The following is a 57,671-nucleotide window of genomic DNA, read 5'->3' on the forward strand; positions in this document are numbered from 1 at the left end:
ATATAAAGTCATTTTATATCTTGTTGTAAGCCTTGAGCGAACGCAATAATCTTTGGCCTAAATTTATCTTTAGCAAAAAACAATAAATCAACTAAATTTGTTTATCAAGATAGTTTTTCATTCATAAGGTAATTTTTCTTATAGAAATTTTTTTTAAGTTCTTTAATAATAAAAGCAAATCTTTCTTAATTGCATCAATGGCTTCTTTATACTTTTCAAGTTCAGCTATAAGCTTTCTTATCAAATTATATTGACTTTCAATTTCTTAAGAAAAGAATTTTTCAAAAAAAAAAAAAAAGAGGGTTTTATCCCTCTAAGTTAGATCGACTGTCAATCATATGACAGATTAATTACTAATTCGAGGCTGCTGCAATTTGTTTATGGACGGAGAGAAATTCTTGATCTGTTAAAACTGGAGTCACTTCAATTTCTACGCCAAAATTATCGACCCAGATATTACACCATTTCCAAATGTTCTGATGGTTTGAAGATTCAATTATTGCCCAACCATTAGCTCCTTCAGGATTTACAACTCGATTAACAACTTTAAACCCATCAAATTCATCACCTTCACATCCTGCTTCCACAAAACCCGCGAAAGCTTCAGCCCCTTGCATATGACTTTCTTGATCTGGAAATTGCCAGTGTAAGAGGTATGATTGCATAATAAAATTTTATTTTTTTAAATATTAATTATCAAATTAAAAAATTAAATAAAAAATCTTTAAATACTAATCAAAAAAGTAATTAAGAGTAAATAGCGAAAATAAGCAAAAAAAAAGACTCTTACGAGCCTAGGTGATGGGGATTTCTATCATGACAAATTAAATAAAAACAAACAACCCCATCAATAGGTGATTTTTATTACTTACAAACACCATATGTAGTGCTAGGATTTTACAAAAGGCTGGGTGATGGGGATTATCCCGCTTTTTTTTAATTAGGGCGAAGCTAACGCCCTTTTTTTTATGGAAAAATTCACTTTAATCAATCAGGAAAGATCGAGGATTAAAGTATTTTAAACTTTTGAAAACAGTTCAAAGCCCTCTTCTATCATTAATGCAATTTGGATTTCTTATAGTTATGTTTATAAGCGATCAATTAATCCATTAATAAAACGCTCTAGGGTTTAATCATTGAAGAATCGAGAAAGGATATTAAAAAATTATTGGAGGATGGATGGGGAAACTTATAGATTCAATAGTAATAAAATATTGAATAGGCACTTTACCTAAAATTTGACCTTATTAAAAAATAACTGCTCGATAAGCTTCAGAGTGGAGGAATATTTATGAGAAAAGACATTTATTCGAATATTAAAGATTCAGAGGCTTTGCAAAGTTTTTTCGAATTCATAACTTTAATATCAGTAGTTAGGGAGTTGATTGCACAACAGCATGTTATGTAAGACATTTAGAACCAAAAAATATTGATTACCTTTTAATGTTTTTATAAGCAAAGCTGATCGATAATTGTTATATTTCGTTAATGATACTTCCACCTACTCAAGTTGTTTTTGGTCTATTGCTTTTTTCGATAGCAGTAGTGCTTATTTGGGATATTAGATACAATCCTTTTGGAGAGAAAGAAGATGAAATTTAATCTTTAACTAGGAAGCTGATTTGTTGGTGGTGCATGAAATTTCCTTTTCTTTCTTTTGAATCTTTTGTAAGCAAATAAAAAGCCTAATACTAATAATGGAAATATTATAGAGTTAATCATTTTAATTACTTTTATATATATAGAAGCAGATTTGGATTATAAATCAATGATCAAAATTAATTGCCTAAAAAAAGTATATATTTGCCCATTTCTTAATTTTCAGATTGAATGTTAAATATTCAAAGCCTGCAAGCAATAACAAACCAACCGCACAACAATTTAACTCTTCAAAATAGGTATGGCTACTTTTTCCTATTTCTCATTTGATATTGCAGGATAGCTTTTAAGTGTTGTACTTCTTTTTCTAAAGTATCAATTCTTTTTTCTAATTCTTTATTAGTAGCCATATTATTTGGGAGTAAAAAACCTTGATTTTTATATTATTAAAAAAGGGAACTTATTAACAATGACTTATTATAAATAAGTATTAGGACCTATTGATAAGGATAATTTCTCCAGATATTTTAGGCAAAATATAAGTTTGGGGGATTTATGAGTGGAGATTATGAGACACTAGAAATCAATCAACCAAAAATCTCATATTTTCAGAAAAGATCAGAAGATAATACAGAATGGTTAAATGATTTAATTAATAAAATTGAAGATATGAAAAACAACATATCCAAAGCTGCTTCAAAAAAAGAGAGCAAAAGGATTTAGATAAATTTGTAAAAGAGAATAGCTACAATGTCGAGCTAAAAGATGTATATTTAAGAGAAATTTATACGAAATAAAGAATATAAATGAGATCAAAATTTTTCCTCAATACAAATATTTAAGTTGAAGAGATGCATATTATTCTTAGAAAATTAAAATTTTTTATTTTTTTCTTTTTCTTAAATTTAAATTTCAATTTTTTTTTACATGCCCATATGAGAGGCATATTTTCTTATGAACAAGACGCTGCAAAAAGATCCTTAGAACTTGGTTGCGAAGGTACACATAAGAATCAAGATAAATGGCTCCCATGCGAAAACGAGAAAGAATTGCATAAGTACTTAAGAAAATAAATGAAAAAATTGAAATCAAGAGACAGGGAAATACATAGAAAAGTAGCTTCAATATCTGCAATCCCTCTACTAGTTACTATTGTATCTGGGACTATCTATAGTTTTCTTCAACCCTTAGGAATAGATGCTTTTTGGTTGATCAAATGGCACACAGGGAATTTTGGGATGATAAATTTGCAGCCTTTTTATTCAATATTTCTTGGTATTGCATCTATAATTTCACTAATATTTGGCATTAAACTTTTAAAAAGAAACTATTAAGTTAGGTTTAAAATATTTTAAGAATTTATTTATTTAATATTATTTGCTCCACCGCTTACTAAGAAAATAATAACTCCAAGTGCCATAGTGGCTACCCCCATATAAGGCTATTTTTTATTCTTGATTTAGTAATTGGAAGCTATTAAAAATAATGTTCATATTTATTTAGTTCATCTTCTTTTTTCTAGATGGCGAATCCAACTCTTTACTTCTTTTAGCCCCGACCATAATCTTTAAATCCATTAATAATCAAATATAAAAAATTAATTTCTACTATTGCGAGTCAATATTAGTTAAAAAAACCTCATAAAAAAGAGATTATTTACAATTTATTTAGCCTTCTTCAAATATAGATTCTTTGTATTTGCCTGATCTGATGTAAACAACAAAATCAGTATGGTTCCAACTAAAAATGAAAAAATCATCGTTAAACCTAAAACTTCCACCACTTCATTAGGTAGATAATTTACAAACATAATAAATAGATCACTTACATTAAACCTAGCAATTGTATTTATTATGTAAAGTAAATATTCTTCTTTAAATTTCGCAAGAAACTTAGAAAGGATTCCAAATCTTTATCAAATTTTTATTAGGTTTGAATAATATTTTTGCTCTTATACAATTTTCTTACTTAGCTATTCCTATTTTCTTAAGCAACTTCAGGTAAGGTAAAGCCCAATTCCCAAAGGTAAAAGATATTGTCGTATTTCTTGTGCTTGGAAATAATGTTTTAAAACATCGAGAAGCTATTTTTGAGAATAGTTTGAGAGTTTTTGCTTCTAAAGAATTGATATACAATTTTTTTTGAACACCTCTTTCTTTCTTCTGAGGCAAATAATTTTCTACAAACCATAAGAATTGATCTAACTTTGATTTGTTGGGTGAGTCTTTAAATTGTTTAGATTTAACTTGAAACATGTTTATTTAGCTCTTAACTCCTTAATTAAATTTGCCATTTATATATTGAAGGCAATAGTAAAAAAATCAATCTTAGGTTCTTTTAATAATTAGGCTTCAGGAGTAATGACTTATTCAGATTTCTTAAAAAAAGATATCTTAAAAAAGAGAGGGTAGAAACCCTCTCTTTTTGATCAGTCATAAAATAAGAATTTAGTTTTTAGAATCTTTGAATTTCATTTCTTTTTGTGCTTGCCAGATTCTTTCTTCAAAGACTGATCTTCTATATGGAGTAACTCTTCCATTTTTAGTTGCCAAAAGCTGTGCTTCATAAAGCCTATTGGCTCTGTTAATTTTTTCTCTTATTTGTAAGAGGTTATTCATGGTATTATGCAGTTAATGAGAATCCCGTTCCCTATTCCCATGTCATGCGTCCAGATATATAAAATTGGATGAACGTCTATAAAGAATAACATCTCCAAAGAATTTATGCGAGAGTAATTTTTACTAATTTTTTATAAGCCCAAAATAGTAATGAATGTAAAAATTAATCTCTTTTATTTTAAGTTTTTAATTTAAAAATTATCCTAAACTTAAATTCAAAAATTATGAGTTTCAGAAAAATTTTAAGAATCAATTTTTTAATAGATTTTTTTCTATATCAAGTAGATTAGGATAAGAAGATTGTCTGGGAACCATCATTATTATCTTTTACCAATATTTGTTTATCTGGAAAAATTTCTGATAATATTCTTTTCAAATTAGAATTATCTGAAGGAATTATATTATTCATATTGTTTGAATTAATTCTCCAATTTTCATCTACAAATAGTTCTTTAGCATCATTATTTTTTTTTTCAATGGAAGCGGCATTTAGAATATTAAGTAACAATTCAGAATTATAATCTCTTTCATTTTTAGAGTTCTCTTTGAAGTTTTCAATCATTCTTAAGAAAGCTTATGTTTCTAAATCTTGATAGAAAATTTTTGTGAATACAAGGTATTAATTACCTAAAAATTTCTAAAAAAAAAAAAAAAAAAAGGGTTAATTATAATCTTTTTCATGGCAAAAACTTAATATTAAAAATTGCTAGAGAACGATAATAAATAAAGATGAACAAATCATTTACACCTTTTATTAACTTGTTAATTTTCAAATAAGAGATAATTAAAGTAATGCCAAGAGTAATCAACAAAAAAATCAGATTTTTGAGATGGTTGAACTCCGGAATGATATTACCTTTTCTCTTTATGGCAACTACTTCCACTATCCTTCTTTATGTTTTTTTATTTATTCTTATAAAATAGTTTCTTAATTTATGCAGCTAAGTTTTCCTCTAATTTTGTCCTGATAATCGCAGCTTTTTTTAATAAACTAACTACTTCTTTTCTTCCAACGGCTTGATCAGCTTGACGCATTATTTCAGCATATTTTTTATTTATTTTTTTCATAAAAGTTTTATATTAAACCAAAATTACAACAAGTTCAGAGGGTGTCAATCGTAAATAATTCTCATATTTGTATATTTCTGTATATTTATTCGAGCACTTGATTCTCTTTAAATTGATAATTCCAAATAAGCGTAAAAAATTTAAATCCATCGAGAAATTCTTATTAAATTAACAAAATGTTATTACTAAGCAATCTTAAAGGATTTAAAAACATAAATTAATCCTCCTATTAGGATCAGTATTGCAGCTCCATAAAAAAGAAAAGGAATAATTGGATATTTATATAATGTAGACCTAACTTTTTGTTGTATGGCTTTCTTATCGAGTTGAGGCACCTTTATATCTTTAGTTTTTTCTCTCGGTGGAATTCCTAGATTTTTTCTTCTTTTTGCTTCTCCCATAATTAATACTGAGGCATACCAATACATTTTAAATAATTATTATCAGCTAGATCTAAAATCAGATCCCATTCTTCAAGAGATATTCCTAAAGGATTTTTAAAATCTTTTTCAAATTTGTTCATACATCTTTTTTCAATATTTTCTAAAGAATTATAATTTAGTAAAAAATTAATACTCAAATACGAAAATGAGAAAAAAGCTATTAATATCCAAATAATTCTTAACCTATTCATATCCAAGAAGATTCTTCCATAGTTGAAAAATCAACTTTGTGACTTTTGATCCACTCACTATTTGCTTGGACAAACTTTTGAATATTTCCTTCCGGAGCCTGGTGTATACATATCACTTTTTTGGGATCATCCATACAGAGACCTCTAAAAAGGGGCTTAATATCAAATTCGGAATGTCTTCTTTGTGCTTCTTGGCTATCAAAAATTTTTACCCATTCTTCAAATGTACTTTCAATTCTAAAAGAAATTACAGTGGTTATGATTCTAGACATAAAATACAAGTAAATTATTATTAATTCTACAATTTATATTAAAAATCTCAATTATTAAAACCAACTAATTTTTAAAAACAAGGTATTTGAAAAAATATGAAGCCAAAATTTTTAAATAAGTTAATTAATTGTAATCCTGTAAAAGCTATATTATTTACCAATTAAATACTATATTAATAGAAACAAATTAGTTATCAGTAAATAATATCTAATTAAAAGGTGAAGTATTATTCGTAGGAGCTATTAATAGTATTTCAAAAAGTATTCCAGTTAAGGCAATTGGTAAAACCCAAATACCAATAAATCTATGATCAAAAAATCTCAAATGATCTTCACCCTTGAAAACGTTTTGTAAAGCAGTAAATAGAGTTTCTGGTTGCTTATAGGATGGACCATTTTCAGAAGGAGAATATGGCTTAACAAATGCGGATGCATTATAAAACTTCGCAATCTTTCGAATAAAGTAAATTGGTAAAACCCATATAGCAACAAATCTTCCTCCTAACCATTGCCTCGCATTAGGAAGGGAATATTCTTTTATAGATTTATTATCTGGCATTCCAGACTCTAAATCTTTATAGATATTTTCTAAGGAATTATTATTAGATTTATTAATCATTAAGTTTGCCGATGTAATTTATTAAATTCTAATATAATAATTTATCTAAAAGTTAAATAATTAATAAAAATATTCTTAACTACAAAAATAACTAAAACGTAGTTAAGAATATTTTCTTTGGCTAGGTTCATAAAGACGGATTGTAAACCGTTGCAGATTCGCCAAACATCTACATATTATTTATAAATAAAAAACTATTTTTTTTAAAGTAAATAATATACACAATAGTGAATAAATTTTAATACAGAATTCTGATTTAATATTTGAACTTCTTTAAAAATATTTAAACCTCATTTTCTAAGATTGCGAAAAAGAAAATGAGGTTAAAGGGAGGTTCTCATTACAAACCGTACTTATCAAAGCTAGCGGCTAGTAGATTTCCCTAACATCTACTTCTATATATATATAATGATTTTATAAATTTAGAAAGATTAATTTTATACAAATAAGTGTTTGATATTTTATGTAATTAAATTATTTAGGAAAAGCTGATTAATGAGCTAACTAAGCTAATTGAAAGATGAAAAAAAGCATAAAGAGAAACTGCAAAAAATAAATACTGTTCTATTGGGATCATGACAATGTATTAATTAAGAATAGATAAATTTAGATTAATGTTTTGGTAAAAAGATATTTTCTAAAATAAAATTATTTTCTAATGATTCATTTTTAGGAGTCATTTTTTTTGACAAATTATCATTATTTGAATTAAAAGCACCCCATTTTCTCAACCAAAATAATGTATAGAAAAAGGCAATAATGAAAGGGGAGCCAACAATTAAGTATCTTATATCCATCACAGCCCTTACTAGTAAGCTTTAAATTGCATCGCTAAAATAGCTCCTAAAAAGAAAACAGTGGGAATTCCTAAAGCATTTACAGCTGCAGTTCTTACAGTAAATACTGGGTAACCTTCTGCTGGTCTACCAGTATCAGGAACTATTGCAGAATCTTCCCATACTTGATAGTTTTTGAAAGGAGCTACTCCCTTCTTGGGCAATCCTAGTGGAGTTAATCTAAATACATCCCATTTGCCTAACCAAAATACTGTGAAAATCCATGCAAATACTATTGGGGTAATAACTAGTACAACTCTGAAATCCATTTCTATAAAGTAATAATTAATTTTCTAATTATTTTGCCTGTTTTAAATTAATTATTTATTAAATCATTAACTTATATTTAAACAAAACTACTTAAATAACATTATTTCTAATCATTAATCACAATCAATCATGACTAATTTACTTATTTAAAGTATATTTTTTAAAATTTAGATATTTGGATATTTTGGTTGATGTAGATTTAAAAAATAAATAATTGAGCAAAATTTTAATGGATAATTTTAGATTTTTACTCTTTGGTATAGCAGGTGTAAGCGTGGTTTTTTGGGTAGCAGTAATAGCGTTGTGGCATACTTATATGTTTCCAAAATTCTTTAATGAAGATAAAGGTTTAAATTCTATTATCAATGAAGAAACAAATGCTTCAACAGCACCGATTTTAGGTAGTTTGGTTAGCAACAGCAATTTCAAAAGCAGAGACAAATATTCAATGAAAAATTTAGTTGTGGCTGATTTTTCATCCACAAATAATAATTTCAAACTAAATAAACTCTATACAACAGTAATGATTGGAGTTACATTTGCAAGTTTTATTTATCTTACTTATGGACTAAGTAGCTCATTTACTACTGTAAGTTAAATGGAATCAATATATGTAATTATTTTTTTAATTTGTTTTGTTTATTTTGTTTTTGACTCAATAAACAATACTATTATTAAATAGATTGCTAATGTTTCTCACCCTTTAATAAGATTTTTCTTCTTATATAAAAAAAGATTAATGTCGTTATTATCATCACTGGTGGATGAAATGAAATTGAATTCAGATATTCGTAATAACTAAAGTCTTCCAATTAATTAAAATCAATTTTTAAAACTATATCCTACATTTGTATCTTTAATTGATATAAATAAACCAACCTCATGTATAAAATGTTAATTTAATTTTTCATATTTCATTGCAACTATTAGATCAAGCATATTAATCAATATATTAATGTTTATAACTTTGCTTTTTTTTATTAAGAAATCAAAGAAAAATAAAAGATAGTTGTGTGACTTTATAATTTTAGTATTCCTTTATCTATAAATTATCAAATGATAAGTTCAATTAATTTAAGTCAAATACCTATTCAGGATTTAGTTGTATCAGGGATAATAATTTTTATTATGTCAACAATTATTGCCAACCTTTATAACCCATTATTAGGAATTACTTACGCACTTGGAAATATACTAACTCTTACTTTTTTGAGTTGGTTATATCATGATACTTGGAGTGATCAAAGTAAGTAAATTAATCTAATTTATAAAAATAAGCTAATGCTACTTTTGTGGTTTTAAATTTGATGAATATTTTAATTTCACAATGTATGTTGCCACAAGCGATAGGATCATAAAAAATAATAAGCTTTCCAGAGTAGATTGAGGCATAACCATAATTAATTACAAAATTATATATCTCTAAAGAAACTAATTCTGAAGAAAAATCAACCCTTTAATTATTTTTTGTTTTCAAATTAATAAATTTAATGAGTATAAATAAAAGCTTCCTGATGAAAGTATCTTAATTATTGACAATTAAACATTTCCAACGCCAAAGAATGAATTTGCAATAAACAATAAACTAAATAAAGTGAGGAAAAACAACCCTATCCAACAAATTGTTTTAAGAAACAATCCATATCTATTTTGAATTGGGACTAGATTGCTATTGATAGTATCCATTGCCATCCATGCAAATAAAGGGGCGGTAAGGAAACTTCCAGTCATTGCAGCAAATACAAAATCTTTTACACCTATACCTCCAGACCTTGCAATTATCAAGGCTATAAAGGAAGCAAGAATATGCACAATCATCCACCTCTGAAATCTAATTCGCTCAGTTCTAGAATTCAAGTGACCAATATCAGTACCACTTAATAAACCTTGAATAGCAGAAATACTTCTTGGATATGCATCTAAACAAGTAATTGTGGTACTAAACATTGCGGCAAATGCTGCAGGTATAATTATCCATTTGGACCAATCGCCAATGGATTTAGTGTAAAGGAGTATTAACTTTTGAGCAAAAGATACTCCGCTCCCAGAAAGCAATCCATCGCCAGTGCCATACATAGTTATAGCCCCAAGAGTAAGGAAGAAAACCGCTGTAACCACTGTTATTAAATAGCCAAGATTAAAATCAAATTCTGCCTCACTGATACTTGGTGTATAGTTTGAATCTTTTGCTCGAGAAAACATCCATAAGGAAGGCCAAACGCATAACTCTACTGGGCAAGGCATCCATCCCATTAAAGGGATCAAAAAAGCTAAATTTGTTAACTTCCATGGGCTTATTTCTGGCTCAAAAAAACTAATATTTAGAGACTCATTTATTGAACCTTTTAATAAAAGCGATAAAACTGCAAATAATGTTAAAAAAGTTAGTAGAGCTACTAAAAATTTTGAGATTCTATCGAGAGCTTTATATTTTCCAAGAATTAAAATCATTCCAGAAACGCCCAGGATTCCTATAGACAAATCCATCGCTGGGAAAGCAGAGAAGATCGGGATATTTGTTAAAAGAACACCAGAAATAAAACTTACAGCAGCTATAGTAAAAGTACCTGTAATTAGACTAACTATTAGAAATAAAGGAAGATAATTAGAATTCCTCTCTTTGAAACCTTCTAATAAAGATTTGCCAGTAGATGCTGTAAATCTAGTCCCAACCAATAAGAAAGGATATTTTAAAAGATTAGTAAGAAGGATTAGGCCTACTAATGAGAATCCAAACCTCGCACCAGCGGTAGTTGATGACAACAAATGTGAGCCACCAATAGCCGCCCCAGCCAGCAAAATACCTGGACCTAAACTTTTTTGTATTCCTTTTGTTAAATTCATGTTTTTAGTTGAATCATTTAATGTACTTTTTTAGCCCTTCTAAATTTATTTTTTAATACTCTTTTTTTTACTGCAATATCAGATATTGAATATGAAATAAAAAGTATAATTAGTAATCCTATTTGCACCTTCATAAGATATCTTGAAAATATTCTTTTATTAAATATTTATTTTATAATCAACCTCTTTTTTCCATAAGATTCTTAAAAACCTTTCAAGAATATCTAGTTTTTTATTATCAAACTTTCTAAGTTTCTGATTTTCATGTTTTTGCATAAATTATTACTCAGTTAATCCAAATTTAAATGGAGTTAAAAAAAACACAATAAGCAAAACTTCTTAAAACCTTTAAAATTCATTGTGATTTGGTTTTTTCTTAATTTGATAAATATTTTTCTGCCCTCCTTAAGGCTTTTATTGCTCCTTTATAATCAAGATTTCTTAACTTTTCCTTACTTTTATCTTCTAACATTTTTACTATTTCATTTATCTTTATTTCATCAATTTTCAGCTTATGATCGAATATAAGATCGAATTTTGAGGAATATAATCTAGATAATTCCTCTTTATATTTCTCAATAGTTTTTTCATCACAAGATTTAGATTTTAATATTGCATTGGCCTTCATTTTGTCATCTATAGCTCCTTTGAAATTACCTTGCTTAAATTTCTTTTCACTTGATCTAGTAAGCTTTATAAGATTTTCCAATATCAATTCATCAAAATCTTCCATTTTTTTCTAACCTTTAATTAATCCTATCAGCACAAATCAAAAACAACTCATTATTTTAATACTCAAATAACTTAATAATTAACCAATAACAAGTCCTTTTTCAAGAAGCAAATCGAAAACCTCTACACTTTTTGTTTTACCTGATTTAGGAGGCCTATGTAAATCTAATATTTCAGCAAGACACATAATCCAAAAAGTATCTTTTTTTAAATTAAGCCCTTCACAAATATGGGAGGGAGCGGATTTAAAACAGCCAAATTCTGATGATATATTAATATTCATGATTTGAGTTTCAAGTTCCAAGCTTAAGAGTTCTATTTCTTGCTCAGAAAGGGATGTCCCAAATGAATATGATTCAATTAAAAGTTGATAATTCATAAAAAGTTTTTTTATGATCTCCAGCGAGTTATTTTTGTTTCATCAAAAATCTTTCCTGAAGCATCAGCTATAGGTTTTGTTTTAGGATTCATAAAAATATCGTATAGAACATTTTCTGGTCCTTAAAAAATTACAGTCGGTCTTTGAGGATCATCTAATGATTTACCAATATAAAATGTTTTAACTCCCATTTCTTTAAACATCGTCTGCTGTTCCTTAGCATTCATATATGATTCATATTATTCAAAGTATTACTCAATTGAAAATCTAGAATAGTCGTTTATATAGCCATAGGTATAATAAGGTATTTTTAGATTCTAGATCTTTTTTTTTTAAATAATTTAAGAAAAATTAGTTTTTATTAAGCAAAGTATTAACTAATTTTTGTTTATGAGTTATAAATCAACTATAAAAATCGATTTTAATTTTGGACTCAAAAATTTCTCAAAGAGAACAATGGTCTAGTAAGCTGGGATTCATTCTTGCAGCTGCTGGTAGCGCAGTAGGTCTTGGTAACCTTTGGGGTTTTGCCTACAGATCCTCTCAAGGTGGAGGAGCAGCTTTTGTACTTTTATATATATTGATCGTTTTAATTGTATGCCTTCCGGTATTAGTTGCTGAGTTAGCTTTAGGAAAGAATTCGATGGTAAGTTCATTACTTGCACCAGTAAAGTTAGCTGGGAAAAATTGGTATCCATTAGGAATTCTTTTCTTCATAGCTCCTATAGGAATTCTTTCTTATTACTCTGTGATAATGGGTTGGGCGGCTGATACTTTTTTTCATTCTTTATTTTTTGGATTACCAAAGGATCTCAGTGAAGCAGAAAAATTTTTTGGTTCTTTAAGTTCCGGTAGCAGTGTTCTTTTAGGACATTCGTTAAGTCTTGTTTTAACAGCTTTAATAGTTTCATCAGGAGTAAAAAGAGGTATAGAAAAAATAACTAAAAACTTTATGCCTATACTTTTCATAATTCTATTTGTACTTACTATTTGGGCAGCCTCTCTTCCCGGAGCATGGGAAGGTTATAAAACATTTTTATTTAAGTTTGATTTTGATCAATTAAAAAACCCTCAAACAATACGAAATGCCTTTAGCCAAGCCTTCTTCTCATTAAGTTTGGGTATCGGAATAATGGTAGCTTATGGTTCCTACTTAAGTAAAAAGAGTAATTTACCTAAACTTAGTTTTGGAGTTGCTTCTTTAGATACTCTAGTAGGATTAATGGCTGGACTTATTACTTTCCCAATATTTCTAACTTTTGGTTTAAGCGATTCAATATCAGCATCACCAATTGGAGCATTATTCATATCAATCCCTACTGGGCTAGGTGCGGCAGGAATACTAGGCAGAATTGTGGGTATTGCATTTTTTGGATTAGTTTATATCGCAGCGATTACCTCTTCAGTTTCATTATTAGAAGTCCCTGTTTCCTCTTTGATGGACAAATTAGGATTTGATAGAAACAAATCAGTTTGGCTCATAACTATTTTTGTTTTTATATTAGGAATTCCATCAGCCTTAGATACGGACATTCTTGGGACTTTTGATTCAGTATGTAATGTATTACTTATCTTTGGTGGATTCTTAGTTACTTTCTTTATGGGCTGGGTTGTACCAAAGAAATTAGACTCAGAAATTGACGTTTCAAAAGTTGGAATTAAAACATTTCTATATTTAAAATTTATGACTAAATGGATATGCCCACCTCTCATTGCTTTTGGTTTACTTATTAGTATCTTTGATTTATTAAAAGGCTGGGTAAGTTAAAAAACATGCAAAGTATTTAAACTTTTACTTACAATATACTTCGGAAATAAGGGGGTGGTGTATGAGTAGATCAAGAAATTAAATGGTTGATTTTTAAATTATTTTTAAGCATCTTAAAATAAATATTAATGGATAAAGTAAGTATTTACAATGGTTTTTGGTTGAAAAATTGATGTAATGGTAAAGTTTTTTTTATTTATAAAGCCTAAAAACTTTTTCTTAAAAAATGTTTTACTGCGATACCTTTTTTTTAAATAAATATTAAATTTTAACTTCTATTTAATCTCAAAAGTATCTGCAAAAACCATCCCTAATAGAATCTATATAAAATACCTTTAAGTGTTTAATTTATAGAAATTACAACGCAATCAAGAATAGATAACAAATTTGATGTCAACCAAATCTGATTCATTAAAAGTAAAGCTTACAGAAAATTTTTCTGAATTTTCTCAACTATCTGACTATTCTTTTATGAATTCTCTTAAAGCAGATCCTCAATCAACAAAAGATGGAAATGATCATAAGCCGCGTTCAGTATATTCAGGTCATTACGTACCAGTTCTACCAACTGCTATTCCAGAACCAGAATATATCTCCCATAGCAAGAAACTTTTTAAAGAACTAGGACTAAGCTCAGATCTTACTAGAGACCAAAAATTTTGTCGTTTTTTCTCAGGCGATATTTCTGTTGCTGATTATCCAATGAGTCCTGTTGGTTGGGCAACAGGTTATGCATTATCAATTTACGGGACTGAATATACCCAACAATGTCCATTTGGAACTGGTAATGGTTATGGAGATGGCAGAGCAATTTCTGTTTTTGAAGGTTTATTCAATATGAAAAGAATGGAGATGCAACTAAAAGGTGGAGGCCCAACTCCCTACTGTAGAGGGGCAGATGGTAGGGCTGTCTTGCGATCTAGTGTTCGAGAATTTCTTGCACAGGAATTAATGGATGCTTTGGGAATCCCAACTTCAAGATCTTTAACACTTTATGTCTCACGTTCAGAAAGAGTTAGAAGGCCATGGTATTCCAAAGGGTCCAAGTATTTTGAACCTGACATCATGATTGATAATCAAACGGCAATTACTACTAGGGTTGCACCATCTTTTTTACGTGTTGGCCAGATTGAACTTTTTGCAAGACGAGTTCGCAATAATGCTCATGATGAGGCCCTTAATGAACTAAAGATGATTGTTCAACATCTTATTGATAGAAACTATAAAGATGAAATTGAATATGAGATTTCACTTGAAAGTAAGGTAATAAAACTGGCTTCTTTATATAGATCGAGACTTATATCTCTCATGGCTAACTGGATGCGAGTTGGTTATTGCCAAGGCAACTTTAATAGTGATAATTGTGCCGCTGGAGGTTACACCTTAGACTATGGACCCTTTGGATTCTGTGAATTATTTGATCCAAGATTTCAACCATGGACAGGAGGAGGTGAACATTTCTCATTTTTTAACCAACCTTCTGCTGCAGCAATAAACTTTAAAACATTCTGTTCTTCTCTTAGCCCCTTACTTTCAGAAAGCAAACAAGATCAAGAAAAGTTAGATCAAGTCGAAAAGGATTTTTCAGAATTGATGAACAAAGAGTTGAAGAAAATGTGGGCAAAAAAACTTGGTTTAGAGCAATACAACGGAACTCTTATTAATGAATTTTTTAATCTTATGGTCATTTCAAAAGCAGACTATACAATATTGTTCCGTAAACTCTCTGACATACCTAATAACTTAGATTCTTTAAAAGACAGTTTCTATTTACCAATTAATGATGAGCTCAAGATTAAATGGGAAGTCTGGCTTAAAAACTGGCAATCAATCTTGAAGAATGAGGTAGATTTTAAAGCAAAGTCAGCTTCAATGAAATCTCTTAACCCAGTTTATACATGGCGAGAATGGATGATCGTCCCTGCATATGAAGATGCCGAGAAAGGAAATTACACAAAAATAAAAGAGTTACAGGAAGTTTTTAGCAATCCATATATAGAACAACCCTTAGAAATAGATCAAAAATATAATCGTCTAAGGCCAAGCCAATATTTTAACTATGGAGGAGTATCTCATTACAGCTGTTCTTCATAAAGATTGAATCCTCAAAGTACAGATTGAAAACCTTAGAGAAATCTTATTTATTTTTTATATAACTTTTCTAATTGCTTAATTTCCTCTCTTAGATCCTTACCTCTCTTATTAAATTTATTATTTTTATTTATTATTGGGATAATCCACCAAGCTTGAAGACCTAAAAAGATAAATATTAGAATCAATAATTCAAAAGTACCAGGCTGCATTTGATAAATAAACCTTCTATGTCAATAACATTATTCTAAAAGTTATTAAGCATTCATCAGATACTCAATATTTCTAGGCTGCCTCTAATTCAATATTAAGTTCAATACCCTTTGAAATGATTGCTTCTTTAAATTCAATAAGTTTGAAAATTATTCTTTGTTTCTCCTGATCAGTTTTATAGATATCTTCTATAACTTCCTGAATAGCAAGTGTTACTTTTTGCAGTTTAATTTCTAAATCTTCCCTGTAATTCATAAGCTTAAAGAAATTGTCTTTTTTATTAAAAAACAAAATAATCATTAGTAAATAAGTACTTAACCTTAAATGGATTAACAGAATCAGCTCACAATTATGGATAAGGAATCCTTTTAAGAAAACGCATAGAAAAGCAGCTATTTAACCTATGATGTAACGTATTTGGTACAAAAATGTAATATATATCTTGAAAATAACTTTATTTCTACCTATTACTTTACAATTGTTAATAATAGTGTTACATTAGTTAACAATTACATAATTCCAATGGTTAATTCAAGCGTTACTACTGAATCAGGTGGCAGACAGAATATGTTTCCTACTGAGACACGTCCTTACATAGATAAGTCTGTTTCATACGACAGCTACCCACAAAATGCTGAAAAAGTTAATGGTCGTTGGGCAATGATCGGTCTTGTTGCATTATTAGGTGCTTACATCTCAACTGGACAAGTTATTCCTGGCATTTTTTAATGAGTCCACTTTCAGGTTTCTTAGCCGTAATTGTATTCTTTACAGCCATCCTCGTTGCTTATCTAACCAAGCAATTCCAAAACGAAAATTTAAACTATTCATCTCCTAATCAAATGAAAAACACAAACACAAACACAAACACAAACACAAAAGTCAAAACAATCGAGAAAGAAAAAGTTGTTGCTGAAACTCTTAACGGCAGATTCGCAATGCTTGGATTAATTGCTGCTGTTGGAGCATATCTAACAACAGGTCAAATAATTCCTGGTTTCGTTTAAAACTTACTATTTAATAAACCTATAACTCAGAAAAAATGGAAAATTCAAAAACAACTTATTGGCAAAACGCCGAGAGAACTAATGGAAGAATGGCAATGATGGGCTTATTTGCATTGGTTGTAAACTATGGCTTTTTCGGCTGGATTATCCCAGGAATTTTTTAAAATGAATTTAGGCTTACTTTTTCTTAAAGTAAATACTTTAGTTTCTTAAAGTAAATACTTTAGGCGTAATAACTACTTCTGAACTTGATTGGATAACTAACCATCAATCTGAATTTTCAAGATTAGAGATGGCTTTAGTTATTAAAATTGGTCGTCTTATGGATACTGGAGTGGTGGAAATCGATAATAGATTGCCTATTTAAATTTTAAAAATTGGTCGTCATGAGTGTTTGTCAATAGGGATACTGACAAGCACTTTTTTATTAGCTAAAAACAATCTCTAAATTACCTAATTCTTACATGAAAATTTTAAGTAAGCTAAAAGGTTTTAACTGATTTATTTTTTAATAACTACATAAAAATGTTTTTTTGTTTATCTTTTTAAACCACCTCTTTTTATCCATAGGAACCATGTGACCCAAATAGGGGGGAGTAATCTGATTAAAAAAGAAATTTTATATATATAAAATGGGGCATTTTCACTTTGAAATAAATTTATCATAAAAGAAGATATTGTTACCCAGAGTAAAATTATTAATATATTTGCTCCCAACAAAGCGAACTTATTTTGTTTGAATATTTTTGGCATAAGGCGAATTTTTTATATTCTTAATTTAAAATAATCTTGGGAAATTATCTATACATTTTCAAAAAAACTTCAAATTTAAAATCCATATCCAAATAAAAAAAATACTAAATTTTAATCCCTCTCCAAATAACATTCCAAAAGCAATAGGAGGCGAAAATATAAAAAAAAGAATAGAGAATAAACTAAATAAAGCAAATGATCCTCTTAGAAAAAAATTCTTTCTTTTTGTTCTTCTTAGATTTTTTAAGGTATTCCACTCCCATTCGATAAACCTATAGAACTTTTCTGATAATAAAAATAAATACTTCATTAATATTATTAATTTCTATCGGCTATTACTATTTATAAAATTAATTGCTCCTGTTAGCAATAAACTTTATCCCCTTCTTCAGAAAGATAGTAAATTCTATTTTCTGAACTTACAAAAAAAGTTAATCCCTTATATTGTGATCTTTTAAATTTATCTAATCTAAGTTTGTGTAAATCCCAGTTATCAGTACTTATATCAGGATTAAATTCTTGTTCTTTTAAGAAAGGTACATAAGTTGGACTAATTTTTGTTTTTTTGGCTAACCTTTTGTTTAGTTTTGAATAAAAAAATAATAAAAATAAAAGTACAAATAAAAGAATTAATAATATATTTGTCATAGTCAATTTTTCTAGTTTGAAAAACTTTATTTTGGAGAATCAAGAACCTTTCACAATAAATTTTTTAGTAAGTAAAAAATCCTATTTTTATATTCTTGTATTTTTGAATACTTATCAAGGGTTTACTTAAATCAGATTATAAAGTGAGTCGCATTTTCAACATGACTCAAAATTCTATGAATACTCCTTATGCAAAAAGAGTAGCTGAAAAATTTAGAGAGGCTCAAAACTATTTAAAAACTAACGGTTTTAGTAGATCAACTAAACATTTACTGGAAGATATTGAAAATTCTGTTGAAAAATAATGCAAATACCTCTCACTTAACGTAATTACAATATGGCTATGATGATGGCTTTACAACCATTGTTTTTGGGTAAATAGGAAGTTGCTTAGGATGTATCTTAATTTTATTAATTACATTTTTTGAATTTAAATTCAAAAAGCAAAATATTAAGCCTTAAAAGACTAATTAAACATTAAATAAGAACTCCATTACATCACCTTCTTTAACAACATATTCCTTACCTTCACTTCTTAAAAGACCTTTAGTTTTTGCATTGGCAATTGAACCTGAATTAATTAAATTTTGATATGAAATGGTTTGAGCTCTTATAAATCCTTTTTCAAAATCAGTATGAATTACTCCTGCTGCTTGTGGCGCAGTCATCCCATTTTTTATGGTCCATGCTTTTGTCTCCTTTTCTCCAGTAGTGAAATAAGTTTTTAATCCCAATAATTTATATGTTGATCTAATTAAAGAACTTAATCCCCCTTCTTCTACTCCTAAACCCATAAGGTAGTCTTTTTTATCTTCTGGTTCTAACTCTATTAATTCAGATTCAACTTGTGCTGATATTTTTATACATTCTGTATTTTCACTGCTTGCAAAACTCTGCACTTTTGATGAGAATTCATTACCTTCAGCTAAATCATTTTCATTCAAATTTGTTGCATAAATAATTGGTTTTGCAGTAAGGAAGCCTAATTGCTTAATTATTAAATTTTCTTCTTCGCTAAGAGATATTGATCTAACTGAAAGTCCTTTCTGTAGCCCTTCTTCAATTTTTTCTAGTAAGGTATCTTCTTTTGCTGCCTCTTTACTAGTTCTAACCTGTTTTTTAATTCTTTCTCTTCTTTTTTGGAGTTGGGATAAGTCAGCTAAATTCAATTCTAGATTAATTATCTCAATGTCATCTAAAGGATCTACCTTTCCGGAAACATGAATCACATCACTATCTTCAAAGCACCTTACAACATGAACTATTGCATCAACCTCCCTAATATTTGATAAAAATTTATTCCCTAAGCCTTCGCCTTTACTGGCTCCTTTTACTAATCCTGCAATATCTACAAATTCAATTTTTGTTGGGATAATGTTTTGACTAGAACTTAAATCTCCTAGCTCTTGCAACCTTTGATCAGGGACTGAAACGATGCCTTTATTAGGTTCTATAGTACAAAAGGGGAAATTAGCCGCTTGTGCTTTAGCATTTTCTACAAGTGCATTAAATAAAGTTGATTTTCCAACATTTGGCAATCCAATAATACCGGCTTTTAACATTTGAAAAAATTTATGGAAAAATTATCAAGAAAACATCTTCTAGTAATATAGTATTTACTTAACCAATCTTGGATAAGTTAATTATAATCGTTTTGATTATTTATTTAGTTTCTAAATATTCTCTATTGCTATTTTAAAAAGAAATGTTTGATTTAATAAAAAAAAATATAAATCTAAGAAGTGGAATTATATTAATTTCTTTAACTATATTTTTTATTTTTATAACCAATTCCTTCAAAAAAAATAAGTCAAAAGATATTTCTGATTTTGTAGTTCAAGTTGAGAAAGGGATCCTCTCAGATTCAATTAACACTAGTGGTGAAGTAAAAGCAATCAGAACAAGCAATATTGGACCTAGGAAGCAAGGCGTAATAAAAGAAATCAAAGTAGAGGAGGGAGATCTTGTGAAAAAAGATCAGGTTTTAGCTTCTCTTGATGATGAAGACTTCATATATAAAATTGAAGAGCTTCAATTAAATTTAGAAAAACAAAAATCTGAGTTTTTAAGAAGGGAATACTTATATCAAGAAGGTGCAGTAAGCAAAGAAGATTATGAAAGTTATAAAAATAACTACAACATTAGTAGCGCGAAGCTTAATGATGCAAAAGCTGAAAAAAGTTTCTACTTAATTAAAGCTCCTTATGGAGGAAAGATAACTGCAAAATATGCGGAGATAGGATCTTATGTCACCCCAAGTACAAATTTAAGTTCAGACTCTAAAACTAAAAACTTTATTTTTGAACTATCAGAGGGTCTAGAAATTGTTGCCAAAGTTCCTGAGAGTGACATTGGCAGAATAAGAATAGGCCAAGAAGCCTCAGTAAGAATTGAGGCTTATCCCTCGAAAAAATATAGTGCAATAGTTAAAAAAATAGCTACAAGAGCTGTAAAGGATAATAATGTAACCTCATTCGAAGTAACTTTAAATTTTAAAGATATTTCTGAAGAAATAAAAATTGGAATGACTGCTGATCTTGAATTTAGAGTTGAAGGTAAAGAAGAAAAAATCCTAGTGCCAACGGTTTCTATTGTCACAGAAAAAGGTGAAAAAGGAATTTTGAAAGTTGATAAAAACAATTCTCCCAAATTTGAAAAAATCGAAATTGGTATTAGTAGTGGAAATAAAACTTCAGTAATTGATGGATTAGAACCTGGAGAACAAATCTTTATTGATATTCCACCTTGGGCTAAGAAGAGAAAATGAGTTTAAAATCTGAAAACTCTAAAAAACCAATTTTACTTTTAGTCGATGGCCACTCACTTGCTTTTAGAAGTTATTACGCATATAGTAGAAGTTTTGAAATTCTTGTAACAGCGAATTTAAAATTAAAAAGTGAAATCAAGGAAGGTCTTGCCGGAGAATTAATAATTGAGAATCCGGATGAAAAGAAATTTAATGTTCAAATAAATAAAATATACTCAAGAGATTTAAACTATGAAGATATAAGTTATTTCTATCCAGAAAATTCAAGCGAGAAAGATAAATTCTTTCAATTTACCCTTAAGTTTTCACCATCTTTATCAAAAGATGATGAAAAGCAATTAAGAAAAGCAATAAATATAAGTTTAGATTTACAAAATAATAATTTTGAATTTTATGCTGAACTTGTTCCTGCTAATAGATTAACCACCGACTCTGGGATCCCTACAAATATTACCTATGGATTCCTGAAAAGCCTTTTAGAGAATTGCAAAAAACATTCTCCTCAAGGTGTTTGTATAGCATTTGATACTAAAGAACTTACATTCAGACAGGAACTTGACCCATCATATAAAGCAAATAGGGGAGCACCTCCAAGTATTTTTTTAGAGGATATAAAGAGGTTAGAAAATATTCTTAGAAGTCAATTAAACCTGCCTATATTTAAACTTCCAGGTTTTGAAGCTGATGATATTCTTGGAACAATATCTCAAAAAGCATCAAAAGATAATTGGCACATCAAAATTCTTTCAGGAGATAAAGATCTATTTCAATTGGTTGATTCAAAAAAAGATATTTATGTCTTATATATGGGAAGTGGTGGTCCATTTGCAAAAAGTTCTGAGCCAATTCTTATGAATGAAGATGGTGTTTTAGATAAATTAGGAGTTGTACCTGAGAAAGTAGTTGATCTAAAAGCATTAATGGGAGATAGTTCAGATAATATTCCAGGAGTTAAAGGAATTGGTCCAAAAACAGCCATTAATTTATTAAGTGAAAATAATGATTTGGAGTGTATATTTGAAACCCTAGATGAAATAAATTTAGGTACAAAAACTAATTATAATGGTTTCATAAAAGGTTCAGTCTTAAAGAAATTGGAGAATGGTAGAGATTCTGCTTATAAATCTCAATTACTAGCCACTATCAAAACTAACCTCCAAATAGAAAATGATAATTATTTTTTATCTGAAGTAGATTCGGATAATTTGATAGCCAAACTAAAGGAATTAGAACTTAATTCTCTTGTAAAACAAATAGATAAATTCAATTCAACCTTCAGTGAAGGTGGTTTTCAAAAAAATGATCAGAATAAAGAAGAGGAAAAAGAATCAAAAATCTCAAAAAAAGTTGAATTAGAAAATAGTGAAAATAAAATCCCTAAAATCAAAGTAAATATTATTAATGATCATAAATTACTTGATAAATTAGTTAAAAGACTAGACAAGACGAATGGGATAGTTTCTTTAGATACAGAGACTAATAGTTTAAATCCAATCGATGCGGAACTTATTGGGATAGGATTATGTCTTGGAGAAGAAATTGATGATTTATTTTATATACCTCTTGGTCATCAAACAAAACAAGAGACTCCCAATCAATTATCAATTGAAGATGTTTTCTCAAAACTAAGAACTTGGATAGAAGATCCAAAAAAAGAAAAGGCACTCCAGAATTCTAAATTTGATAGGCAAATATTTTTTAATCATGGACTCGATCTTAAAGGGGTAACCTTTGACACCCTAATAGCAGACTACCTTCTAAATAATCAGGAGAAGCATGGGTTAAGTGAAATTAGTTTTAGATTATTTGGATTTAAGCCCCCTTCATTTAAGGAAACAGTTGGAAAAAATAAAGACTTTTCATTTGTTGATATTGATGAAGCAAGTATTTACTGCGGTTATGATGTATTTCTAACTTTTAAGATTGTCAAAATTTTCAAAGAAAGATTTTCAACAGAAAAAGATAAATTAATCAAATTGTTCGAAGAAATCGAGCTTCCTTTAGAGCCGGTATTGTCACAAATGGAGATGAATGGGATCATAATTGATGTCTCTTATTTAGAGGAACTTTCAAAAGAGTTAAAAAGCACATTAGAAAATATTGAAGCTAAAGTTTATGAACTGGCAGAAGAAATTTTTAATTTGTCCTCACCAAAACAACTTGGTGAAATTTTATTTGAGAAGTTATCTCTAGACAAAAGGAAATCAAGAAAAACAAAGACCGGATGGAGTACAGATGCAGTAGTTCTTGAAAAATTAGTCGACGAACACGAAATAATCCAACATTTAATAAAACATAGAACTCTTAGCAAATTACTTAGTACTTATATTGATGCACTTCCAAATCTTATTAACGAAAAGACGGGAAGAGTTCATACAAACTTTAATCAGGCAGCTACTTCTACTGGAAGACTAAGCAGTAGCAATCCTAATCTTCAAAATATCCCAGTCAGAACTGAGTTTAGTAGGAGGATAAGGAAAGCCTTCTTACCGGAAAAAGGCTGGAAACTAATATCAGCTGATTATTCACAAATAGAATTAAGAATACTTGCTCACTTAGCAAATGAAGAAATACTAATTAATGCATTCCAACAAAATGATGATATTCATTCTTTAACTGCAAGACTAATTTTTGAGAAAGAAGAAATATCAGCTGACCAGAGGAGGGTTGGTAAAACGATAAATTTTGGAATTATTTATGGAATGGGGCCTAGAAAACTAGCTCGATCAACAGGAGTAAGTACGGAAGAAGCAAAAGATTTTCTAATAAAATATAAAAAAAGATACGCAAAAGTTTTTACATTTTTAGAACTTCAACAGCGTCTTTCCCTTTCCAAAGGCTATGTAGAAACTATTTTTGGAAGGAAAAGGGAATTCAAATTTGATAAAAATGGATTAGGTAGATTATTAGGGAAAGATCCATATGAAATAGATTTACAAAGTGCTAGGAAAGCTGGAATGGAAGCCCTATCATTATTAGCTGCCGCAAATGCACCTATTCAAGGTTCAAGTGCAGACATTATTAAAGTAGCCATGGTTCAACTTAATAGGAAATTTATAGAAATGAGCGTCCCAGCAAAAATGCTTTTACAAGTACATGATGAATTATTATTTGAGGCTGAACCAAATTCTTTAGAAGAAATAACTAAATTAATTAAGGAAACAATGGAAGGTTGTGTAAAATTGAGTGTGCCTCTTGTAGTTGATATTGGAATTGGAGACAATTGGATGGAGACAAAATAACCCTTATGAAATACTTAGTTTAAAATGATCAAACTTTTTAATACTCTAAGCAAAAAAGTTGAGGTTTTTAAGCCTATTGATGATGTAGTAAAAATTTATTGTTGTGGAGTAACTGTTTATGATTTATGTCATCTTGGTCATGCCAGAAGTTATATAGCTTGGGATGTATTGAGAAGATTTTTAATTTACAGTGATTTCAAAGTAAAGTATGTTCAAAATTTTACAGATATAGATGACAAGATCTTAAAAAGAGCGAAAGAAGAAAGCAGTTCAATGAAGGAAGTATCTGAAAAGAATATTATTGAATTTCATAGAGATATGGATTCTTTAGGGATAATGCGTCCGGATAGTATGCCAAGAGCAACGAATCATATATGCAATATCTGCTCTTTCATAACAATCCTTGAGGACAAAGGTTATGCATACTCTAAGGATGGAGATGTTTATTATTCTGTTTTTAAAAACAAAAATTATGGAAAGCTAAGTAATCAAAATATAAAAGAACAAAATATCAATCAGCAAGGAAGAATGGATAATGAGGAAAATAATAAAAAACTTAATCCTCAAGATTTTGCACTATGGAAAAAAGCCAAAGATGATGAACCATTTTTTGATTCGCCATGGGGTAAAGGTAGGCCAGGATGGCATATTGAATGTTCGGCGATGGTTAAAGATGAATTAGGAGATACTATTGATATCCATTTAGGTGGTTCTGATTTGATTTTTCCACATCATGAGAATGAAATCGCCCAATCAGAAGCAGCCAATGGCAAAAAGCTCGCGAACTATTGGTTACACAATGGGATGGTCAATGTAAATGGACAAAAGATGAGTAAATCCCTTAAAAATTTTAAAACTATCAGAGAGCTAATTAAGTCAGGTATAAGCCCTATGACTTTGCGATATTTTGTTATGACTGTTAATTATAGAAAACCACTTGATTTTACTGAAAAAGCTTTAAGGAGTGCTTCAGATGCTTGGAAAAATATTAATGTAGCCCTTTCTTTTATGGACCTTACAAAAGGTGCTTTTAGATCTATTGATAAAAATGAATCTATCGAAGAAGAATATAAAGAGAAAATAAGTTTTGAATTATCTCAAAAAAAGCTTAAATTTTATGAGGCTCTGGGAAATGACCTTAATACCGCAGGTGCTATTGCAATTATTTACGATTTAGCGAAACCATTAAAAAACTTTTTAAACCAATTTCAAAGGGTTGAAGGTTTTAAAATAGAACTAAATGAAAAATTCTTTCTAATTGAGAATTTTAAAGCTCTTGAAAAGTTGACTGAGGTGCTTGGTCTTAAAAAAGAGGTTTTAGTAAAAGAAAGTAAAATAAAAGAAGAAGAAATATCATCGCTTATTAATGAAAGATTGAAAGCAAAAAAGGAAAAGAATTATTCGAAGGCTGATGAAATTAGGAATTTGTTAAAAGAAAAAGGTATTGAACTTATTGATCAATCAAAGGAAATAACAAAATGGATAAGGGTCTAAATTTTAAGAAAAAAACCAATTTGAAATTTTTGTTTTTTAAATACACCTTTAAATGGGAAGATATTAGAAATATCAGAGAAATTTGAAATACATTACTGTGCTCGGTTCGACTGGTTCAATAGGGACTCAAACTCTCGAAATAGCTAGTGAGCAGCCTTATAATTTTAAAGCTGTAGCTCTTTCCGCAGGAAGAAATATTAATTTATTAACTGAACAAGTTAAAACACATAAACCAGAAGTAGTTGCAATTGAGGATGAAAATCTTATAGAAGATTTAAAAGATAATATTAATAACTTAGATTTAGATAGTGCTCCCTTGGTGTTGGGTGGAAAGGAGGGGATTAACGCAGTTGCAGCATGGGACAAGGCAGATACTGTGGTAACAGGGATAGTAGGCTGTGCAGGCTTAATTCCAACAATGTCAGCAATTAATGCCGGGAAAAATATTGCACTTGCTAACAAAGAAACTTTAATTGCGGCAGGGCCAATTGTTATTCCTGCATTAAAGAAAAATAATAGTAGGCTTTTACCTGCTGATTCAGAACACTCTGCTATCTTTCAATGTTTACAAGGATTACCTAATTATGAAAATGCAGATTTTTCAACAGGAGAGACGCCTACTGGTTTAAAAGCCATACATTTAACAGCCTCTGGTGGTGCTTTCAGAGATTGGGCCGTTGAGGATTTAAAGCATGTCACAGTGGAAGATGCGACTTCACATCCTAATTGGGATATGGGAAAAAAAATAACTGTAGATTCTGCAACTCTTATGAATAAAGGATTAGAAGTTATTGAAGCTCATTATTTATTTGGGACTTCTTACGAAAATATCGAAATAGTTATCCACCCTCAAAGTATTATTCATTCAATGATTGAGATGGAAGATTCTTCAGTATTAGCTCAATTAGGTTGGCCAGACATGAAACTTCCTATTTTATATGCAATGAGTTGGCCTGAAAGATTTAAAACAAATTGGAAAAGATTAAACCTAAGTGAAATTGGAAAATTAACTTTTAAAGAGCCAGACGAGTTTAAATATCCATGCATGGGACTTGCCTATGCCGCAGGAAGATCTTCTGGGACTATGCCTGCAGTTTTAAATGCTGCTAATGAAATGGCTGTTGAACAATTCCTTAAAGAAAAAATTTCTTTTCAAGAAATTCCAACATTTATAAGTAAAGCTTGTGAATCACATATGGAGAATTTGAATTTGAGTCCAGAATTGGAGGATATTCTTGAAGTAGACAATTGGGCCAGACTTTTTGTTAAGCAAGAAATTAAAAAAGGGAAAAAATACGTAAGTATTGGATAAACTCTTTTACTTTCTGATCCCTTCTACTATTTCTTGTGAAATGACATAGAAATACAAAATTTTTATACTGGATCGGATACATCCAATAATTTTATAATGTGTTGTAAATTTTTAAATTTGTTTATAAATCTCATTAATCAATGGTCTTTTAATTTCAGGCAATATTTTGCCATACCCTACCCAAATAAATCCTATTATTTCCTCTAATAAAGGATCCATATTAAGGATATTATAAATTCTTTTACTTCTAATTATTTCTCCAGAAGACCATTTAATATTAACTCTGCTCGAAGCAAGAGATATTGCCAAATTTTGGATAGCACATGCACAAGCTGCGTAATCTTCCTTTTTTATTAATTCATCTTTATTTAAAATTTGACTTGAAATTAATAAATGAGAAGGATTCAGAAATTTATCTCTAATAATTTTCTTGGAATTCTCATCTAACAACTTTTTTGATGATTTAATATCAATTGCTAGTTTTAAGATTTCATTTCTTTTGCTTATGCCAATTGAATAAAATCTCCAAGGAAAAGTTAATCTGTGACAGGGAGCCTGATTTGCTGCATTTATAGCATTATAAATTAATTTCTCGTCAACTTTTTTTGAATTAAAAGCATGAACAGTTCTTCTCTCAAAAATAGCGGCATTTGTATCCATAACTAAATAATAATAGCTTACTAAGCTCTAAAAAAAAGGGCTAAACGATCCTTTTAGCACTTTCGCTGTGGGTTGTTCATACGCTCTTTTTTTGTTTAGAATCGTGGCAAAACGATTTTGAATAGGTCTAAAGCGATATAAAATGATTTAGAGAGAACCAGAACCAAGCTTTTCTAGATATTTATCAGTATCAAAATCCCTTAAATCAATAGTAAAAACTTACTTTCTAAGTTGTTGCACTACGGTATTAGCATTAATTCTTATCATATAGTCCTAGATACTGACAAACCAATTCTTTACAGCTTCATCTGACCAGCAGCCATTTATAGAGTGAAAACCATTATGACCTCCTTTTTTAGTTATTAAAAAAGTAAATTTATCTATAGATTCTTTTCTTAAATTCATAGTGGTCTTATATGGAACCCAAGGATCATCTTTAGCATGAATAAAAAGCATTGAAGGTAATTTTTTTATTGATTTCTGAATTCTAAATATTGGAGAAGCTTTAAAATAATAATCTTCTAAAGAATTAAATCCCCAACTAGGAGCTGTAAATTTTTGATCAAATTCTCTTATACTTTTTAAACTTCTAATTGTTTTACTTAATTTCTCGTTTTTAAGAATTTTGCCCTCATCATTATATCCATCCCATAATTGATTTTTTAAGCGGTGAAGTAACCATTTTTGGTAGACATAATTTCTAGGTTTTTCAATACAGAGACTACATGATGATAAATCTAAAGGACTACTTACGCAGGCTAGACCATCTAAAAGTCTTTCTCCATTGTTTTCATCATAATCTAAGCAGGCATTTAAAAGAATTGTTCCACCTAAAGATAATCCAACTCCGTATATCGGAAGACTGTTATTTCTTATAATCAAATCTTTAAACTTTGAATTAATTAATTTTTTAAAATATTTAATTGTTGAAATAACATCACTGGAGCATCTAGCACAATAATTTCCTTTAGCCAAATATCTCGCAGACCCAGATCCTCTTAGATTTAATTTAAGAACTCCAAAACCATTTTTTGCTAATTTCCTAGAGATTCGTCTTAAACCAAACCTTTTAGTTGAACCCCCTAAACCATGTGTAACGATAACAAAACCCTTTAAAGAGGTTAAGTTCTCAGGTAATTCTAAAAAACCCAGAAGGTAATCACATTCAAATTTTTCAGAAAGAATTTTATTAATCGGAAAGAATATTTTTTTATTTTTTATTGATTTACCAAAATCAATAACAAAAGTATCTCTCAAAGTTTGTAAATCGCCACCTATCCAAGGTAAGACTTCTTGAAATGGCTTATTTTTTAAGTAATCTGAAAAACTAAAAGATATACTATTATTTCTCACCAACTCCAAGATCCTTTAATTCTCCAATTAAATCACTCAATACCTTCTTTGCATCACCAAAGACCATTGAAGTATTTGGCAGATCAAATAAATCATTTTTTATTCCGGAGTAACCTGCACTCATACCTCTTTTAATTACAAAAACCGTTCTTGCTTCCTGCACATCAAGAACTGGCATGCCATATAAAGGAGAAGAACTATCATTTTTAGCCTGAGGATTAACTACATCATTTGCTCCTAAAACTAAAACAACATCGGTTGCTGGAAAATCAGGATTTACAGCATCCATCTCTTTAAGTTGTTCGTAAGGAACATCTGCTTCAGCTAAAAGTACATTCATATGTCCAGGCATCCTACCTGCTACAGGATGTATCGCATAAACAACTTCAATACCATTTTGCTCAAGTTTTTTTGTCACTTCTCTTAAAGTATGTTGGGCTTGAGCTACTGCGAGACCATAACCAGGAACAATTATTACCTTGTTAGCTGCCTCTAAAGTCAATGCACATTCTTCAACACTACAAGAAGTTATATTTGTGTATTCTCCTGATCCAGAAGAGGCTGTAGTTTGTGCAGATAAAGATCCTCCAAAAAGAACTGAGACCAATGATCTATTCATACCCTTGCACATTACTTGAGTAAGTATTAGACCTGCTGCTCCAACCATTGCACCTGCCACTATCAAAAGCTGACTATCAACAACGAAACCTGCTGCTGCTGCTGCGATCCCTGAATAGCTATTCAATAAAGATATAACAACTGGCATATCGGCTCCACCAATTGGCAAAGTCACTCCTATACCTAACAAAGAAGAAACTATAACTAAAAGCCAAATAGAACTGGTATTGCCGTTTATCAAGTCAAGAAAGGCTATCAAGGAAGCGACTACAAAAACAATATTTACAAAATGTCTAACTTTGCTCTGAGTCCATCCTGGAGTTGACAACCAACCCTGTAACTTTGCCATTGCCACAATTGAACCAGTGAAAGTTATTGCACCTACAAATATAGAAACAGATATAGAAACTTGGTTAATAAGTGACTTAAAAAAATCAAAATTTTCTAGACTATTAGAAATAGGAAAAACAGCCACTCCCAAGGCCACTAAAAGTGATGACATTCCACCACAACCATTAAACAATGCAACTGTCTCAGGCATGGAAGTCATCGGTACTTTTTTTGCAAGTATTGCTCCGAGTAAACTACCTATAATTGATCCAATTATTATCCAAATCCAAGACTGAATAGTAATTCCAGATGTACCCAAATAATAGGATAGTAATCCTATTACTGATAGGGACATTGCAAATGCAGCTAATCTATTAGCATCCCTAGCTGATTTTACTTTTGACAATCCTTTTATTCCCAAAGCAAGAAAAAGAACAGCTAGAAGGTCAATAACGAATTTAATGATTACGGGTAGATTCATACTAAAAATTACTTTTTATTTGATGGTTTACGGCTAAACATTGCGAGCATGCGATCAGTTACGAAGAAACCTCCCACTACATTGAAAAGAGCGAATCCAAGAGAAACTGAACCAATAATTAAAAGCGGAACGTTACCTTCTGCTTTCACAATTAAAGTCAATGCTGCCAGCATTGTTATTCCTGAGATTGCATTTGCTCCACTCATTAAAGGTGTATGAAGAGTAGGCGGAACTTTTCCTATTAACTCTAGGCCTAATAAACTACCAAGTAAAAGGACCCAAAGGAGACTTATAAAAGACATAATTTTAAAACCTCAATTTTCAAAAACTTTATTTTGAAGGACAACTCCTTCATCGCTTAATAAACATCCTGAAATTAGCTCATCCTCTTTATCTAATTTAATTACACCATCTTTTATAAATGGTGTAATCAAAGATGTTAAGTTCTTAGCATAAAGTGAACTCGCATCATAAGGCACTGATGAGGGTAATTCGCCAGCCCCTATAAGTTTTACTCCATCTTTGATAATAGTTTCATTTGATTTTGTTCCTTCGCAGTTACCTCCTTGTAAAACTGCCAAATCAATAACTACTGCTCCAGGTCTCATTTTTTCAATCATTGGAGAGTCTATTAAAACAGGAGCCTTTTTACCTAGAACTTGCGCAGTACAAATAGCGACATCAGCTTCAGATAAATATTTAGTTAAAGTAGCCTTCTGTTTTGAGAGGAATTCAGGAGTTACGGCTTTTGCATAACCCCCTGACTCGCCTGGTTTTTCGTCCACATCAGGAAGTTCTATAAACCTTGCCCCGAGTGACTCTACTTGCTCTTTAACAGCAGGTCTGATATCTGATACAAAAACTATGGCACCAAGCCTTTTTGCAGTAGCGACTGCTTGCAATCCTGCAACACCTCCACCAAGAACAACTACTTTGGCGGGTTGAACAGTTCCTGCTGCAGTCATAAGCATTGGGAAATATCTATCCAACTCACTTGCAGCTAAAAGAACTGCTTTATAGCCTGCAATATTAGCCTGTGAAGAAAGAACATCAGAAGATTGAGCTCTACTAATTCTAGGCAGCAACTCTAGTGATAAAGCTGAAATCCTATTACTACTTATAATCTTAAGAAGCTCCTTATTACCATATGGGTTAAGAAGCCCAAGAAGAACAGCGCCTTTCTTTAATTTAGTTAAATTATTTTCAGAGGGAGTTTGAACACAAAATATGATGTCCGCTTCACCCCAAATGTTTTGATCTAAGTCACTAATTATTGTGCCGCCAGACTCTTTATATGATAAGTCACTAAATCCTGATAATATTCCTGCTGAACTTTCAATATAAACATCACATCCTAGGCCTTTTAATTTCTTTACCGCTTCTGGTGTAGCTGAAACTCTCCTTTCACCAGAGCTTGTTTCGGAAGGAATAAGTATCTTTGTCAATTTATTTATTTTTTTAACATCCTAAATATAAATTGAAGAAAGTCAAAAGTCTTGGATTTTTGTTAAAAATATATTTTCTTTTCTTAAAAAAATAGCTATGTAGAATATATGCATTAAAAATCCAATGAGTATAAAAGCAATCGAATGTCCTGATGGAGTATGTCACAGCCATCATGGTGGTCATGCTGTTCCCAGACAAGCTATGCAGAAAAATCTAGAAAAGCATGGTAGAGACTGGTGCGAAAAATTAGCAGAGAGAATTTATGAAATGTCAGTTGATACTTATTCACAGACAGTAATGCCTAGTCTCCACTCGGCAGGTTGGCAAAGAAGACATTTAGATTGGGAATTCAAACTAGCAGAAAATGATTCTGAACCTGATGAAGCTCTTGTTGAAGGGATTATCAATGCCACAGAAAGCTTTTTAAGGAGTAGTGAAGTTCATCGATTATTTATTCAGGAATTAGTCCAGGGAACATTTGAAGAAGCAAATGACAAAAAAATAATTTCTAAAGCCATAAAATCTATTATTGAAGAGGAAATTGTTAGTTCACTAAGAGAGAAGAAAGAAATTCTTTTGAAGAAAATATCTACAAAATTAGTATCAGAAGAAAAAGTTAGCGAGGAACTTGCAATAAATTCAGCCAAAGAGGGTTTTGAGGAAGTTGAAAGGCTACTTGCTAATCACAGCGAGGCGGTTTAATCCTAATTCTTTATATTTTCTTTATAATTTCTATTAAAATCAGCTCAAATATAAACTAAACATTAAATTATTGTTTGGAAGTACAAAGTTGTAACTTATTAAACAGTAAATATATTATTTCATGTGTTTATCTATATACAACATTCTAAATTTTAATGGAAAACTTCATTAGAAAAAGGATTGATATTGCCACCTGTTGGGCTACCAACAGAATTATTGCAATGGATACCCTAGAAAGATATGAAGACAGTTATGCAATCGCAGAAGAATTTAGAGAGTGGATATTACATATTGGGGAAAAGAACGAAAATTTAAAAGATTCTGTTTTAAATTTCCCAAGGGAATTAAAAGAATTATTAGACCAAAAAGTCAATGATTAAATAATAAATCTATCCTGTGAAACCCTACCTTCATTATTTGGGTTTATTTATTATTATTAGAAGTATAATTTGCAAATAAATGGAAAATAAAGACAAAAATTCAAACGTAGAAAATATTGTAATTATAGGCTCAGGCCCTGCAGGTTATACAGCTGCAATATATGCAGCAAGAGCAAATCTTGAACCTTTGCTTGTAACAGGTTTTAATTCAGGTGGAATTCCTGGGGGTCAATTAATGACGACAACATTTGTTGAAAATTATCCAGGATTTCCCGATGGAGTACTAGGCCCAGAATTGATGGACCTAATGAAGGCTCAAGCAGAAAGATGGGGTACGAATTTATATGAAAGTGATGTTGTTTCAATCAATACAGGATTACATCCTTTTGAATTAAAAACCTTAGAAGGTACTATAAAAACAAACTCAATTATTGTTGCAACTGGAGCAAGTGCTAATCGATTGGGTGTGATAAATGAAGACAAATTCTGGAGTAAAGGAATAAGTGCTTGTGCGATTTGTGATGGAGCAACTCCGCAATTTAGGGATGAAGAATTAGCTGTCATAGGGGGAGGGGACTCTGCATGTGAAGAAGCAGCATATCTCACAAAATATGGGAGCAGAGTGCATTTGATTGTTAGATCAGAGAAATTAAGAGCTAGCGCAGCAATGGTTGATAGAGTAAAAGCCAATCCAAAGATAGAAATCCACTGGAATACTCAAGTAGAGAAAGCTAATGGTTTAGAATGGCTTGAAAAGATAGAAACTATTGACTCTAAAGGAGAAAAAAAGGAAATCAATATAAAGGGCCTTTTTTACGCAATAGGACATACACCAAATACAAAGTTCTTGGGGGATAAAATTGATTTAGATAATAAAGGATATATCGCTTGCAAATCAGGCAGACCAGAAACATCTATTGAAGGTATTTTCGCGGCAGGTGATGTTGTTGATTCAGAATGGAGACAAGGAGTTACTGCTGCAGGAACAGGATGCATGGCAGCATTAGCTGCTGAAAGGTGGCTAGCGGAGAAAAACTTAGCAAAAACCATAATCAGAGAAAAACCGGAGCCAGAAAAAAAACTTAATTCATCAGATTTTAATGAAGAGGAAGTCAATGAAGATACCTTCGATTCAAACTCTGAGTGGCAAAAAGGTAGTTATGCATTAAGAAAACTTTATCACGAGAGTAAAAAACCTATCTTAGTTATTTTTAGTTCTCCAAGCTGCGGTCCATGTCATGTTTTGAAACCTCAATTAAAAAGGATAATTAAGGAACTTGATGGTGCAGTGCTGGGCGTTGAAATAGATATTGATAAAGATCAAGATATCGCAAAACAAGCTGGTATTAATGGCACACCAACAGTTCAACTTTTTAAAGAAAAATTATTAAAAAAACAATGGCAAGGAGTTAAACAAAGAAGCGAATTTAAAGAAGCGATAAAAAATATTATTTAAAATTATCTTTAGACTTATTTATTCCTCTTAGGATTATTTTTATTAGTCGTAGGTCTACCACCACCTGCATTCCTCTCTCTATAGGTAATCCTCCCTCTAGAGAGATCATAAGGACTAATTTCCACTAATACTTTATCTCCAGCCAATAGTTTAATTCTAAATTTAGTCAATTTCCCTGCGGCTCTGCACAAACATTGATGTCCTTCAGGTTGCTCTAAGGTAACCAAATAAAATCCATTCCCCTGCTCTTTTTCTATTACACCAGAAGTTTCAATCATTAAATAATTCTTTTCTAGATTTATATTATCAGAAAAACATTGGCCAAAATTAATTTCAGAAAGATTACCTTATTAAAATAAGGAATTCAATTTAAATTAAAAATTTAATTTCATTAATTATTTGAAGTTGCCCATAATAAAAATTAGCTTTGGCAATTTTATCAGAATCTTCTAATTGATCAAAAAATACAAATCCAAGAGTTTCCCATAATGAAGTTCCGCAAACGTTATTCAATTCATTTTTTGCTTCTTTTGCAAAATTATCCAGTTTTCGTTCAAGATTTTTAGATTTAGAAACAGACATAAACATTTATTAATTCATAGTACAAAAATACTACACAATCCCAGAAATGCAAGGCTAAAAGGGTAATCTCTTTTTTTCTTCAATATTTAAATCTACTTCCATTTCTTTTAGTCTTTTAAGTATTTGTTGGTAGTAATCCTTGATATAACTCTCTAGTGATGTCATATCTTCTTTTTTAAGATCCAATATTTCGTAGGTTTTGCTCATGTCAGCATCTAATGATTCTCCACTACTCGTTACTTCAGCAAAGGCTAATCTTTCAGCGACATTCAAAGAATCCTGAAAAAAAGATACAACTTTTTGAGTAACAGTGATAAGAAAAGGTGAAACCCTAAATATCTTTGCCTTTTTATTACTAAATTTCTCACACAAAGAGATCACTTCATTAGAATCCCAAGCGGCAGGACCAACTAATGGTAAGGAAGTTCTATGAGTTTTCGGGTTATTTACTGCTGATACAATCAATTTTGCCATATCTTGAGTATTCATATAAGCAATTTTCGTTGGAGTTCCACTCATCCATACTGCTTGACTGTCTAAGATTGGAATAGCAAATTGACCAATAACTCCTTGCATAAAAGCTGCACACTTAAAAATTGTATATTCCAGATCAGATTTCTCAAGAAGTTTTTCGGTACAAAACTTAATGTCCATTAATGGAATATTCCTAAATTTTTCTGTATGTAGTATTGAGAGAAAAATTACCCTTTTTACATTTAAGGATTCACAGGCATTGAATAAGTTAAGTTTTCCATTCCAATCTATGTCATAAATACTTTTTGGATCATCAGGTCTACTGGTTGCCGCATCGATAACTACTTCAATATCTTGCAAGGCATACTCAATATCAGGAGAATTTAATAAATTACCTTTTGTTAGTTCACAACCCCACTCCTGTAGAAAAGAAGCTTTTCTTGGGTTTCTAACAAAGCATCTTACTTCATGTCCATCTTCTATAGCTTGCTTTGCTATTTGCCTCCCAAGAGTCCCTGTTGCTCCTACTAAAAGAATCTTCATATTTAAGATTTACTAAACCTGTAGACAATAACTTACTTTGTTATGTATTCGTGAGAATCAATCTCCCTGAAACTTTAATAATAATGCACCACCAACCAATCCTATTGGTATCAATATCCAAAAAACAGCCGCAATACTAAAAATTTCTTTAGCCATAGTAAAATTTAATCATTACTATAATTTACATTCAATATACATTTATTTGTTAAAAAAGTAGATAATGCAAATATCTTGAAAATTTTTAAATATATGACTAATAACTTTAAAAAAGAAGATATTAACTTTCCTAATTACTGGAATTGGAATGGTTTTAAAATTTGTTGGAGTGTTACAGGCGAAGATAATAAAATTCCAATTATCTTTCTCCATGGATTTGGAGCTAGTCGAAAACATTGGAGACACAATTTAGATTATTTTGCAAAAAGGAATTGTGCCTCTTATTCTATTGATTTGATAGGATTTGGTGATTCTGATCAACCTGGGATAAGACAAATTGAAAAATTAAATAATGAGATTTGGTGTAATCAAGTGAAAGATTTTATTAAACAGGTCATAAGGCCAAAGAATTCTGGAAAAGTTATTCTTATTGGCAATTCCCTTGGATCATTAGTAGCCTTAACATGTGCTGTTTCATTAGAGGATCAAATTGCAACAGTTATTGCATCTCCTCTACCAGATCAAATTCATGAAAACAAAAAGTCGATAACAAATAAACCATTATTTAAGAAATTTAAAAATAGATTTATAAAAATATTTTTTATTTTTTTTCCTTTGGAGATTATTTTATTTTTAATAACCAAATTTGGTGTTATAAGACTGGGTCTAAATTCTGCCTATTTCAAGAAAGATAATATTGATCGCGAACTAATAGATTTAGTAACAAAACCAGTTTTAAGAAGAACTTCAGCTAGGTCATTAAGAGCAATGTGTATTGGAATGACTTCAAGAGATGAAAAATTTCAATCTTCTTACCTTTTAAGTAAACTCAGCGCCTCAAAAAAAGTTCCTTTTTTATTAATTTGGGGAAATAAAGATAATTTCATTCCTTTGTTTCTTGGTAAAAAGATTGCAAATTTCCATAGATGGGTAAAATTAAAAATAGTATCCAATTCAGGGCATTGTATCCATGATGAAGATCCTTCAATATTCAATAGGATTTCTTATGAATGGATTAGAGATTTAAAAACCTTTTAAAATATGAAACATACACTATCAGTTCTTGTAGAAGACGAATCTGGAGCTTTGAGTAGAATCTCAGGTCTTTTTGCTAGAAGGGGATTCAACATAGATAGCCTCGCAGTAGGGCCTGCAGAATCTAAAGGAATCTCGAGGTTAACCATGGTTGTAGAAGGTGACGATGAAACTCTTCAACAAATGACTAAGCAACTCAATAAGTTATTTAACGTTCTTGGAGTTGTAGATTTTACTAATCTCGCTGCTGTCGAGAGGGAATTGATGTTACTAAAAGTTTCATCGAAAGAAGATACTAGAAGTAATATCTTAGATATAGTTCAAATATTCCGTGCAAAAGTTGTTGACGTTTCAGATATAGCCTTAACGCTCGAAGTAGTAGGAGATCCTGGTAAGCTAGTTGCTTTAGAGAAATTACTCGAACCTTATGGCATTCTTGAAATAGCAAGAACTGGCAAGGTGGCGTTAAAACGCTCTTCCGGAGTTAATACAGAAATGTTAAAAATCAACAAATATTCACTAGAAATTTAATTAGATATCTTGACTTTTTTAATAAAGTCTTCTTTGTTGATCTTTTCAAGTACATCTAATCCTTTAATAATTTTTCCAAAAATTGAATATCTTCCATCTAGTTCTGGAATCTCATTAGTTACAAAAAAAAATTCAGTAGAGGAAGCTTTGTTCTTACCGTTCCTAACCATGGCGATTGAACCACTTTCAAAAGTATTAACTAAATTATCAGTTTCATTCGGATTTTTTATTTGATAGTTATATCTTGGATTAATTTCTTCTTTAAATTTTATCTCTAAAGGTATTGAAGGAGTTTTCTTATTTAAGGTTTGATTTTGTTCAATATAAAATTTATTTTCTGGATTGACACCCCCGTGTATAAATTTTAGTTGGGGATAATATATTACTTTATAAAATTTTTGATTTTCATAAATATTATTTTCTATGTTTTCTATAAAGTTTGATACGGTAACTGGATTATCTTTACCAAATAATTTAACCTCGAAATCGCCTTTTGAAGTTCTAAAAAGAACTATTTTATTAGCTTTGATACAACTGAATTTAAGTTTTTGGCAGTAATAATTTGAATCAATCTCATTTTTTAAACTACAAGCTTGTAACAAGAACAAGACTTGAATGAAAATTAATGCTTTTAATAAATATTTTATTTTTATTTTAAGCCCTCCAAATTAACACTTAAAAATTTAGCCAGACGCGCTCCTTCTTCTTCAACTTGAAGTAGTGGTTTAAGTTCACCTGCTCCGCTTAGAGGGAGAGGTTTTTTTCTACCTTTGAGTACTAAAGCAATTCTTCTTCTAGGATTAAATCCCTCACTTATATCCAACTTAACTGATTTAATTTCATCGAAATTCAATTTTACTTCAATCTCTTTAAATAATCCTTTTCTTTTGATTTCTATAGATTTTGATGATTTATCAAATGAATTACTTCCTGACCCAAAGTTTATGTAAACCAAATACCATAGATAAAAATTCAATAAATTGGCTATTATTCCATATGCACCCATTATTATTCCTTGAGGTATAAACAATAATGTTGAAGGATTTCCCAGAGGTAATAGATCCCTTCCTAAATAGCTAGATATAGAAGCCAAAAGAAAACCAATACCCCCAATCGTTAGCATTCCACCAATGATATAATTAGAAATTTTTCTTGATCCACCAATTTTTTGTTCGATTTTATCAAAAGACGTGAGGTCTGAATTCATTTTTATTTTTTTTAGAGCCTAGTTCAGATAATTTAACAAAATAAGGGGGTATTCTTACCTAATTTTTAATAAAAAAGTCAGGAAAGCTTTACAAGGCATTTCAGATATACAAATATTTCCCCACATTACTCTCAATCTTTGTTAAAGTCACTGCGTATCCCGAAGCTAAAAACGATTTCTCATGACGATCGCAGTTGGGAGCGCCCCACAAAGAGGATGGTTTGATGTCCTCGATGATTGGTTAAAGCGCGACCGCTTTGTATTTATTGGTTGGTCCGGACTACTTCTACTCCCTTGCGCATATCTTGCTATAGGTGGTTGGTTCGTCGGAACAACATTTGTTACCTCTTGGTACACACACGGAGTTGCAAGCTCATACCTTGAAGGTTGTAACTTTTTAACAGCAGCTGTAAGTACCCCTGGTGATGCCATGGGACACAGTCTTCTATTTTTATGGGGTCCTGAAGCCCAAGGTAGTTTCGTAAGATGGCTACAACTTGGAGGTCTTTGGAACTTTGTTGCATTACATGGAGCATTTGGCCTAATTGGTTTTATGCTTCGTCAGTTTGAAATTGCTGGCCTTGTTGGAATTAGACCCTACAATGCATTAGCTTTCTCAGCAGTAATTGCAGTTTTCACAAGTATTTTCCTTATTTATCCTTTAGGACAGCATAGTTGGTTCTTCGCACCTTCATTTGGTGTTGCAGCAATCTTCCGTTACATCCTTTTCATTCAAGGTTTTCACAATATCACTTTAAATCCTTTCCACATGATGGGAGTTGCTGGAATTCTTGGTGGTGCTCTACTTTGCGCTATTCATGGAGCTACAGTACAGAACACACTGTATGAAGATACAAGTATCTATACAGATGGTAAGGTTCAAAGTTCGACATTTAGAGCTTTTGATCCAACACAAGAAGAAGAAACTTATTCAATGATCACAGCGAATAGATTCTGGAGTCAAATCTTCGGTATTGCTTTCTCAAACAAGCGTTTCTTACACTTCTTGATGTTATTTGTACCTGTTATGGGTATGTGGACATCTTCAATTGGTATTGTCGGCTTAGCACTAAACTTAAGAGCTTATGATTTCGTAAGCCAAGAAATACGTGCAGCAGAAGATCCAGAATTTGAAACTTTCTATACAAAAAATATACTTTTGAACGAAGGTATGCGAGCATGGATGTCTTCTGTGGATCAACCACACGAAAACTTTGTATTCCCTGAGGAGGTTCTTCCACGTGGAAACGCCCTTTAATAATTTATTAAGAGCTCCAAACCAAAGTATTGAGGAAACTGGTTATGCCTGGTATGTAGGTAATGCTAGATTAATCAATTTATCTGGACGTTTATTAGGAGCTCACATTGCTCACTCTGGACTAATAGTCTTTTGGGCGGGAGCAATGATGCTCTTTGAGGTTAATCATTTTACTTTTGATAAACCAATGTGGGAGCAAGGCTTAATCTGTATGCCACATGTCGCAATGTTTGGTTATGGAATAGGTCCTGGTGGTGAAGTTACTGATATCATGCCTTTCTTCCAGGCAGGCGTGGTTCACTTGATAGCTTCTGCTGTTCTTGGTTTTGGTGGTATTTACCATTCATTAGCAGGTCCAGAAAAACTCGAAGAAGATTTTCCATTTTTCTCTACTGATTGGAGAGATAAGAATCAAATGACAAACATTCTTGGATATCATTTGATTGTTCTAGGTGTAGGTGCATTAGCATGGTCAGTTAACTGGTGTTTTATTGGCGGTGCATATGACACATGGGCACCTGGTGGTGGTGAAGTCAGACTTGTTAACCCAACTTTAGATCCAAGAGTTATTCTTGGTTATCTATTTAGATCTCCATGGGGAGGAGCCGGTTCAATAATCGGTGTTAACTCCATTGAAGATATTGTTGGTGGACATGTCTATGTGGGTGTAACTGCAATTATTGGAGGAATATTCCATATCTTTACCGAACCTTTTGGATGGGCACGAAGAGCATTCATTTGGAACGGTGAAGCACTGTTAAGTTATGCACTTGGTGGGATTTGTGTAGCAAGTTTTATTGCTTCAACATTTATCTGGTTTAACAACACTGCTTACCCTTCAGAGTTTTACGGTCCAACAAACGCTGAAGCTTCACAGGCCCAAAGCTTTACTTTCCTTGTGAGAGACCAAAGAATTGGAGCCAACGTAGGTTCAACAATGGGACCAACAGGTCTAGGTAAGTATCTCATGAGATCTCCTACTGGTGAAATTATATTTGGTGGCGAAACAATGAGATTTTGGGACTTCAGAGGTCCATGGTTAGAGCCTTTAAGAGGCCCTAATGGATTAAGCCTTGAGAAAATCCAAAATGATATTCAGCCCTGGCAAGTAAGAAGAGCTGCTGAATATATGACTCATGCTCCTAACGCTTCTATCAACTCTGTTGGTGGAATCATTACAGAGCCTAATGCTGTTAACTTTGTCAACTTAAGACAATGGTTAGCTGCAGCTCAGTTCTTCCTAGGATGGTTTACATTCATCGGTCACCTTTGGCATGCTGGACGTGCTAGAGCAGCCGCTGCCGGTTTCGAAAAAGGAATTGACAGAAAGAGTGAGCCAGTTCTAGAAATGCCTGATTTAGATTAATTTCTATCTCATCAAAAAAAGCCCTATCTTTTGATAGGGTTTTTTTTGTCAATTTTATTATCTATATAAATTTTCTCTTAGCCATGGCAAACTTAAACCCATTACATTACTGAAACAACCCTCTATTTTTTCTATATATTTGCCTCCTATACCCTCTAAGGCAAATCCTCCTGCACAATATAAAGGTTCATTTGTATCTACATAACTCTTGATTTCCCAATCTTCCAAATTAGAAAAATAAACTCTTGAACTTACTGTTTTTTTTATTATTTCAGTGATTTCAAAAATTTTGGAAGTTGAATGAAAATGCCCAATTATTAGAGTATGACCAGTATGTAAAAATCCAAATTCTCCAGACATTTTTTTCCATCTAATAAATGCCTCCTCTTTATTAGATGGTTTTCCATAAGCTTCTCCTTTAAATTCAAAAATTGAATCGCAACCAAGTATTTCCAAAGGACCATAATTAAATTCTTCGGGCAATGATATGTTTTGAATATTTTCAGATAAACTATTAGCCTTTTGAAAAGATAATTCCAAAGCTAAATTAAATATATTCTTTTCTTGAATAGTAGTTTCATCAAAGTCACTTGATATTTGGATAAATTCGATTTGACAATTTTCTAGTAATTTCTTTCTAGATTGAGAAGCAGAGGCTAGAATTAACACAAATTTTTTACCAAATTATAATTCAATTTAATAATCAATAAATTTATAAATTAATATAAATTACTAATGGAATTAGAAGCAAAATTACATGAAATAAGGAAACCAATAATGGTCCTAGGTACTTCCAGTGGAGCAGGGAAATCGTTAACAGTTACTGCTATTTGCAGGATTCTTAAAAATTTAGGAGAAGAACCAATACCTTTTAAAGGACAAAATATGAGTAACAACGCTTGGATTGATTGGGAAGGTGGAGAGATGGCATATTCACAAGCACTTCAAGCTTTTGCTTGTGGTATTAATCCCTCTGCAGAGATGAATCCCATTTTATTAAAACCACAAGGAAACTCAACAAGCGAGTTGATTCACCTTGGCAAAAGCATAGGGACCACAACCGCAAAAAATTACTATAAAGATTGGTTTATTCCTGGTTGGGAAGTAATTAAAAAAAGTTTAAAGTCTATTTACGAACGTAATCCGAATTGCCGTCTAATTATCGAAGGGGCTGGAAGTCCGGTAGAGATGAATTTGATTCATAGAGATCTTACTAATTTAAGAGTTGCCAAGTATTTAAATGCAAACTGCATTTTGGTTACTGATATTGAAAGGGGAGGCGTATTTGCACAAATAATTGGTACTCTTGAATTAATGAAGCCTGAAGAAAAGAAGCTTATTAAGGGAATTATTATAAATAGATTCAGAGGAGACCTTTCATTATTTGAAGATGGGAAAAAATGGATAGAGAATAAGACTCAAATCCCTGTTATTGGAATTATTCCATGGTTAAATGATTCATTTCCTCCAGAGGATTCTTTAGATTTAATAGAAAAAAAATCACTTTCTAAAAATCCTGAAATCAAAGTTGGAATTATAAAATTACCATCTATTAGTAACTTCTCGGATTTTGATCCACTAGAGAATGAAGAAACAATATCAATTGAATGGATTAGAAAATCACAAAACCTAAGTAAGTATGACTTCATTATTCTGCCAGGCAGTAAACAAACGATTAAAGATCAAAAATTTCTTGAAAACTCTGGCTTATCTCAAGATATAAGGGATTATTCAAATAACGAAGGAAATATTATTGGAATATGTGGAGGTTTACAAATGTTAGGGACTACACTTGAAGATCCTTATTTTAAAGAGGGTGCCAAAAATTATTCTGAACAAAAAATTAACGGTATTGGATTACTGCCATTAAAAACGACTTTCTTTAAAAAAAAATTAACACGTCAAATCAACTCTAAATCTATATGGCCATGCCAATCAGAAATTAATGGATTTGAAATTCATAATGGTCAAACTGTATTAGATGACATCCAATGTTCATTAAAGATTAATCCTATTTTTGAAGATTCAGATCTTGGTTGGTACAAAGAAAATAATAAAGGCGGAACTATTGCAGGAACATACATTCATGGGATCTTTGAAAATGACATTTGGAGAGAGCAATATCTTAATTTAATAAGTAAGAGTAAAAATCTACCAATATTAAATAAGAAATCAATATCTTATAAAGAGAAAAGACAATCTATTATTGATAATCTTGCAAATGAATTCCACAAACATTTAAATCTCAAATCATTTTTAAGTTGAAAGAAACAAATATAAAAGTAATATGGCCAAACAATAAAGAAACATTAGTTTCAGAGGGAGATGATTGGTTCTCTTCTGCTGAAAAAGCAGGTTTAGAAATACCGACTGGCTGTCTTACAGGAAGTTGTGGAGCCTGTGAAATAGACGTAAATGGTGAAACGATAAGAGCTTGTATTAGTGATATCAAAAGTAATAAAAAATGTTCATTAAAAGTTTCTTTGACTACAGATCCATTTTGGGAAAACTAAATTTATTTTCTTTAATATAAAAAATTCAACCTCATACCAAATCTGAATTCATTATTTTCAAGAAGTTGTCCAATATCTTGAATACCTGGAGCATTAGAATAATATAAATCAACTGACTTATCCTTTGCATAAGAATATCTAAATGCATAGGTTGTATTTAAATCAGAATTATTTTTTAATGAAGTATTTATTTCTGGAATAAACTGTAAATTTTCCAATAAATTTATATTACTTGAGATACCAAGACCTCCCAAATTTTCCACCCCACTAAAAAAATATTTAGGGCTAATATTTAATACCAGCCATTTATTTACCCTAAAAGTATTTATTAATTCTGAGAACATGTATCCTTGATGGTTTGCACCTTCGTTCCTTCCTAAAGATGTTCTTAGTGTCATCCAAAAAAGATCATTCTTTTGAGGACTAAAAAGTAGTAGCTTCGCTCCGAATCTATAATTAAAAGTATTTTCGTTCAAATATACGCTTTGCAATGAGGAGTTATCCTTATTGATTAAATTGGTATCATTAAAAGAACCAGTACTTAATTCTAATTGAAATAAATTAGATAAAGAGTATCCATAAAAAGCAAATAAATTTCCTTGTTCGTCATAATTAAAATTTATCTGACTAATACCTCTTTCAGGGAATAATGCATTATTTACCGTCAATCCTCCAAAAAGTAATAATTTATTTTCTTTTTCTAGTGGAACAAATTGAGTATCAATCAAAGAAGGTTTATATTTCCCACCTAAGAAATATAGTGGCTTATTATCTGAGGGAATTGTTAACAAAGAAGTAGATGGTGTACTTCCATATCCATTAGTAATTTTGCCTTCAATGCCAATAATAGGATTCACATCCCAATTAAAACCATAGCTATAAATAGAATTCCTATGGAACTTTAGATTTTCATCGAAGCTATTATCTCCAGGACCAACTATATTTGTATATGAACCGATCAATTGAAAATTATTTGCAATATCAAAGTTTATGCCTGACGCTAAAAAGTAATTATTCCCGTAAAAGTTTTTCCCGATATTTTTATCTCCCAATTTGTCTGGAATAAAAGTCATTCCTGGAACAATAGAGAATTTTATTTGATTATTTAATTGCCTAGTGAATGGGAAAGAAAATGAATAAATAAATTTCTCGTATCTATCATGGCCAAACGAATTATCGGTCTCGTTATAAATACTTTTTTTATTACCATTTCCACTACTAACAACCCAATACTCTAGGGAGCTTGAGAAAGCCAATGAATTTTTAGAATCTTCAGACTTGAAAATTTGATTCTTATAAGCGAGTGCAATACTTGCCCAATTATTTGGAATCAAGTCTCCATTAATCAAATTATAGAGTGGATCATCAGTCTCAGATAAATAAAGTGAAAACAAAGAGTAATCGCTTAAACCATAATGAAATTTAAGTCCATAGTTTTGATGTCCAGTTCCACCGCCTGCACCCCCACTAAATGCTGACACCAAATTACTGGACAAAATAAAATCACCAGAATCCAGGAAATTATTTAAAGGAATATGTGGTAAAATTTCGAGTAATTCTTGTTTATTTGCTTGCTGATTTATAAATTTAGTTTTTTCTGTTTTCTTATTAAATAATTTTTTATCTGAACTATTATCTATATTATTGTAATTTTTTCTTTCAAAATAAATCTCATCATCATTATATGATTTCCAAATAATATTTTTCAAATTATTTGATTCTTTGTCATCTATCCTCTCCCACTTAATTTGTTTATCACTTTGTTCTTTATTAATTTTCTCTGCTAAAACATCAAGTAAATTAAATAATTGACTGAATACAAATAGGTAAAATATCAACCTCATTTTAATAACTTCAAAGAATTGCTTGATAATTTCCAATTATATGCAAAAAAAACTATATTATTCAAACTGAAGTTTTCCAAGATAATAATTCTTAAGGTTAAAAGACTAATCTTTTAAATAGTTCAACATTTCAGTTTAAATTCATATCTCAATACAGTGAGACAAAAAGTAATTAAAATGAATTTTAAAGAAAATTATGCTTCAAGAATAAATTTCACTAAACATTCCCGATTATTAAATAAAGAAAAATATAATAAAAAAATGAGCCTAAAATGTATTTATTAAGATTACTTTGTTTTTGGTTTTTGAAGAGGCAATAATATAGCTTCCAAAAACGTGAGGTATTATTGGAAAAGATCTCATGATCAAAATATAAAAACCTCTAAAACTGATATTTCTCAACTTTTTGAAGATATCTGACGATTATTTTTTTGTATATAAATAATGAGAGGGTTAAATTCCATCTCGAGGAATATGGGTAGATACTGGACGAATTTATACTCAAAAAAATTTAGTCTATAAAGGTTTATCTATGAAGGTTTGCTGAAAGCACCCTTGACCTTGAATACATATTTGTAAGGTATCACCACGATAAAACCATGCATTTGAAACAGCAAACTTATTATTTTTTGAGATACTAGAAGGAAGCATTCTTAAATTAATTGGATTGCAATCTGCAAGATATCCTTGCTCTAAACGTACATTCCCAACTGCGGTTGAATAAGAATCACATATATTGATCACTGCAGAAATTTCTGAATTTGTTTGGTTCTCAACATCAACTTTCCATATAATCTCTTTATTTGTTCCATTTTTGGGAAGATAGTAGAAATCTCTAGAAGCTCTCATCTTAGTAATAGTCAAATCGCCAATTTTATAGGGCAATTTTAATGTCTTTTTGCTTAGTGCAAGATTTAAATTTGCTTTCCTTTGATTACTGTTTGTACTTGTTTGGGCACTTGAAGTATTGTTCAACTGAGATCCTGATGAATTCTTATCATTATTCTTGCTAACTAAAAGAATAATTAATATTGCCCCTAATGCAATTCCAACTTGTTTTGGTCTACTTAAACTTTTGAATTTAATATAAGGAGATTTTAAAATGTCGAGTAGTTTTTCTTTATTGATCATTATATGATTTAAAAGTAATTTACTAATATTAATATATTTTTATAAAATTAAATATTATCAATACTCAATATTTAATTTTTAGATACTGAACTATTGAAGAATTATTCATATTAAATAAATTCACTTCCACAACTTAAACCCGCTGCGACTTTACTCTTTTCATGATTTTGTTGAAGATAAATCGGGATAAATTCCTTATTAAGATCTCTGCAGTTTTCAGGTAATGAATTTGTTAGATCTTTATCAAAAATGCTGGTTTTTCAACGTAGAGGAATTCTGGTTGAGACATTATTTAGACGTTTACCCTTTTATGACCTGAAAGAAGATCTTGAGAAAGAGAGTTCTTAAGTAATAGATTAACCTTTAATTTATTCCTAGAATATTTTATTAATTCCTCAATTGCTTTTAAAGAACTAACAATCTGATTTTGCTCTTCAATTTTTGGTAAAGGTATTCTGATTTTCATAACATCTGATCCTGGCAAATTAGAAACAGTTCCTTTACGAACAAACTTTTGTATTTGTCTTTTTGCAATTTCAGATTGAAGAAAATAAATACAAAAATTTGAGTTTACTTTTTTATTAGGTTCTAATCTAATAGCATATGCACTACATATATAAGGGATATTTTGTTGATTAAATACAGCAGAACAACCACATTCAGCTGTAGTTATCATGACGATATCTCCATGATTCAGAGAATGATTTGAGATCATCTCCGTATCAAGTTTTGCAAGCGGAACTTGTTCATAATTAATATTAAAATTTTCAAGTATATCTGTTCCTCTAATTGTTTTAACATTACCGTCTTGAGCATAATTACTAGCATTGAATCTTGGACCATAAGTATTTTTGCTAAAGATATCTTTGAAATCAACAATATCCCAATTGTTAGGAATCTTTCCTAATTCAGAATCCTTAAAAATATAATTTTTTATACCCTTTTGAATCAAATTATTAATTAAAGAAATTTTTAATTTTTCTAATTTCTTTATTTTTAATTTTATATTTTCAATTAATTTATCTATCCCAGAGAGTATTTCAGCAATCTTCTTCTGCTCGGGGAGAGGGGGGAGTTCAATTTTCACAAACTCTGTAAATTTGCTGTTAAGTCCTGGTTGGGCTGAACCAGTTATTAATAACAAAATCTGTTTTTTTGCTAATTCTGAGTTGAGATAGTGAAATAAAAATTCCTGATCTGCAGTTCCATTTTTGCAACGAAGTCGAAACAAATGCTCATTGATTGTTGAAATCTTTTCCCCCACTGGTCTGTTGTAAATTGCAGTTTTACCAGTATTTGCACCATCCTTATTGATTAAAACATCTTTATCATCAAGAATACCTTTGGTCATCCCTAAAGCAAACTCATTAGGAACCGTTCGGACTTTATCGTATAACATCTCACCATTCATAGATATATTTTCGCCTCCATAACTGGGCACGCCTTTATTATTCTCTCCAATTCTGACGCCACCTTTAGGACGAGAACCGCTCTCAATAATAAAGAGAATTTCTTTTAGCGTCGTTGATTTCCATTCACTCATATCCCAAGTCCTTTAGGAATTCATGAATCTTCGCCTCAGATTCTCTCACCTCAAAATTTATCTGAGCAAGTGAAATTGCATATTTATCCCACCATCTTTCGACTTGCTCAACAACAGAATCAGATACTTCTCCAAGAAGTTGTCTAATTTGAGATTTATCTATTATCTCATCTTTAAACTTCATGTATTCTTCATCCTTGGAGACTAAAACAATACTTAAATCAAATCCACCAAGAACTTCTTGTATATATTCATCTTCAATTTCTCTAATTGGAATTCCGCCATCCAATATCCCTTTTACGTCAAAATTCTCAGTTGGCAGAGAAGTATCTGAGTACCTTCTGATGTTGAGATTATGATCGTTCACTTTAATTTCTTCTAAAGAGATAATTTTAGAGAAGCGTTTAATTTCTACGTAAGAATTAAAACAATTGACTATCTTCTCTATATCTTCATCTCTTAAGTTATTTTGATTTTTACCTTCCTGATATTCAAGTTCAGCATTAATAAATAAAACCTTACCTTTTTTAAAAGCATCTTTCTGTTTATTGATAATCAAAAGTGCTGCTGGTATGCCTGTTCCATAAAAAAGTGATGAAGGGAGACCAATAACTGCTTCCAAAAGATCACTATCAAGAATTCCTTTTCTAATTTCACCTTCTGAAGCACCTCTAAACAAAACTCCATGAGGAACCACAACTCCCATTATTCCTTCATTATTTAAAGAAGCGATCATATGTTGAACAAATGCCAAGTCGCCAGCATCTTTTGGAGGCAGTCCGAATCTATATCTTCCATATCCATCTTCTTCAGCGATATCTCTACCCCATTTCTTCAATGAAAAAGGTGGATTTGCGATCACTCGATCAAATCTCATTAATTCACCATTCTCAATATGTTGTGGATCACCAAGAGTATCTCCTTTTCTAATATCTGCTCCACGAACTCCATGCAAAAACATATTTAGTTTACATATTGCCCAAGTACTTAAATTCCTCTCTTGACCAGAGAGCATAAGATTTGAAGGGTTTTCTCCATTTCTTGTTAGATAATTTCTTGTTTGAACAAGCATTCCACCTGAACCACAAGTTGGGTCATAAACATTCATACCCGCTTTTGGTTTTATAAGTTCAACCAATAATCTCACGACCTCACTTGGGGTATAAAATTCACCACCTTTTTTGCCTGCTGAATCAGCAAACATCTTGATCAGATATTCATATGCAGCACCTAGTAAATCAGGTCTATCAAAATCAGAAGTTCTTAATCTATATTTCGAGTAATGAGATAAAAGATCCCTCAGTTTTCCATCGCCGAGTTTATCTTTAATGTTGAAATCAATGGATACCAATACACCTTCAAGTGTAGGATTTTGTTCTTCAATTGCTTCAGTTGCCTTATTAAGTTCTGAACCTAAATCATGTTTTAGGTCTTTCAGATTTTTCCATCTTGCAATTTCAGGTACGAAGAATGTTTTGTCGTACTCATCTTCCTCTGACGCAAATTGTTCTGCTTGCTGCTGAGTTTTACCAGTATCTAAGTAATGTTTAATAACATTTTCTCGCTCCTCATCAAAAGCATCAGATAAATGCTTTAGAAATAACATTCCAAATATATAATCTTTAAATTCAGAAGCATCTAAACTGCCTCTCAAAATATCGGCACTTTCCCAAAGGAATGCCTCTAATTGTGAAAGAGTTAATTTTTCAGTTAATTGAGTGGAAGTAACGCTCACTTAAAACTCATTTTTTAATATTTTATCCTTCTTTTTTTAGATGTCTTTTCTAATGCTTACAATTGACGTTAAATTTGTTAGTTTTCAATTCAAAGAGGAATTTAAATCATGGTTAGTAATAAAATATCCCAAGAGTTATTAATGCTTGCGTCTACATGTAAACCATTAAATAAAGACGCCACAGAAGAAGAATGTAAACATGACTATGAAGTTATGCATGAAACCGCCAAGAAACATGGCATAAAGAATTTAATTTTAGAAATACCAATGGAAATAGATTTCTGATGCAAGTGTATTTAAAGGACAAAACAAAAAGATTAATCATGAATTAAAAAAATATTTTAGTTATCTTTTTTTCTTAATAACTAAAGGATAATTTTTCATTCATTTTTCAAAACATGTCCCAATTGATATTTCAAGAGTTGTATTTATCTCTAAAGTATCTTTTTCTTGATCATTAGAACTTATTAAAAATATTGAAGTCTCTTTTGTGATTTTTTTTACATCAAAAAATGGAGTAAATGTAGCATTTGGGTAATCAATTCTTAACCTATTTTCCTCTTGTTCAAATGTATAAAAATCAGAAAGAAAATCTTCAGTAACGTAATCCTCCGCACCAACTAAAAATTCACTCTTTGTGTCTTTAGCGATGGAATCCCAATTTTGGTAAAGATAAATTGGAGGTCTATAATTAGAGATTTTTTCTTGGATATTTTTTGTAATGACAGGCAATTCCCTAATCAGTAAAAGATTAACATTTTCAATACTCGCAGTTCCTTTCTTTAAGTCATAAGAGATATTAAATTTTTTTTATGATCTTTTTTTTGTTTTCTTTAAATTTAGTGCGCCCAGAAATCAAGTTATCATCTTCAGAAATATAATCGTCATAAGAAGATTTCATTTTCTTATTAATGGAATGATGAAGACTTTTGAGTTCTCATTAAACTATTCAGCATTACTGGAGATATTGGTTTTAACTCCTCTGGAGGTTCTCCATTAATTGGATTACTGATTTTTCTGTGTGATACCATTCATTTTGGACAATTTAACTATCCCTGACTACGTTCTGTCTATATAAAAATACGGAGAGGGTGTCCTTCCGATTGAGCATCCCTGAACAGGTATGAACAGGTATGAACAGGTATGAACAGGTATGAACAGGTATGAAGACAAAGAAAAACGGAGAGGGTGAAATTACATCTTATCCCGCTACGGCAGTTATAGAACCATATAGGAAGCATTTTTAGAACAATTCATATTTACCCACCACCACATCCACCACCACATTTTTGGTATTTATAGGGACCACATGGAACGATATAGGAAAGTCAATAAAAGTAATAAAACTGCAAAAAAAAGACCTCTATTTCTAGAGGTCTTTTTCTGGTTTTACTAAATGAAGTGTTTCCTTGTTTCCACTATTTCAGTAAAACCTCTCCTACACACACCCATAATTTATTACACATTTTTCTTTTTTGTGAAAGGGTTTAGGTAATGTTAGTTATTCGACACATATACCAATTAACTCTTACAGGACTTAGTTTCATTAAAAAAACGCCCTTATTCTTACGAATCAGGGCGTTTAATTATCAGAAATTAGTGTGTGAGGAGTTTCTGATCAATTTAGTCTACTTGAACAAGGATTAAAGATTTAATTAATCATGATTAAATCAATCTTAAGGATTCATGCAAAATTTTCGAGACCGATTAATTTAATAACACGACAGTTCTGGTGATCGAAATCGACCAAGGTCGACCAACTAGATCTTCACTAATCCATGGTCTGTAATACCAAGGAAATTAACTCTCTAACCTTTCAGGAAAGAAAGTTAAGTAATCAGAAATTAAACTTTCGAGATTAATTCTGAATTATCTTAAAAATAAAGTCGTTAGTAAAATCTGAAGAAGTGAGTAATCACATTTACTAACAAAACTAATTTTTAGGAAAATTCTTAATCTGATTAACAAATAGATCTCCTTCTGTCGTCACCAATAAAAAGACCCTGAAAGGGGTCTTTTTTAATGCCTTAAATTTTATATTGTATTTAGTAAACTTTGCAATGAGAACTTGTTGGATGGTCTATGCATTCTTTTTCCCAATAATCTTGTCTTAGATCTTTCGGTAATTGATAGTTAAAGTCATGCATTCTCCAAAGATCTGAAGTTGCATTTTTTAAAGCAGTGAACGGAGTAGTGAGTTTCATAAAACCTCCTATATCTCTACTCCTTAATTATCCTCCTATTTAATTGAAATTAATAGAGTATTAATACCTGAGTAAAAGTCCCTTATTATTGTATTAATTTGCTCAAAGTAAAATCTTTCAGTAACAGAATCAGTTACTTGATTATGCATAATGCATAACCAAGGGATCACCGCAGTATTTCCCTCACCAAGAGATGAATTAATAGTATATTTCTTATTATCCAAAAAGGACATAAATACTTCTGGTAAATCGTCTATGAAGATTTTGTGAGCATTATGTTCTTTTGTATTCCTAAAATATTCCTTTCCATTTTCTTCAACTTTTTATTGAGCAATATAAGATTCCCAACTTTGACTAAAAGAAATTATATTTTCTTTAATGGAATAATTCATAAAAAAATTATGTCATGAACTTGGAAACTTTTGAGAAATTTATTTTTATAAGATTTATCTATATTACGATAATTATTGATTAGATCCATCAAAAGAGTATTTCAGAAAGAAGAAAAAAGGTAATGATGAGGATACCTATTTCCCTCCAGAAGAATCAGAACCACCTCATTATTAACAATGGATCTTGAGGAATCCACCAACACATAATTCGTAAATTAAATATCCACCAACACATTAAAAAATATCCACCAACACATCCACCAACACATTCAGGCATAAACTAGTAAATATTGGACTATATAGGACAAGCAACTTCTTTAAAAACAGATTTTGACTACATTATTGCCCATATAGCACTTTACAGGAAGATAATTAAACGGAGAGGGTGGGATTCGAACCCACGAATAGTCTCCTATTAAACGATTTCGAGTCATTCGCTTTCGACCTCTCAGCCACCTCTCCATGTTTCTTGATTATCTACAAAATCAAATGAAAAAGTTATGTTCTTTTATTTATCTTAATCATTAATTCCAACCGGCATCTTTCATTAATTTTATTGCAAGAGAGTTATTAGCTCCAAGATCATCTACTGTAACCTTATCGGGTGTAAATTCACCAAAATCTTTAACAATAGGGTTTTGATTTACCTCTTTCAATGGATGTTCAAAGGTAGGGGCAGCTAAACCTTTACTACCGACTGGAGAAGCTAAATATTCAAGAAGCTTAACAGCATCAGCTTTATTTGTTGCATATTTTGCTACTCCCCCAGCACTTATATTTACATGTGCAGGGTTTGGAGTAATAACGGAAGTTTTTTTCGCATAAAGAGCATCTCTTCTACCATTTACTCCATCCAACATCCTTGCAACATAATAATGATTAACAATTCCTACTCCACATTTTTTCTTAGAAACTGCCCTTATTATTGAAATATCTCCTGGGAAGAAAGGTTGAGAAACGTTAGAAATCATTCCATTTAACCAAGCTTTAGTTTCTAATTCCCCTTTATTCACTATTTGGTTAGCTACTAAGGATTGATTATATGGACTTTTTCTATTTCTTAAGCATACTTTTCCTTTTAAGGATGGATCAGCTAAATCTGTATAATCTTTTATCTTACTGACATCTACAACTTTTGGATTAGCGACCATAACTCTCACTCTTCTAGTTAATGCATACCATTGCTTAGAAGGATCTTTCAATCCATCTGGCACATCTTTCTCTAGAGTTGTTGAGTTTATGCTTTGAAGTAATCCTGCTTTGGCAGCATTAGTTATCCTTGCAGCATCCACAAGTAAAATTAAGTCTGCGGGAGAATTTTTACCTTCTCTCTTTAATCTCTCAATTAAAGAGATCCCTGTAGCTTCAATAAGTCTTACTTTAATACCAGTTTCTTCTGCAAATTTCTTAAAGATCGTTCTATCAGTATTGTAATGCCTTCCAGAATAAATTTTAACCTCTCTTTCTGTTGAATTTGCAGGAATATTTAAATTAAATAAGAAAGTAAATGTTAAAGCTGAATAAATTAATTTTCTTAGGTTTTGCACTTTTATCAAATAGTATCTATGGTTACTTTATATATATCCAAAGCATAGGAATTCCAAAAGATATCTTCTATACATACATTTGTATCATTTTTTATGCTCAAAATGAATTATTTAACTCACCAACTTCTCATTCAAGAAGAAATTGAACAATTTATTACAAATTTAAAAAAAGAAAATAATCCTTGGGAAGACGGAAAAAAAACGGCTGGGAGTCATGCATCAAAAGTAAAAAATAATCTGCAATTAGATAGAGGATCAGAAATCTCAAAAAAACTCTCTAATTTAATTAAAAAGAAACTCCTTTCTAACTCTCTAATAAAAAGTTTCTCTCTGCCAAAGAGCATACATGGAATTATGTTTACAAAATCTTTAAATAATATGCAATATGGCAGACATATAGACAATCCATTTATGTCATCAGGAAGATCTGATTTATCTTTTACTATTTCATTAACTGAAAAAAGCAACTACAACGGGGGAGAGCTCATTATTGAAGAGATGAGTTCAGAAAAAGAATTCAAACTAAATGCAGGAGAGATAATTATTTATCCAAGCACATACTTGCATTCAGTTAAAGAAATTAAAAATGGAGAAAGGATAGTATGCGTTGGCTGGATTGAAAGCTATGTTAAATCAATAGAACAGAGGGAATATCTATTTGATCTTGATGCAGGGGCAAGAGGTTTGCTTGCAAAAAATGGGAGGTCAGATGAATTAGATCTTATTTTTAAGTCATACTCAAATTTCCTAAGATTGCTTGGCAATTAAAGAAACATTTTATACACTAAATAGAAAATTGTTTTGAAAATATTTAAAATAAACTTAACGATATAAGTTTGAAATGCCAAAAAAGAGTTCAATTGGAATATTTATCGCAGCCACTAGCGCAATAGCGATATCTTCATCTGTTAATAGTGGAGAGAATGATATGGGTGGCCTTAAAGAATGGAACACCGACATGGATATCAATGCAGATTTTGTACTAGATGCGGAAGCACAAAAGTTAGCTGATGAAGCTGCAAAATCTAGTACCTGTATTCCTATTGGAGAGGGGGAAAATTGTTGGTAAATAAATAAAATTACTCAGCAAAAAAAAAAAACTTATTAAAGCAAAAAAAAAACGCCCTTTTAGGGCGTTTTTTATTGGTATTAAATTCAATTAGAACTTAAATGTAGTTTCAACTAATGCACCAAATATATCGGCACCAGCTGTTCCATTTCTGTCAGATCCACCAAAGATAGCAGGCTTAACTGTGACTGAGTCATTAGGCTTGAATGAATAATAAGCTTCATAAGCAAATGGATCGTTTGCTGCGTCTTCGTTACTTGTAGGCTGACCGAATGCTACACCGATCTTATCATCTGCTTGGAATATATCCATCCAGTTAAGACCGACAAAGTAAGCATTAGAAGTTTCAGTAGATGAAGTTGCATTTTCGTAAGTAGTTACATCGTAACCAAGAGAAATTGCGGGGACAGCAGTACCTGCATCATCAGGTCTCCACCAACCTCTTAAACCTATTGAATTAAAGTTGTCGCATGTTTTGCCAGACTTACAAGTACCTTCATGACCTGAAGCATGATAGTAAGTATCACTCCAACCGTTAGATTTAATGTTATAAATTAGTGAAGCAGAGTAATTTGGTTTTGTATAACCAATTTGAGTAGCCCAGCTAGTTTTACTGTCGTCAGTTAAAAGACCAGTGTTGGTTCCAGAGGTAGTAGTATGTGACTTAGTACCTACGTTTGAACTAACAGAAAGACCACCGTCTCCTTTATAAGCCCAACCAAAACCGGTATCAGTACTTGCACCATAAGCTTCACCATTACCACCTAGTGTAAATTGCTTTGTTACAGGCTGATAAATTGAAGGTGTAGCACCATGCATGTAATAGTTCTCAATCTTAGGTCCAACCCAAACTGTATTACTATCACCTACTGGGAATTCGTACCAAATTTTGTCAACTTTTAGAGTGTCGCCATTACCATTACCAGACTTTAGGTAAGAACCATAGGTCTTATTAACAGACCAATCAGAATGGTTTCCTGTTTTAATTCTTACGTAAAGATTATCATCACCTGTGAAACTTGTATTAAGATTCATTTGGTAGGTGTAACTTGCTTGAACAGTCTCTTTTCTGGAAAGACCTCTTGTAGGGGCATCTTCATCATACTGAACTGCACCTATAGTAAAGTAAGCTTTACCATCAAGAGTAGTAGTATCAGAGAAACTACCAGCTTCAAAATTGTTTTGCTTAGCTTCTAGGCCATCAAGACGACCTTTGATAACTGCAAGATCTTCATTAACTTCGTTAACGAATGTATTACTGTCAAATCTTTTAGCAGATGATCTACTACTACTGTAGTCGTTCATCCCTTCAAGATTAATTGCGTCGGAAGCTTGTGCGGCTAGAGGAGCAACAAAGCCCACTGCAGCAGTAGCAACCAACATTTTTTGGAAAAGTTTCATTTTACCTCACACGGAAAAAGCCCATATATTATGAGCTTATCTATTGTATCGAGAGTTACAATTCAAAAAAGAAATATTAGATTCCTAACGGTGTGACAAATTATACGTAATTGCATAGTTAGGTTATTTTTTTCCTTTTAATAACGGGAATTTTAAAAGCTCTCTTTCTTCTATCCATACAGATGCCACTTTTTTAGCTAGTTGTCTAATATTTTCTATATATTGCGCGCGATCTGTTACTGAAATAACGCCTCTCGCATCTAACAAATTAAAACAATGGCTGCATTTAAGTACAAAATCTAGGGCGGGATGCGCAAGTTTTTTATTGATTAAAGAATTTGCTTCTTCTTGATAAATAGCGAATAGCTTTTTCATGTTTGCAGGACTTGACTCGTTAAAGTTAAACGAGCATTGATTCCTCTCAAATTGAAGCCATATATCCCCATAATTGAAATCTTTATTCCAATCTAAATCCCAAATACTCTCTTTATCTTGCAAAAACATGGCTATTCTCTCAATTCCATAAGTTATCTCGATGGGGATTGGAT

The 57,671-nt window shown here is 31.0% G+C and carries 64 protein-coding genes, 1 tRNA gene and 3 pseudogenes (1 of these 68 running past the window's edge); 27 read left to right on the forward strand and 41 right to left on the reverse strand.

The genetic code is table 11. From position 1 onward, the window contains the following. Nucleotides 1-353 precede the first annotated feature (353 nt). Nucleotides 354-665, reverse strand: a complete 312-nt coding sequence (locus EU92_RS08030; RefSeq protein ID WP_032512866.1) for a DUF3303 domain-containing protein — start codon at nt 663-665, stop codon at nt 354-356. 1,489 nt (nt 666-2,154) lie between these two features. On the opposite strand from EU92_RS08030, the gene EU92_RS09755 reads away from it, so the two are divergent. The 3 genes from EU92_RS09755 to EU92_RS08020 all read left to right on the forward strand — a co-directional run bounded on the left by EU92_RS09755 (nt 2,155) and on the right by EU92_RS08020 (nt 2,933). Beyond that, nucleotides 2,155-2,322 carry a hypothetical protein gene (locus EU92_RS09755; RefSeq protein WP_193741711.1) on the forward strand — a complete coding sequence of 56 codons (168 nt, stop codon included), beginning with the start codon at nt 2,155-2,157 and terminating at the stop codon, nt 2,320-2,322. Nucleotides 2,323-2,534: 212 nt separating this feature from the next. Continuing rightward, a complete protein-coding gene (locus EU92_RS08025) occupies nt 2,535-2,672 on the forward strand; it encodes a DUF3721 domain-containing protein (protein WP_032512944.1) in 138 nt (45 codons plus the stop codon). Next, entirely contained in the window at nt 2,673-2,933 is a 261-nt protein-coding gene (locus tag EU92_RS08020) for a hypothetical protein (RefSeq protein WP_032512867.1), read from the forward strand. Nucleotides 2,934-3,563: 630 nt separating this feature from the next. Here EU92_RS08020 and EU92_RS08015 read toward each other — a convergent pair. The 7 genes from EU92_RS08015 to psbF form a co-directional block, all read right to left on the reverse strand. Then, nucleotides 3,564-3,854 carry a hypothetical protein gene (locus EU92_RS08015; RefSeq protein ID WP_032512868.1) on the reverse strand — a complete coding sequence of 97 codons (291 nt, stop codon included), beginning with the start codon at nt 3,852-3,854 and terminating at the stop codon, nt 3,564-3,566. A 192-nt stretch (nt 3,855-4,046) separates the two neighbouring features. Then, on the reverse strand, nt 4,047-4,217 hold the full coding sequence (locus tag EU92_RS09760; RefSeq protein WP_193741712.1) for a hypothetical protein: 171 nt from the start codon (nt 4,215-4,217) through the stop codon (nt 4,047-4,049). Nucleotides 4,218-4,503: 286 nt separating this feature from the next. After that, nucleotides 4,504-4,779 (reverse strand): hypothetical protein, encoded by a 276-nt coding sequence (locus tag EU92_RS08010; RefSeq protein ID WP_032512869.1) that lies wholly within the window; start codon nt 4,777-4,779, stop codon nt 4,504-4,506. A 691-nt stretch (nt 4,780-5,470) separates the two neighbouring features. Next, nucleotides 5,471-5,686, reverse strand: a complete 216-nt coding sequence (locus EU92_RS08005) for a DUF2839 family protein (protein WP_032512870.1) — start codon at nt 5,684-5,686, stop codon at nt 5,471-5,473. A gap of 229 nt (nt 5,687-5,915) precedes the next feature. Beyond that, a complete protein-coding gene (locus EU92_RS08000; RefSeq protein ID WP_032512872.1) occupies nt 5,916-6,191 on the reverse strand; it encodes a DUF3764 family protein in 276 nt (91 codons plus the stop codon). 208 nt (nt 6,192-6,399) lie between these two features. Further along, complete coding sequence (locus EU92_RS07995; protein WP_032512874.1) at nt 6,400-6,810, reverse strand: hypothetical protein; 411 nt, start codon at nt 6,808-6,810, stop codon at nt 6,400-6,402. A gap of 808 nt (nt 6,811-7,618) precedes the next feature. Then, nucleotides 7,619-7,915 carry a cytochrome b559 subunit beta, long form gene (psbF, locus tag EU92_RS09440; RefSeq protein ID WP_072013170.1) on the reverse strand — a complete coding sequence of 99 codons (297 nt, stop codon included), beginning with the start codon at nt 7,913-7,915 and terminating at the stop codon, nt 7,619-7,621. A 230-nt stretch (nt 7,916-8,145) separates the two neighbouring features. Between psbF and EU92_RS07985 the strand changes: the two genes are divergently transcribed. After that, complete coding sequence (locus tag EU92_RS07985; RefSeq protein WP_032512876.1) at nt 8,146-8,514, forward strand: hypothetical protein; 369 nt, start codon at nt 8,146-8,148, stop codon at nt 8,512-8,514. A gap of 458 nt (nt 8,515-8,972) precedes the next feature. Further along, entirely contained in the window at nt 8,973-9,170 is a 198-nt protein-coding gene (locus tag EU92_RS07980; RefSeq protein WP_032512877.1) for a hypothetical protein, read from the forward strand. A 285-nt stretch (nt 9,171-9,455) separates the two neighbouring features. Here the strand turns inward: EU92_RS07980 and EU92_RS07975 are convergent, their stop codons facing one another. The 4 genes and pseudogenes from EU92_RS07975 to EU92_RS0108710 form a co-directional block, all read right to left on the reverse strand. Then, nucleotides 9,456-10,760, reverse strand: a complete 1,305-nt coding sequence (locus EU92_RS07975) for an NRAMP family divalent metal transporter (RefSeq protein WP_032512879.1) — start codon at nt 10,758-10,760, stop codon at nt 9,456-9,458. Between the two features lie 376 nt (nt 10,761-11,136). Continuing rightward, on the reverse strand, nt 11,137-11,493 hold the full coding sequence (locus EU92_RS07970) for a hypothetical protein (RefSeq protein ID WP_032512880.1): 357 nt from the start codon (nt 11,491-11,493) through the stop codon (nt 11,137-11,139). Nucleotides 11,494-11,571: 78 nt separating this feature from the next. Next, a complete protein-coding gene (locus EU92_RS07965; protein ID WP_032523391.1) occupies nt 11,572-11,871 on the reverse strand; it encodes a hypothetical protein in 300 nt (99 codons plus the stop codon). 11 nt (nt 11,872-11,882) lie between these two features. Next, nucleotides 11,883-12,145: pseudogene (locus tag EU92_RS0108710) on the reverse strand (DUF3764 family protein). Nucleotides 12,146-12,298: 153 nt separating this feature from the next. Here EU92_RS0108710 and EU92_RS07960 point away from each other — a divergent pair. Both EU92_RS07960 and EU92_RS07955 read left to right on the forward strand, forming a co-directional pair. Next, nucleotides 12,299-13,639: a sodium-dependent transporter gene (locus EU92_RS07960; RefSeq protein ID WP_032512883.1), complete on the forward strand. Its 1,341-nt coding sequence runs from the start codon at nt 12,299-12,301 to the stop codon at nt 13,637-13,639. 390 nt (nt 13,640-14,029) lie between these two features. Continuing rightward, on the forward strand, nt 14,030-15,733 hold the full coding sequence (locus tag EU92_RS07955; protein WP_032512884.1) for a protein adenylyltransferase SelO family protein: 1,704 nt from the start codon (nt 14,030-14,032) through the stop codon (nt 15,731-15,733). Nucleotides 15,734-15,780: 47 nt separating this feature from the next. Here the strand turns inward: EU92_RS07955 and EU92_RS09765 are convergent, their stop codons facing one another. Further along, on the reverse strand, nt 15,781-15,942 hold the full coding sequence (locus EU92_RS09765; RefSeq protein WP_193741713.1) for a hypothetical protein: 162 nt from the start codon (nt 15,940-15,942) through the stop codon (nt 15,781-15,783). Between the two features lie 73 nt (nt 15,943-16,015). Continuing rightward, a complete protein-coding gene (locus EU92_RS0108715; protein WP_032512946.1) occupies nt 16,016-16,198 on the reverse strand; it encodes a hypothetical protein in 183 nt (60 codons plus the stop codon). Between the two features lie 267 nt (nt 16,199-16,465). On the opposite strand from EU92_RS0108715, the gene EU92_RS0108720 reads away from it, so the two are divergent. The 3 genes and pseudogenes from EU92_RS0108720 to EU92_RS07945 all read left to right on the forward strand — a co-directional run. Beyond that, nucleotides 16,466-16,672: a high light inducible protein gene (locus EU92_RS0108720; protein WP_032512947.1), complete on the forward strand. Its 207-nt coding sequence runs from the start codon at nt 16,466-16,468 to the stop codon at nt 16,670-16,672. Beyond that, complete coding sequence (locus tag EU92_RS07950) at nt 16,672-16,950, forward strand: chlorophyll a/b-binding protein (protein ID WP_032523504.1); 279 nt, start codon at nt 16,672-16,674, stop codon at nt 16,948-16,950. Before EU92_RS0108720 ends, EU92_RS07950 begins: the two co-directional genes overlap by 1 nt. Before the next feature lie 23 nt (nt 16,951-16,973). After that, nucleotides 16,974-17,114: pseudogene (locus EU92_RS07945) on the forward strand (chlorophyll a/b-binding protein); the annotation flags it as partial. A 952-nt stretch (nt 17,115-18,066) separates the two neighbouring features. Here EU92_RS07945 and EU92_RS07930 read toward each other — a convergent pair. Beyond that, nucleotides 18,067-18,351 carry a hypothetical protein gene (locus EU92_RS07930; RefSeq protein WP_032512889.1) on the reverse strand — a complete coding sequence of 95 codons (285 nt, stop codon included), beginning with the start codon at nt 18,349-18,351 and terminating at the stop codon, nt 18,067-18,069. 161 nt (nt 18,352-18,512) lie between these two features. On the opposite strand from EU92_RS07930, the gene EU92_RS09770 reads away from it, so the two are divergent. Then, nucleotides 18,513-18,656 (forward strand): hypothetical protein, encoded by a 144-nt coding sequence (locus EU92_RS09770; RefSeq protein ID WP_011863263.1) that lies wholly within the window; start codon nt 18,513-18,515, stop codon nt 18,654-18,656. Between the two features lie 165 nt (nt 18,657-18,821). On the opposite strand, the gene ychF is transcribed toward EU92_RS09770, so the two are convergent. Beyond that, nucleotides 18,822-19,913, reverse strand: coding sequence for a redox-regulated ATPase YchF (ychF, locus tag EU92_RS07925; protein WP_032512890.1), 1,092 nt, complete (start codon nt 19,911-19,913; stop codon nt 18,822-18,824). A gap of 143 nt (nt 19,914-20,056) precedes the next feature. Between ychF and EU92_RS07920 the strand changes: the two genes are divergently transcribed. The 4 genes from EU92_RS07920 to EU92_RS07905 all read left to right on the forward strand — a co-directional run bounded on the left by EU92_RS07920 (nt 20,057) and on the right by EU92_RS07905 (nt 27,166). After that, entirely contained in the window at nt 20,057-21,118 is a 1,062-nt protein-coding gene (locus EU92_RS07920; RefSeq protein WP_032512891.1) for an efflux RND transporter periplasmic adaptor subunit, read from the forward strand. Beyond that, on the forward strand, nt 21,115-24,360 hold the full coding sequence (polA, locus tag EU92_RS07915) for a DNA polymerase I (RefSeq protein ID WP_080726891.1): 3,246 nt from the start codon (nt 21,115-21,117) through the stop codon (nt 24,358-24,360). The genes EU92_RS07920 and polA overlap by 4 nt, the downstream gene beginning before the upstream one ends. A gap of 24 nt (nt 24,361-24,384) precedes the next feature. Continuing rightward, complete coding sequence (gene cysS / locus EU92_RS07910) at nt 24,385-25,854, forward strand: cysteine--tRNA ligase (protein ID WP_032512892.1); 1,470 nt, start codon at nt 24,385-24,387, stop codon at nt 25,852-25,854. Nucleotides 25,855-25,936: 82 nt separating this feature from the next. Further along, nucleotides 25,937-27,166, forward strand: a complete 1,230-nt coding sequence (locus EU92_RS07905; RefSeq protein ID WP_032512893.1) for a 1-deoxy-D-xylulose-5-phosphate reductoisomerase — start codon at nt 25,937-25,939, stop codon at nt 27,164-27,166. A gap of 111 nt (nt 27,167-27,277) precedes the next feature. Here EU92_RS07905 and EU92_RS07900 read toward each other — a convergent pair whose 3' ends face one another. The 5 genes from EU92_RS07900 to EU92_RS07880 form a co-directional block, all read right to left on the reverse strand. After that, nucleotides 27,278-27,826 carry a nitroreductase family protein gene (locus EU92_RS07900; protein ID WP_032512894.1) on the reverse strand — a complete coding sequence of 183 codons (549 nt, stop codon included), beginning with the start codon at nt 27,824-27,826 and terminating at the stop codon, nt 27,278-27,280. 273 nt (nt 27,827-28,099) lie between these two features. After that, on the reverse strand, nt 28,100-29,188 hold the full coding sequence (locus EU92_RS07895) for an alpha/beta fold hydrolase (protein ID WP_032512896.1): 1,089 nt from the start codon (nt 29,186-29,188) through the stop codon (nt 28,100-28,102). Beyond that, on the reverse strand, nt 29,169-30,608 hold the full coding sequence (locus EU92_RS07890) for an NAD(P)(+) transhydrogenase (Re/Si-specific) subunit beta (protein WP_032523505.1): 1,440 nt from the start codon (nt 30,606-30,608) through the stop codon (nt 29,169-29,171). Before EU92_RS07890 ends, EU92_RS07895 begins: the two co-directional genes overlap by 20 nt. 8 nt (nt 30,609-30,616) lie before the next feature. Then, nucleotides 30,617-30,910 (reverse strand): NAD(P) transhydrogenase subunit alpha, encoded by a 294-nt coding sequence (locus tag EU92_RS07885; protein WP_011863273.1) that lies wholly within the window; start codon nt 30,908-30,910, stop codon nt 30,617-30,619. 12 nt (nt 30,911-30,922) lie between these two features. Continuing rightward, a complete protein-coding gene (locus tag EU92_RS07880) occupies nt 30,923-32,053 on the reverse strand; it encodes a Re/Si-specific NAD(P)(+) transhydrogenase subunit alpha (RefSeq protein ID WP_032512900.1) in 1,131 nt (376 codons plus the stop codon). Between the two features lie 124 nt (nt 32,054-32,177). Between EU92_RS07880 and EU92_RS07875 the strand changes: the two genes are divergently transcribed. From EU92_RS07875 to trxB, 3 genes are all read left to right on the forward strand, one after another. Then, nucleotides 32,178-32,756 (forward strand): hypothetical protein, encoded by a 579-nt coding sequence (locus EU92_RS07875; RefSeq protein ID WP_032512902.1) that lies wholly within the window; start codon nt 32,178-32,180, stop codon nt 32,754-32,756. 155 nt (nt 32,757-32,911) lie between these two features. Next, nucleotides 32,912-33,136 (forward strand): hypothetical protein, encoded by a 225-nt coding sequence (locus EU92_RS07870; protein WP_032512903.1) that lies wholly within the window; start codon nt 32,912-32,914, stop codon nt 33,134-33,136. 79 nt (nt 33,137-33,215) lie between these two features. Next, on the forward strand, nt 33,216-34,592 hold the full coding sequence (gene trxB / locus EU92_RS07865) for a thioredoxin-disulfide reductase (RefSeq protein ID WP_032512905.1): 1,377 nt from the start codon (nt 33,216-33,218) through the stop codon (nt 34,590-34,592). A 14-nt stretch (nt 34,593-34,606) separates the two neighbouring features. Here the strand turns inward: trxB and infA are convergent, their stop codons facing one another. The 4 genes from infA to petM form a co-directional block, all read right to left on the reverse strand. Continuing rightward, on the reverse strand, nt 34,607-34,870 hold the full coding sequence (infA, locus tag EU92_RS07860) for a translation initiation factor IF-1 (RefSeq protein WP_032512906.1): 264 nt from the start codon (nt 34,868-34,870) through the stop codon (nt 34,607-34,609). A 91-nt stretch (nt 34,871-34,961) separates the two neighbouring features. Further along, nucleotides 34,962-35,174: a hypothetical protein gene (locus EU92_RS07855; protein WP_032512907.1), complete on the reverse strand. Its 213-nt coding sequence runs from the start codon at nt 35,172-35,174 to the stop codon at nt 34,962-34,964. A gap of 54 nt (nt 35,175-35,228) precedes the next feature. Next, nucleotides 35,229-36,191: an NAD(P)H-binding protein gene (locus EU92_RS07850; protein WP_032512908.1), complete on the reverse strand. Its 963-nt coding sequence runs from the start codon at nt 36,189-36,191 to the stop codon at nt 35,229-35,231. A 57-nt stretch (nt 36,192-36,248) separates the two neighbouring features. Further along, nucleotides 36,249-36,347, reverse strand: coding sequence for a cytochrome b6-f complex subunit PetM (gene petM / locus EU92_RS0108725; RefSeq protein WP_011132786.1), 99 nt, complete (start codon nt 36,345-36,347; stop codon nt 36,249-36,251). 93 nt (nt 36,348-36,440) lie between these two features. On the opposite strand from petM, the gene EU92_RS07845 reads away from it, so the two are divergent. Beyond that, on the forward strand, nt 36,441-37,385 hold the full coding sequence (locus tag EU92_RS07845; RefSeq protein ID WP_032512909.1) for an alpha/beta fold hydrolase: 945 nt from the start codon (nt 36,441-36,443) through the stop codon (nt 37,383-37,385). 3 nt (nt 37,386-37,388) lie between these two features. After that, nucleotides 37,389-37,913, forward strand: a complete 525-nt coding sequence (gene ilvN, locus EU92_RS07840; protein WP_012008031.1) for an acetolactate synthase small subunit — start codon at nt 37,389-37,391, stop codon at nt 37,911-37,913. On the opposite strand, the gene EU92_RS07835 is transcribed toward ilvN, so the two are convergent. Both EU92_RS07835 and EU92_RS07830 read right to left on the reverse strand, forming a co-directional pair. After that, nucleotides 37,910-38,521 (reverse strand): peptidylprolyl isomerase, encoded by a 612-nt coding sequence (locus EU92_RS07835; RefSeq protein ID WP_342665542.1) that lies wholly within the window; start codon nt 38,519-38,521, stop codon nt 37,910-37,912. The genes ilvN and EU92_RS07835 overlap by 4 nt on opposite strands. A gap of 41 nt (nt 38,522-38,562) precedes the next feature. Continuing rightward, entirely contained in the window at nt 38,563-39,120 is a 558-nt protein-coding gene (locus EU92_RS07830) for a photosystem I assembly protein Ycf4 (protein WP_032512912.1), read from the reverse strand. A gap of 181 nt (nt 39,121-39,301) precedes the next feature. Between EU92_RS07830 and psbD the strand changes: the two genes are divergently transcribed. Both psbD and psbC read left to right on the forward strand, forming a co-directional pair. After that, a complete protein-coding gene (gene psbD, locus EU92_RS07825) occupies nt 39,302-40,378 on the forward strand; it encodes a photosystem II D2 protein (photosystem q(a) protein) (RefSeq protein ID WP_032512913.1) in 1,077 nt (358 codons plus the stop codon). Then, nucleotides 40,362-41,744, forward strand: a complete 1,383-nt coding sequence (gene psbC / locus EU92_RS07820) for a photosystem II reaction center protein CP43 (protein ID WP_032512915.1) — start codon at nt 40,362-40,364, stop codon at nt 41,742-41,744. Before psbD ends, psbC begins: the two co-directional genes overlap by 17 nt. Nucleotides 41,745-41,801: 57 nt before the next feature. Here psbC and EU92_RS07815 read toward each other — a convergent pair whose 3' ends face one another. Further along, nucleotides 41,802-42,413, reverse strand: coding sequence for a nucleoside triphosphate pyrophosphatase (locus EU92_RS07815; protein WP_032512917.1), 612 nt, complete (start codon nt 42,411-42,413; stop codon nt 41,802-41,804). A 66-nt stretch (nt 42,414-42,479) separates the two neighbouring features. Between EU92_RS07815 and EU92_RS07810 the strand changes: the two genes are divergently transcribed. Both EU92_RS07810 and EU92_RS07805 read left to right on the forward strand, forming a co-directional pair. Then, nucleotides 42,480-44,009: a cobyric acid synthase gene (locus EU92_RS07810; RefSeq protein WP_032512918.1), complete on the forward strand. Its 1,530-nt coding sequence runs from the start codon at nt 42,480-42,482 to the stop codon at nt 44,007-44,009. Beyond that, a complete protein-coding gene (locus tag EU92_RS07805) occupies nt 44,006-44,257 on the forward strand; it encodes a 2Fe-2S iron-sulfur cluster binding domain-containing protein (protein ID WP_032512919.1) in 252 nt (83 codons plus the stop codon). Before EU92_RS07810 ends, EU92_RS07805 begins: the two co-directional genes overlap by 4 nt. Before the next feature lie 11 nt (nt 44,258-44,268). On the opposite strand, the gene EU92_RS07800 is transcribed toward EU92_RS07805, so the two are convergent. The 4 genes from EU92_RS07800 to EU92_RS07790 all read right to left on the reverse strand — a co-directional run bounded on the left by EU92_RS07800 (nt 44,269) and on the right by EU92_RS07790 (nt 50,510). Next, nucleotides 44,269-46,101, reverse strand: a complete 1,833-nt coding sequence (locus tag EU92_RS07800) for a hypothetical protein (protein ID WP_032512949.1) — start codon at nt 46,099-46,101, stop codon at nt 44,269-44,271. A gap of 516 nt (nt 46,102-46,617) precedes the next feature. Then, nucleotides 46,618-47,232 (reverse strand): hypothetical protein, encoded by a 615-nt coding sequence (locus EU92_RS07795; RefSeq protein WP_032512920.1) that lies wholly within the window; start codon nt 47,230-47,232, stop codon nt 46,618-46,620. Between the two features lie 292 nt (nt 47,233-47,524). After that, nucleotides 47,525-48,775: a restriction endonuclease subunit S gene (locus tag EU92_RS09370; protein WP_052045045.1), complete on the reverse strand. Its 1,251-nt coding sequence runs from the start codon at nt 48,773-48,775 to the stop codon at nt 47,525-47,527. After that, complete coding sequence (locus EU92_RS07790) at nt 48,768-50,510, reverse strand: type I restriction-modification system subunit M (RefSeq protein WP_032512921.1); 1,743 nt, start codon at nt 50,508-50,510, stop codon at nt 48,768-48,770. Before EU92_RS07790 ends, EU92_RS09370 begins: the two co-directional genes overlap by 8 nt. A 108-nt stretch (nt 50,511-50,618) precedes the next feature. On the opposite strand from EU92_RS07790, the gene EU92_RS09775 reads away from it, so the two are divergent. Continuing rightward, entirely contained in the window at nt 50,619-50,795 is a 177-nt protein-coding gene (locus tag EU92_RS09775) for a hypothetical protein (protein WP_193741714.1), read from the forward strand. A 99-nt stretch (nt 50,796-50,894) separates the two neighbouring features. Here the strand turns inward: EU92_RS09775 and EU92_RS07785 are convergent, their stop codons facing one another. The 7 genes and pseudogenes from EU92_RS07785 to EU92_RS07770 form a co-directional block, all read right to left on the reverse strand. Beyond that, nucleotides 50,895-51,242, reverse strand: coding sequence for a hypothetical protein (locus EU92_RS07785; RefSeq protein ID WP_032512922.1), 348 nt, complete (start codon nt 51,240-51,242; stop codon nt 50,895-50,897). A gap of 176 nt (nt 51,243-51,418) precedes the next feature. Beyond that, on the reverse strand, nt 51,419-51,541 hold the full coding sequence (locus tag EU92_RS10225) for a hypothetical protein (protein WP_275040508.1): 123 nt from the start codon (nt 51,539-51,541) through the stop codon (nt 51,419-51,421). Between the two features lie 1,014 nt (nt 51,542-52,555). Further along, the gene (locus tag EU92_RS09780; protein ID WP_193741715.1) at nt 52,556-52,714 is read right to left on the reverse strand and encodes a hypothetical protein; all 159 of its coding nucleotides are present in this window, start codon (nt 52,712-52,714) and stop codon (nt 52,556-52,558) included. Nucleotides 52,715-52,749: 35 nt separating this feature from the next. Continuing rightward, nucleotides 52,750-52,992, reverse strand: a pseudogene (locus EU92_RS07780) (MrcB family domain-containing protein); the annotation flags it as partial. 268 nt (nt 52,993-53,260) lie between these two features. Continuing rightward, entirely contained in the window at nt 53,261-53,383 is a 123-nt protein-coding gene (locus EU92_RS10230) for a hypothetical protein (protein ID WP_275040509.1), read from the reverse strand. A 100-nt stretch (nt 53,384-53,483) separates the two neighbouring features. Then, a tRNA-Ser gene (locus EU92_RS07775) sits at nt 53,484-53,568 on the reverse strand. Nucleotides 53,569-53,630: 62 nt separating this feature from the next. Further along, a complete protein-coding gene (locus tag EU92_RS07770; protein WP_032512925.1) occupies nt 53,631-54,653 on the reverse strand; it encodes an extracellular solute-binding protein in 1,023 nt (340 codons plus the stop codon). Nucleotides 54,654-54,755: 102 nt separating this feature from the next. Between EU92_RS07770 and EU92_RS07765 the strand changes: the two genes are divergently transcribed. Both EU92_RS07765 and EU92_RS07760 read left to right on the forward strand, forming a co-directional pair. Next, nucleotides 54,756-55,421, forward strand: coding sequence for a Fe2+-dependent dioxygenase (locus EU92_RS07765; protein WP_032512926.1), 666 nt, complete (start codon nt 54,756-54,758; stop codon nt 55,419-55,421). 73 nt (nt 55,422-55,494) lie between these two features. Further along, nucleotides 55,495-55,722, forward strand: coding sequence for a hypothetical protein (locus EU92_RS07760; protein WP_032512927.1), 228 nt, complete (start codon nt 55,495-55,497; stop codon nt 55,720-55,722). Between the two features lie 90 nt (nt 55,723-55,812). On the opposite strand, the gene EU92_RS07755 is transcribed toward EU92_RS07760, so the two are convergent. Then, entirely contained in the window at nt 55,813-57,123 is a 1,311-nt protein-coding gene (locus tag EU92_RS07755) for a porin (RefSeq protein ID WP_032512928.1), read from the reverse strand. Between the two features lie 123 nt (nt 57,124-57,246). Next, nucleotides 57,247-57,671, reverse strand: the 3' portion of a protein-coding gene (gene glyQ, locus EU92_RS07750) for a glycine--tRNA ligase subunit alpha (protein ID WP_032512929.1). The gene runs 451 nt beyond the window's last position; only the last 425 of its 876 coding nucleotides appear in the window; the start codon falls outside the window, past its right edge; it ends in the stop codon at nt 57,247-57,249.

The organism is Prochlorococcus marinus str. MIT 9107 (assembly GCF_000759855.1).
GTDB lineage: Bacteria > Cyanobacteriota > Cyanobacteriia > PCC-6307 > Cyanobiaceae > Prochlorococcus_A > Prochlorococcus_A marinus_N.

Bases quoted from the DNA above. Each gene is read 5' to 3' on its own strand.
- EU92_RS08030 (WP_032512866.1), bottom strand. From the start codon at position 665: ATGCAATCATACCTCTTACACTGGCAATTTCCAGATCAAGAAAGTCAT.
- EU92_RS09755 (WP_193741711.1), top strand. From the start codon at position 2,155: ATGAGTGGAGATTATGAGACACTAGAAATCAATCAACCAAAAATCTCA.
- EU92_RS08025 (WP_032512944.1), top strand. From the start codon at position 2,535: ATGAGAGGCATATTTTCTTATGAACAAGACGCTGCAAAAAGATCCTTA.
- EU92_RS08020 (WP_032512867.1), top strand. From the start codon at position 2,673: ATGAAAAAATTGAAATCAAGAGACAGGGAAATACATAGAAAAGTAGCT.
- EU92_RS08015 (WP_032512868.1), bottom strand. From the start codon at position 3,854: ATGTTTCAAGTTAAATCTAAACAATTTAAAGACTCACCCAACAAATCA.
- EU92_RS09760 (WP_193741712.1), bottom strand. From the start codon at position 4,217: ATGAATAACCTCTTACAAATAAGAGAAAAAATTAACAGAGCCAATAGG.
- EU92_RS08010 (WP_032512869.1), bottom strand. From the start codon at position 4,779: ATGATTGAAAACTTCAAAGAGAACTCTAAAAATGAAAGAGATTATAAT.
- EU92_RS08005 (WP_032512870.1), bottom strand. From the start codon at position 5,686: ATGGGAGAAGCAAAAAGAAGAAAAAATCTAGGAATTCCACCGAGAGAA.
- EU92_RS08000 (WP_032512872.1), bottom strand. From the start codon at position 6,191: ATGTCTAGAATCATAACCACTGTAATTTCTTTTAGAATTGAAAGTACA.
- EU92_RS07995 (WP_032512874.1), bottom strand. From the start codon at position 6,810: ATGATTAATAAATCTAATAATAATTCCTTAGAAAATATCTATAAAGAT.
- psbF (WP_072013170.1), bottom strand. From the start codon at position 7,915: ATGGATTTCAGAGTTGTACTAGTTATTACCCCAATAGTATTTGCATGG.
- EU92_RS07985 (WP_032512876.1), top strand. From the start codon at position 8,146: ATGGATAATTTTAGATTTTTACTCTTTGGTATAGCAGGTGTAAGCGTG.
- EU92_RS07980 (WP_032512877.1), top strand. From the start codon at position 8,973: ATGATAAGTTCAATTAATTTAAGTCAAATACCTATTCAGGATTTAGTT.
- EU92_RS07975 (WP_032512879.1), bottom strand. From the start codon at position 10,760: ATGAATTTAACAAAAGGAATACAAAAAAGTTTAGGTCCAGGTATTTTG.
- EU92_RS07970 (WP_032512880.1), bottom strand. From the start codon at position 11,493: ATGGAAGATTTTGATGAATTGATATTGGAAAATCTTATAAAGCTTACT.
- EU92_RS07965 (WP_032523391.1), bottom strand. From the start codon at position 11,871: ATGAATTATCAACTTTTAATTGAATCATATTCATTTGGGACATCCCTT.
- EU92_RS07955 (WP_032512884.1), top strand. From the start codon at position 14,030: ATGTCAACCAAATCTGATTCATTAAAAGTAAAGCTTACAGAAAATTTT.
- EU92_RS09765 (WP_193741713.1), bottom strand. From the start codon at position 15,942: ATGCAGCCTGGTACTTTTGAATTATTGATTCTAATATTTATCTTTTTA.
- EU92_RS0108715 (WP_032512946.1), bottom strand. From the start codon at position 16,198: ATGAATTACAGGGAAGATTTAGAAATTAAACTGCAAAAAGTAACACTT.
- EU92_RS0108720 (WP_032512947.1), top strand. From the start codon at position 16,466: ATGGTTAATTCAAGCGTTACTACTGAATCAGGTGGCAGACAGAATATG.
- EU92_RS07950 (WP_032523504.1), top strand. From the start codon at position 16,672: ATGAGTCCACTTTCAGGTTTCTTAGCCGTAATTGTATTCTTTACAGCC.
- EU92_RS07930 (WP_032512889.1), bottom strand. From the start codon at position 18,351: ATGACAAATATATTATTAATTCTTTTATTTGTACTTTTATTTTTATTA.
- EU92_RS09770 (WP_011863263.1), top strand. From the start codon at position 18,513: ATGACTCAAAATTCTATGAATACTCCTTATGCAAAAAGAGTAGCTGAA.
- ychF (WP_032512890.1), bottom strand. From the start codon at position 19,913: ATGTTAAAAGCCGGTATTATTGGATTGCCAAATGTTGGAAAATCAACT.
- EU92_RS07920 (WP_032512891.1), top strand. From the start codon at position 20,057: ATGTTTGATTTAATAAAAAAAAATATAAATCTAAGAAGTGGAATTATA.
- polA (WP_080726891.1), top strand. From the start codon at position 21,115: ATGAGTTTAAAATCTGAAAACTCTAAAAAACCAATTTTACTTTTAGTC.
- cysS (WP_032512892.1), top strand. From the start codon at position 24,385: ATGATCAAACTTTTTAATACTCTAAGCAAAAAAGTTGAGGTTTTTAAG.
- EU92_RS07900 (WP_032512894.1), bottom strand. From the start codon at position 27,826: ATGGATACAAATGCCGCTATTTTTGAGAGAAGAACTGTTCATGCTTTT.
- EU92_RS07890 (WP_032523505.1), bottom strand. From the start codon at position 30,608: ATGAATCTACCCGTAATCATTAAATTCGTTATTGACCTTCTAGCTGTT.
- EU92_RS07885 (WP_011863273.1), bottom strand. From the start codon at position 30,910: ATGTCTTTTATAAGTCTCCTTTGGGTCCTTTTACTTGGTAGTTTATTA.
- EU92_RS07875 (WP_032512902.1), top strand. From the start codon at position 32,178: ATGAGTATAAAAGCAATCGAATGTCCTGATGGAGTATGTCACAGCCAT.
- EU92_RS07870 (WP_032512903.1), top strand. From the start codon at position 32,912: ATGGAAAACTTCATTAGAAAAAGGATTGATATTGCCACCTGTTGGGCT.
- trxB (WP_032512905.1), top strand. From the start codon at position 33,216: ATGGAAAATAAAGACAAAAATTCAAACGTAGAAAATATTGTAATTATA.
- infA (WP_032512906.1), bottom strand. From the start codon at position 34,870: ATGATTGAAACTTCTGGTGTAATAGAAAAAGAGCAGGGGAATGGATTT.
- EU92_RS07855 (WP_032512907.1), bottom strand. From the start codon at position 35,174: ATGTCTGTTTCTAAATCTAAAAATCTTGAACGAAAACTGGATAATTTT.
- EU92_RS07850 (WP_032512908.1), bottom strand. From the start codon at position 36,191: ATGAAGATTCTTTTAGTAGGAGCAACAGGGACTCTTGGGAGGCAAATA.
- petM (WP_011132786.1), bottom strand. From the start codon at position 36,347: ATGGCTAAAGAAATTTTTAGTATTGCGGCTGTTTTTTGGATATTGATA.
- EU92_RS07845 (WP_032512909.1), top strand. From the start codon at position 36,441: ATGACTAATAACTTTAAAAAAGAAGATATTAACTTTCCTAATTACTGG.
- ilvN (WP_012008031.1), top strand. From the start codon at position 37,389: ATGAAACATACACTATCAGTTCTTGTAGAAGACGAATCTGGAGCTTTG.
- EU92_RS07830 (WP_032512912.1), bottom strand. From the start codon at position 39,120: ATGAATTCAGACCTCACGTCTTTTGATAAAATCGAACAAAAAATTGGT.
- psbD (WP_032512913.1), top strand. From the start codon at position 39,302: ATGACGATCGCAGTTGGGAGCGCCCCACAAAGAGGATGGTTTGATGTC.
- EU92_RS07810 (WP_032512918.1), top strand. From the start codon at position 42,480: ATGGAATTAGAAGCAAAATTACATGAAATAAGGAAACCAATAATGGTC.
- EU92_RS07800 (WP_032512949.1), bottom strand. From the start codon at position 46,101: ATGAGGTTGATATTTTACCTATTTGTATTCAGTCAATTATTTAATTTA.
- EU92_RS07795 (WP_032512920.1), bottom strand. From the start codon at position 47,232: ATGATCAATAAAGAAAAACTACTCGACATTTTAAAATCTCCTTATATT.
- EU92_RS09370 (WP_052045045.1), bottom strand. From the start codon at position 48,775: ATGAGTGAATGGAAATCAACGACGCTAAAAGAAATTCTCTTTATTATT.
- EU92_RS09775 (WP_193741714.1), top strand. From the start codon at position 50,619: ATGGTTAGTAATAAAATATCCCAAGAGTTATTAATGCTTGCGTCTACA.
- EU92_RS10225 (WP_275040508.1), bottom strand. From the start codon at position 51,541: ATGGTATCACACAGAAAAATCAGTAATCCAATTAATGGAGAACCTCCA.
- EU92_RS09780 (WP_193741715.1), bottom strand. From the start codon at position 52,714: ATGAAACTCACTACTCCGTTCACTGCTTTAAAAAATGCAACTTCAGAT.
- EU92_RS10230 (WP_275040509.1), bottom strand. From the start codon at position 53,383: ATGCCTGAATGTGTTGGTGGATGTGTTGGTGGATATTTTTTAATGTGT.
- EU92_RS07765 (WP_032512926.1), top strand. From the start codon at position 54,756: ATGAATTATTTAACTCACCAACTTCTCATTCAAGAAGAAATTGAACAA.
- EU92_RS07760 (WP_032512927.1), top strand. From the start codon at position 55,495: ATGCCAAAAAAGAGTTCAATTGGAATATTTATCGCAGCCACTAGCGCA.
- EU92_RS07755 (WP_032512928.1), bottom strand. From the start codon at position 57,123: ATGAAACTTTTCCAAAAAATGTTGGTTGCTACTGCTGCAGTGGGCTTT.